Source organism: Halopseudomonas aestusnigri (assembly GCF_002197985.1).
GTDB classification, from domain to species: Bacteria; Pseudomonadota; Gammaproteobacteria; order Pseudomonadales; family Pseudomonadaceae; genus Halopseudomonas; species Halopseudomonas aestusnigri.
On the sequence record NZ_NBYK01000012.1, the window covers coordinates 45461 to 101890 of the forward strand.

Genomic DNA, 56430 nt, shown 5'->3' on the forward strand with positions numbered 1-56430 from the left:
CGGCCATCCGCCTTGCATCTGATTCTAGCCAAAAAACCAATAACACACCCCAATGGCGGTAAGCATGCCGGCGAGGTCGGCCAGCAGGGCGCAGCCGAGGGCGTGGCGCACGCGGCTGATGCCGACCGCGCCAAAGTAGACCGCCAGCACATAGAACGTAGTCTCAGTGCTGCCCTGGAAGGTCGCGGCCAATTGGGCTGCGAAGCTGTCGACTCCGAAGGTATTCATGGTCTCGATCATCATCGCGCGTGAACCGCTGCCCGAGAGTGGCTTGATGAACGCGGTGGGCAGTGCGTCGATAAAGCGAGTGTCCCAGCCAAGCCCCTCTACCAGCCAGCGGATACCATCGAGCAGTGCGTCGAGCACGCCGCTGGCACGCAATACGCCAACGGCGACCAGCATGGCGACCAGAAATGGCAGCAGCGAGATGGAGACCTCGAAACCCTGCTTGGCCCCCTCGATAAAGCTGTCGTACACGTTGACCTTGCGCAGCGCTGCAATCAGCAAAAAGGCGATGACGATGCCGAACAGGGTGAGATTGCCCACCAGGGTCGAGGTAGCGGCCAGTGCTTCAGCCGACAATCCGGCCAGAACCGCCAGCAGCAACCCGAGTGCTGCTGCTCCGGCGGCCAGATAGGCCAGCACCACAGGGTCCCAGAGTTTCAGCCGCTGTATCAGGGCAACGCTGAGCAGGCCAACCAGGCTGGAGGCGCTGGTTGCCAGCAGAATCGGCAGAAATACTTCGGTCGGATCGCTGGCGCCCTGCTGGGCGCGGTACATAAAGATGGTGACTGGCAGCAGGGTGAGTGATGAGGTGTTCAGCACCATGAACAGGATCTGCGCGTTGCTCGCCGTATCCTTGCTGGGATTCAGGCTTTGCAGAGCGTGCATGGCCTTGAGGCCGATGGGGGTGGCGGCGTTGTCCAGCCCCAGCACGTTGGCGGCAAAGTTCATGGTGATATGACCGAGGGCGGGATGCCCGCTGGGCACCTCGGGCATCAGTCGGCGGAACAGTGGATCAAGCAGGCGCGCCATGACGGCAATCAGGCCAGCGCGTTCGGCAATCTGCAAAAAGCCCAGCCACAGGGTCATGGTGCCGACCAGCACCAGAACGATCTCGACGCTGAGGCGGGCCATATCGAACAGTGCGGCGACCAGCCGGCTGAATACCTCGGCGTCACCCAGCCCCAGCCATTGCCAGAGCGCGGCGGCGAAGGCACTGAGGAAAAAACCAAGCCAGATCCAGTTGAGCATGGGCCTGTCAGTCCCCGCTGGCGCTGCAGGGGGGCAGGCGCGGAGGCAGGCTGTTGGCGTTCGGGTCGAACCACTGTGGCGTCGACTGGTTCAGCAGGATGCTGGCCTGGCCCGGTACCAGCGCGGCCAGAATGGCAGCGGTTTCGCTGTCGGGTATGCCGTCGAAGCGGGCGGGGCGAAAACGCATCTGGAACGCCGCAACCACGTTGCGGGTTGCCTCATCCAGTTCGCCATGCAACGGAACCTCATAGCCCCAGTCGTGCAGGGCGGTCTGGAACCAGCTGATAGCCGGTATACGCCCGCCCAGCCAGTGCTGCATGACGCGTTGACGCTGAGGGTCTGGGCCGACCGCGAGGCCGGCGTCGATCAGTTGCTGCCAGGGGAAAAGCGGCCCCGGATCGACCTTGCGCTGGGGAGCGATATCACTGTGTCCGAGCACATTCTCCGGGGTAATGCCGTGGCGTTGCTGGATGTCGCGCAGCAGTCGAATCAGCGCCTCAATCTGACGCGGATCCCAGGGCGGCCACTGGCGACAGCTTGCCTGGTCGATATAGCCCGGGTGCACCAACTCAATGCCGATCGAGCTGCTGTTGAGCCAGGTTCTGCCGCGCCAGCTGCTTTCTCCTGCGTGCCACGCCCGACGGTTCTCGTCGACCAGCCGGTAGATAACCGGATCATGGTCGCTGATCAGATAGTGGCTGCTGACGTCCTGCTCGGTCAGGGTATGCAGCGAGCGCTCGAACCCAGACGAGGTGTAGTGCAGGACGATATATTGGCTGCGACTGTCCTGGCTGCGAGCCTGATAGCGGTCATCAATAATGAGTGCCGGGCTGCAGGCGTTGAGCAGCGCCGCGCAGAAGAACAGCAGGGTAAGGCGCAGGGCATGGCTCATGGTGAATCGGCGGCGACTATCCGGTTGCGGCCGGCTTCCTTGGCCTGGTACATGGCTCGGTCTGCGCGCTCGAAGGTGCTGTCCAGAGTGTCGCCTTCGCGGAACTCGGTGAAACCGATGGAGATGGTCACCGGCACCGGTTCGTTCTTGAAGTGGAACGGGGCGTGTTCAATCCCGTTGCGCAGCTCTTCCAGTGCGGTGGCTCCCTGCTCGGGCGTGACGCCCGGCATCAGGATGACAAACTCCTCACCACCAAAGCGGCCGATGAAGTCGGTCTTGCGCAGTCGCCGCGAGAGTTGCTGGGCAATCAGTCGCAATACCTTGTCGCCGGCCAGATGACCGAAACGGTCGTTGATCGACTTGAAGTGATCCACGTCCAGCACCACCAGCAGCAAGCGGCCGCCATAGCGTTGCCAGCGCTCGTGTTCCTCTTCCATGCGGCGCTGCAGCCCGGCGCGATTGGCCAGCCCGGTCAGGCTGTCGATCATGGCCTGGCGGCGCTGCTCCTCCAGGTGGCGGCGGAAGGTCTGCGCTTCTACCTCCATCACCTGAATGCGCTCGACCATGGTGGTGAGCTGTTGCGAAACCTTGTTGTCACGTTCCTCGCGCAGTTCACGGGCGCGGTCGATGTTTTTCAGCAGGGAGTTGAGTCGCAACTCCACATTGGCCTTGAGTGAGCTCAAATCGTCTGCGTCGCGCACGTTCTCATTGAGGTCGGCGACCTGGTTGCGAATATCGCCGGCCAGCTCCCGTTCCGCCTCAAGTGAGCCGTTGTAGTTGGTGTGCGCTTCTTCAAGATTGCCCTGGAACTGGCTAAGGCGCTGGTTCAACTGCTGCAGATAGCCTTCGAACTCTGCCTGGCGACTCTGCTGGGCACCCAGTATCAAGCCGGTCAGGCTGTCGAGCAGCGCAGCCAGTTCATACCAGTTGAGCCCGCGGCTGACCTGCTCACGCAGGCGGTCGCGAATGGTCTGCTGGGCTTCCATCACCTGCAGCTCGTTAAGCAGGCTCAGCAGGATAGACTCGATATGGGCGGCGACCTGGGAGAAGCTCTGCTGTTCTCCGCTGATCACACCTGTGATGGCCGGTTGCGCTGGTTCGACAGGCCCGGCCTGATCATCTTCGTGATGCGCGAGTTGTTCGCTCGCCTCGGGCATAGGGTCCGCCTGGCTGGGTTCATTGTCAGCGCGGCGTTCACCGCGACCGAACAGACGCCCCCACAGGCCGGCGGTTTCTGCTTCCGGCTCGGACTGGAGGATCTCGCCCTGCAACTGCTGAAGGTCTCCAAGAATGCTGTCGAGCTGGCGTGGCAGCTCACCCAGATCAGTCAGGCGGCGACCGAGCGTGCGCAGTGCCTTGGCTGCGTCCTTCGGCGGTTCGCTGTCCTGCAGTTGTTCGATGATGATCTGCAGGCTTTTGGCGATATTGCTGGCGCGCTCCTGACGTTTCTGGTCAGCGGTGAGTACCGCATGTTCCAGCTTGGGCAGCAGATCGGCCAGCATGCTGGGTGGTGCATCCGCCCGCAGGGCTCGACGCAACTCGTTCAGGCGCTTGTCCAGCAGGGGGTCGATGCCTGATGCGGCAATACTGACGCGAACCAACCCTCGCTTGAGCAGTTCCGTCTGCTCGCCGGGCTCAACAGTCAGGGAAGAGCCTTCGGCGATAGGGTGGATATCCGGCATGGGTGCTCCAAGGATTGGTGTCTCAGAGATTATAGGTGATGCAAATGTTCTGACTAGCCTTTACATAGGGGGGAAGGCAATTTGATATGCATGGCGACCGGCAGGTGGTCGGAAATGGCATGTGGCAGCACATCAACCTGCTCAACGCTGAGGCTGGGGCTGACGAGAATGTGGTCAAGTACACGCGCCGGCTTCCAGCTGGGATAGGTGCCGGGCAGGTCGGGCGCCTGGAGGTCAGCCCCTTTCAGTGGCGAGTGCTGCAGCAGATCTTCGGCGTGGGTGTTCATGTCGCCCATCAGGACGACGTGGCGGTGGTCGGCGATGCGTTCGCGCACGTAGGCGAGCTGGTTGGCGCGGCCCTTGGTGCTCAGTGCCAGATGCATCATGACCACCAGCAATGACTCCTCACCCTGGCCGAACTGGGTCAGGATGGCGCCGCGGCCCGGCAGAATGCCCGGCAGCTTGTGGTCTTCCAGCAGGTCCGGCGCATAGCGGCTCAGGAGCCCGTTGGAGTGCTGGGCGAAGCGGCCAAGATTGCGGTTCAATTGCTGGTACCAGTAAGGGAAACCGCTTTCCCTGGCCAGATGCTCAACCTGATTGACGAAGCCTGAGCGCAGGCTTCCGCCGTCGACCTCCTGCAGAGCAACAAGGTCAAACTCGTTGAGCAGCTGTGCGACCTTGCCCAACTGGTGCTGACGGCTGGCGCTGGGCAGCAGATGCTGCCAGCTGCGGGTCAGATAGTGATGATACTTCTGGGTGTTGATGCCGACCTGAATGTTGAAGCTCAACAGGCGGAGTATTTCCGGGAGTGGGCGCTGCTCTGTCTGGCACTGGCTGTTGATCCGCAGCTCACCCGGCGCCATATGGCCCCGGGTGGTGCGGGTCGAGCTGATGTTGCCGACTGACAGCATGATTTAGCCCTGCTTGGCCTGGCGCTCCTGCTCGACCAGGTACTCGGCAATTTTCAGCATGTTTTCGAAGGTACCGGCCATCTTGCCTTCGATGCGGTACTTGCCATTGACGATCAGGCAGGGAACGCCGGTAGCACGGTAGTCGCGGGCCAGACGACCAGCCTGTTCAATGCGACTCTTAACGCCGAACGAAGACCATGCGCGCTCGAACTGCTCGCCTGTAATGCCGTAGGGAGCGAGGAACTCGATCATCTCGTCGGTAGTTTGCAGCTGTTTCTTCTCGCGGTGGAGCGCGTTGAACACTGCATCGTGGGTTTCTTCCAGCTTGCCCAGACTTTCTAGGGTGTAGAACAGCTGTCCGTGGGTGTTCCACTGGCCGCCGAACATGGCAGGTACCGGGCGGAAGTTGACGTCTTCCGGCAGGGTCTTGGACCACTCCTCAATGGTTGGCTGGAAAGCGTAGCAGTGGGGGCAGCCGTACCAGAACAGCTCGGCAATTTCGATCTTTTCAGGATCCTGGGTCGGTGCCGGAGTAGGCAGGACCACGTAATGCACGCCTTCCTGATAGGTGGTTTCCTGGGCCTGGACCAGGGCAAGGCTGCCGAGCAGCCAGATCAGGGCAACGCTGAAAAACGCACGCATGTAGTTCTCCATAACGGGGTAGTGACAGGTTTCAGACCCGACAGTAGAGTAAAGATTCCGCGATTACCAGACGTAACTGTGGCGCGGTATTACCGTAGTGAAACGCGCATGCAAAAAGGGGTAGCCGATGGCTACCCCTTTTCATTGCAACAGTGCGCGCGCTTAACGCAGGCCCTGGATATAGCTGGCAACAGCCTCGATATCCTTGTTGCTGAGGCGGCTGGCAACGGTGCGCATGATCATGCTGTCGCCGTCGTTGGTACGGTTGCCTTCGCGGAAGTCGGTCAGCTGTTTGGCAGTGTACGCCGCGTGCTGGCCAGCCAGGTGCGGGTAGGCTGCCGGAGCGTTACCCTGACCGGTCGGGGAGTGGCAGCCGGTGCACGCAGGCAGGCCGGTTTCCAGGTTGCCGCCACGGAAGATTTCTTCGCCGCGGGCTGCCAGCGCCGGATCAGCAACCCCGAGGGTGCCGGTCTGGGAGGCGTAATAGGCCGCCAGATCAGCCATGTCCTGTTCGCTCATGCCGTCAAGAATGCCGGTCATCTCGATGACGTTGCGACGGCCTTCCTTGATGTCGGTGATCTGCTTGAGCAGGTAGCGCTCGCCCTGACCGGCCAGTTTCGGGAAGTTCGGTGCAGCGCTGTTGCCGTCTGCTCCGTGGCAGGCGCCGCAAACGGCAGCCTTGGCCTGGCCAGCTTCAGCATTGCCCTCAACAGCGTGCGCACCAGTGGCGACGCCCAGGGTCAACGCCAGACTAACGAGTAATTTATTCATCGGCTAATCCAATAACGGCTAAAAGAAAACGGTTGGCAGTGCCTGCAGTCCGGCCTTAATGACCGCGTTATCAAGGGCAGGCAGCCGTGATTGTTTGCCCCATGCTAGCGGCGCGCTGCGCAGGGTGCAATGGCTGAAATGCCGCACCCCGGGTCGCACCTGCGGCGCTTCTGGGTTCTCGGGCTGACCGACCATCAACTTGCGCCTGGGCGCGGGTCAATTGGTAAGTGCTTCCCATAACCGCGGCATTATATACTAAGCCTGCCGCAAACGTGAATGTCATCAGTGCCCGGCTTTGGTATGTCGGCCCAAACGGAAATCCCATGTCCTCGAGTACTCCACTTGTTTCTCTCTGCCAGCAGGCCACCTTTATCAAAAGCGCCAGTCTGGTTACCCAGTGCCCGCCTGACATCGGTCTGGAAGTGGCCTTTGCCGGACGCTCCAACGCCGGCAAGTCCAGCGCGCTCAATACGCTGACCCACGCCCGACTGGCGCGCACCTCCAAAACCCCCGGACGCACGCAGCTGATCAACTTCTTTCGGCTGGATGACGAGCGACGGCTGGTGGATCTGCCCGGTTACGGCTACGCCAAGGTGCCGCTGGAATTGAAGGCGCATTGGCAGCAGCATCTGGACGCCTATCTCACCGGCCGTCACAGTCTGGCGGGCCTGGTGCTGGTCATGGATCTGCGTCATCCGCTGTCGGATTTCGATTGCATGATGCTGGAATGGGCTCGCAAGAGTGGTATCCCGGCCCATGTACTGTTGAGCAAGGCGGACAAGCTCGCCTATGGTGCGGCCAAGAACGAGCTGCTCAAGGTGCAGGCGAGAATGCGCAAGGAGCTGCGTTCCGATGCCACAGTGCAGCTGTTTTCATCACCCAAGCGCCAAGGGGTTGAGCAGGCGCATGAGGTGCTGGCTGGCTGGCTGTTCCCGCCGGAGGCAGAGGCTGGGCTGGAAGAGCCGGAGTCCTGAGTCTCCGGAGTTGGCAAAAAAAACGTAAAAAAAACCCCGAGCTTCTATGGGGAGGGAGGCTCGGGGTTCAACTAACCGGGCTGTGCTAGGAAAGGGAGTGCCCGGTTTTTCTGCCAACACTAAATCACATCTAAGGAGCATGAATGGCTCTCAAGCCGTTCATAAGCTCTGACCGGGCAGGTTCGGGATAAGTTCAAAAAAAGTTTTAGATGGGTTGGTTATGAAAACGGCAGCGCTTAGGCGCTGCCGTTTTCAGCCGCAAGCCGCAAGCCGCAAGCCACTCGGTGGTGGGTGATAGGGTTTGGCTTGAAGCTTGAAGCTGGCGGTTCGGCCCAAAGGGCGGCCTTCAGTGCGCTTCGTCCCAGTTGTTGCCCACACCGACCTCGACCACCAGCGGCACGTCCAGGTCTGCGGCCTGGCCCATGCGCTCCTTGAGTCCCTGGCTGACGGCCTCAATCTGGTCTTCGCGCACTTCCAGCACCAGTTCGTCGTGGACCTGCATGATCACACGGGCGTCCAGCGCGCTGTCGTCAAGCCATTGGGCGACTTTGATCATGGCGCGCTTGATGATATCGGCAGCGGTGCCCTGCATCGGTGCGTTGATCGCGGTGCGCTCGGCAGCCTTGCGCATGGCTTGGTTCTTGGCATGAATTTCCGGCAGGTACAGGCGGCGACCGAACAGGGTTTCGACGTAGCCCTGCTCGCTGGCCTGCTCGCGGGTGCGTTCCATATAGCTCAGCACGCCCGGGTAGCGGGTGAAGTAGCGGTCAATGTAAGCCTGCGCCTGCTTGCGATCGACACCGATCTGTTTGGCCAGACCAAAGGCACTCATGCCGTAGATCAGGCCGAAGTTGATGGCCTTGGCGCTGCGGCGCTGGTCGGTGGTGACCTCATCCAGGTCCACGCCGAATACCTCAGCAGCGGTTGCGCGGTGCACATCAAGATCATGGCGGAAGGCGTCCAGCAGACCGGCATCTTGCGCCAGATGCGCCATGATCCGCAGCTCGATCTGCGAGTAGTCCGCCGCCAGCAGTTTGTAGCCCTTTGGCGCGATAAAGGCTTGGCGAATGCGGCGGCCTTCGGCGGTGCGGATCGGGATGTTCTGCAGGTTCGGATCAGAGGACGACAGGCGCCCGGTTGCCGCCACCGCCTGATGATAGGAGGTGTGTATGCGCCCGGTACGCGGGTTGATCTGCTCCGGCAGGCGGTCGGTGTAGGTGCTCTTGAGTTTGCTGACGCTGCGATACTGCATGATCACCTGCGGCAGCTCGAAGCCTTGCTCGGCCAGCTCTGCCAGCACCGCCTCGGCGGTCGATGGCTGGCCCTTGGCGGTTTTCGACAGCACCGGCAGGCCCTGCTTTTCATACAGAATGGCGCCCAGTTGCTTGGGTGAGCCGAGGTTGAACTCCTCGCCCGCCAGCTCGAATGCCTGACGCTCCAGCGCGACCATTTTCTCGCCCAACTCGATGCTCTGTTCGCCGAGCAGTTTGGCATCGACCAGGGCACCGTTGCGTTCGATGCCGGCCAGTACCGGCATCAGCGGCATTTCGATTTCCTGCAGGACCTTGGCCAGCGATGGCTGTGGCTGCAGTTTGGCCCACAGGGCCTGGTGCAGGCGCAGGGTCACGTCGGCGTCTTCGGCGGCGTAGGGGCCGGCCTGTTCCAAAGCGATCTGGTCGAAGGTCAGTTGCTTGCTGCCCTTGCCGGCGATGTCTTCGAACTTGATGGTGCTCTGGCCCAGATACTTGAGCGACAGGCTGTCCATGTCGTGTCGGGTAGCGGTGGCATCGAGCACATAGGATTCGAGCATGGTATCGAAGGCGACGCCCTGCACGCAGATATCGTAATGGGCCAGCACATTGATGTCGTACTTGGCGTGCTGCGCGACCTTGGCCTTGGTCGGATCTTCCAGATAGGGCTTGAGTGCCGCCAGTACGGCGTTGCGGTCGAGCTGATCGGGGACGCCCATATAGCTGTGGGCGACCGGGATATAGGCGGCTTCGTTGGCTTCGACCGCCAGCGATACACCGACCAGTTCGGCGCGCTGGGCGTCAATGCTGGTGGTTTCGGTGTCAAAGGCGAACAGCTCGGCGTTCTTGAGCTTGTCGAGCCAGCGATCGAAATCGGCCTGTTCGGTGATGATCTCGTAGCGTTTCTCGGTTTCCGCGTTGGCGCCGTCAGTGCCATCGGCACTCGGGTCAGCCTTGGCTTCGCGCAACAGATCGTCCAGCCAGGTCTTGAACTCCATCTCGCGGTACAACGCGATCAACGCATCGCGGTCAACTTCGCCCGGCATCAGGGCATCGACCTTTACCTCCAGCTCAACGTCCAGTTTGATCGTTGCCAACTGATAGGAGAGGTAGGCCATCTCCTTGTGTTCCTGCAGCTTCTCGGGCAGCTTCTTGGCGCCGCGAATCGGCAGTTCGGGCACCTTGTCGAGACTGTTGTAGATGACGTCCAGGCCGCCGCCGACACCGGTCAGCAGGCCGAGCGCGGTTTTTTCGCCGACGCCGGGCACACCGGGGATGTTGTCGACCTTGTCGCCCATCAGCGCCAGGTAGTCGATGATCAGCCCCGGCCCGATGCCGAACTTGTCGTGTACGCCCTGAATATCCATCACCGTATTGGTCATGGTGTTGACCAGCGTGATGTGCTCATCGACCAGTTGGGCCATGTCCTTGTCGCCGGTGGAGATCACGACCTCCCGGCCGGCGTCGGCGCTCTGCCTGGCCAGGGTGCCGATCACGTCGTCCGCTTCGACGCCTTCAACGCATAGCAGGGGCAGACCCAGCGCGCGCACCGCCGCGTGCAGTGGCTCGATCTGGGCGCGCAGTTCATCGGGCATCGGTGGGCGGTGCGACTTGTACTGCTCGAACATATGGTCGCGGAAAGTCGGGCCCTTGGCGTCGAAAACCACGGCAAAGGGGCTTTTCGGGTACTGCTTGCGCAAACTCTTGAGCATGTTCAGAACGCCCTTTACCGCGCCGGTGGGCTGGCCCTTGCTGGTGGTCAGCGGCGGCAGGGCATGGAAGGCGCGGTACAGGTAGGAGGAGCCGTCCACAAGAACGAGGGGGGTAGTGTCTGTCATGCGTCAGGTCAACATTTCGAAGGCCAATGGGGCTAGAATGAGTGCATCATTCATGCAAAGGACAAGACTATCATGATTCGCAAACTTGGCTTTGGATTGGCCGCGTTCCTGATGTTGGGCAGTGTTTCGGTCATGGCGCAGGACGCAGTTCCCACCGAACCCGAGGTCACCATCCGTCAGGAAGGTGATCGCACGGTCGAGGAATACCGGGTCAACGGCTTTCTCTATGCCATCAAGGTAACGCCGAAAACCGGCGCGCCCTATTACCTGGTGGCGGTGGATGAGGACGGCAACTACGTGCGTTCCGACCAGCCCAATGGCCTGCGTATTCCGTCGTGGAAAATCTTCGAGTGGTGAGCTGAGGCATGTCGGTTTTTACGCCGGTCAGTCGCGAGCAACTGGATGCCTTTCTTGACGGGTTTGAGGTCGGTCGGCTGATCGACGTTCAGGGCATCGAGGGCGGCAGCGAGAACAGCAACTTTTTCGTCAGCTGCACCGGCGGCGAGTTTGTGCTTACCCTGGTCGAGCGTGGCGATCCGCAAGGCCTGCCGTTTATCGTCGAATTGCTCGACTGCTTGCACCGGGCCGAGCTGTCGGTGCCCTACGCGGTCACTGATCGGCAGGGCGTGGCATTGCATCAGTTGAACGGTAAACCCGCCATGCTGCAGCCACGGCTGGCCGGTCGGCATGTCGAGCGGCCGGATGCGGCGCATTGCGAGGCGGTCGGACGCTGGCTGGCACAGATGCATGCAGCCACGGCCGCCAGCTCGCTGGAACGAACCAGTGAGCGCGGGCTGGCATGGATGCAGGATCAACTTCCACGGCTGTCTGCCCGGCAGTCTGCCGACCTGGAGAGCCTGTTGCAGGCGCTGCTGGATCGGATCGTTGCCTGGCGGCAGCAGTCGCCCGATCTGCCCCGTGCGGTGCTGCATGCCGACTTGTTCCGTGACAACGTCATGTTTGACGGCCATCACCTGAGCGGAGTGATCGATTTCTACAACGCCGCCAGCGGCTGGGCACTCTATGACGTGGCCATCGCGGTGAATGACTGGTGTCTGGACGGTGCCGGTGCGCTGGAACCACGCCTCACCCGCAATCTGCTGGCGGGCTATGCCTCCCAGCGACGCTTTACCCCGGCCGAACAGGAGTGCTGGCCGGACATGTTGCGGCTGGCTGCGCTGCGCTTCTGGCTGTCGCGACATATCGCTGCGGACCAGCATGCCGGGCAGCCCGGCGTGCTGGTCAAGGATCCGGAGCACTTTCTGCAGCTGCTGCTGCGGCATCAGCAGGTGGATATCGGCTTGCCGCTTGCGCTCTAGCCGCCGCTCGGGTGAACCGCGCAGCAGTCGCGGGGTCATAGCGCAGTAGTGTCTACTGCCTCTTAACCCTGTTGCGGAGTGTCTGCTGCATGCTGACCGCCCACCTGCCGTCCGGCTACGTGCTCTCCAGCTATCTGCTGGATCGGTTACGGCGAGTGCCTGCAAAGGCATCCTGGCTGCTTGCGGCCGGCGTGCTGGGTGGTATCGCGCCCGACCTCGATATGTTCTATTTCCACTTCGTGGATATGGGCATGAAGCACCACCATCGCTATCCCAGCCACTGGCCGTTGCTGTGGTTCTGTCTTTTGGCTGTTGCGCTGCTTTGGACGCGGTGGCGACGACGTGCGGCGGGTGGCTGGTTGCTACTGGCCTTCAGCCTGGGCGGAATGCTGCATGTGCTGCTTGATACCCTGGCGGGCGACATCTGGTGGCTGGCACCCTTTGTTGACCAGCGTTACTCGCTGGTCACCGTCACCGCCCGCTACAAACCCTGGTGGCTGAACTTTGTCATCCACTGGGTATTTCTGGTCGAGCTGGCAATCTGGGGATGGGCGTTGTGGCGCTGGCGTAGCAGGCGGCGCTGGATGCCGTCGGCAAGCGGGCCCATTGCTGGGCCCTGAGACGTTGCTGAATCAGAACATCCAGCCTGTCGGGTTCGGGTGCGCCTGTTGGCTGTCCAGCGCTTTCATGCCTTTGATGCAGCGCACAATCAGCCATACCATCCAGAACAGCAGGACCAGCCAGCCGATCACAACGACAGACAGGATGGCGCCGATGAACAGGTACAGCGCACCGATCCAGAAAGTACGGATCTGGAACTGGTAATGGCTCTTGAGCCAGTCCGGTGCGCCGTCCTTGTTGACGTAGGCCAGGACCACGCCAATGATGCCGGTAATACCGATTACCAGGCCGACGAGATACAGAATGTAAACCAGTTTGGCGGAGCCGGTGTCGCTGTTGGTATTGGGTACAGTAGTGTCTGTCATGCGTGCTTCCTTGTTGCCTGCTGTTGTTGATGTTTACTGCGTGTTTGCCGATCGCGGTTTCTGGTACTGCGATCAGCGGGTTACGGTCCAGCCAGCGTCTGTTTCTGCCAGGGTGATGCTGGAGCGCTGAACATTGCGACCAACGAGGGGCGCGGTAAGGTCAACCTCTACATCGCAGCGGTAAACGTCGTCGCGCAACTCATCGCAGCCATGCAGCGTTACGTCGTGGATTTCGGTGCGCATGGCGTTTGCCATGTCCGCGCCAACCATGCTGGTGACAGCGCTGTTGGTCTGCTCCAGTTCCTTTTCCATCATGGCCTGGATATCGCCCTCCGAGGGCCCGCCGGAGCATGCGGTCAGGGTGATGACGCTGACCGCCAGAAAAAGACGTTTGGTAGTGGTGAGCATGCAGATTTTTCTTAACGTGACGGGCGGGAACCAGTGTGACCGGTTGTTCAGGACGGTTGCCCCGATCAGGTATGTGCGTGAGCAGGGGGGGAGCAGGTCAGCGGCGATGGCGATACCGGCAACTTTCAGGGGCGGCTGAAATCGCATCTGATGTCCTTATCATCTTGCTCCGGGTAGAGCGTTAATTTCATAGCGTTTGGCACGTGACATCGATGCGAGTCGCAGGCGCTGGCAGCCTCTGTGCCGAATTTGTCAGCAAGTCTGTCGGCAAGGTTAAGGCATTTTGATATTGCAGGTCTACAAATTGGCGTCAGCAAATTGCCTTTTGCTTGCGCATGGGCCGAACGCCGCGTCAGGGCATGGCGTTCGGTTTGTTTCGAAGCGGCGCCAGAGCTCAGAGTTTCGTCAGGCAGCCGGCCAGGTTGTCGGTGAGGTTGGTCAGTAATGTGACATAGCCGTCCGCACCAACTGCAATGTCGGCGCCCAGAGGATCAAGCTGGGCGGTTTCGACCGGCAGGCCTTCGGTCAGGCTGGCGATCAGCCGCGGGGTGAATTGGGGTTCGCTGAACACGCAGGCGCGGCCCGCGCTGCGCAGGTCTTCACGTAGGTCGTTGACGTGCCGTGCGCCCGGCTGGATCTCGTGGGCCAGGCTGAATACGCCGCGGTGTTCGATGCCGAGGTATTCCTCCAGATAGCCGTAACCGTCGTGGAAGACGAAGTAGGGCTTGTTCTTGAGCGGGGCGAAGCGCGTGCGCAGCTGCGCCTGCAGAGTACTGAGCTGTTGCTCGAAGCGATGCAGGTTGGCGTCCAGACGAGCTTCCTGTTCCGGGTAGAGCGGTGCCAGGTCGGTCTTCATCCAGCGTGCCAGCGTCAGGGCGTTATCGGGTGACAGCCAGATGTGCGGATCAAGGCTGCCGGCGTCGTGATCGTGATCGTGGTGCTCGTCGGCGTGTTCGGCGTGCTCCTCGTCGAATTCGCGCAGGGTGAGGCTGGCAACCGCCATCAGTTCGCGGGCCCGGGCATTGTCGTGCAGCAGGCTGTCGAGGAAGCGCTCAAGGTCGGGGCCTATCCAGTAAATACGCTCCGCCTCGGCAAGGGCACGGCGATCGGAAGGTCTGAGTGCGAAGGCGTGTGGCGATACGCCCGGTGGCAGCAGTACTGCGGGCTCGTCGATACCGTCGAGCAGAGCGGCGGTGATCTGCTGGATTGGCTTGATGCTGGTCATAATGCGGCTGTCTGCCATTGACGGAAAAGACAGCAGCAGGCCGGCTGCCAGGGCCAGCAGGGAGCGGATCGACATGGGGAATACCTCGGGAAGCAGAGTTGTTATATGATAACAGGTCATTGACCTCTGAAAAGTCCCGCTTGTCATTCGACTGCGGTACGCAGCCAGCGAGGCGTCAGCATGAGCGACTCCACTACCCTTCCCGATCCGCAGCAGCCGCACAACCACGCGCATTGTGTCAGTCATGCTCTGAGTGCAGCCGAACAGGTGTGCGCCCGTGACGGCGTGCGTTTCACCGCCTTGCGCAAGCGTGTGCTTGAGCTGGTTTGGCAAAGCCATAAGCCCCTGGGTGCTTACGATATTCTGGAAACCCTGTCACGCGACGATGGTCGCCGTGCGGCGCCGCCGACGGTTTACCGGGCGCTGGACTTTCTGCAGGAGCAGGGGCTGGTGCATCGCATTGCCTCGCTCAATGCCTTCATCGGCTGCCCGAGTCCGGAGCACCGCCATCAGGGCCATTTTCTGATCTGCCTTAACTGCCATATTGCCATTGAACTGGAGGAAGCCGGGATCAGTGATGCCATCGCGGCAGCTGCCACAACCCACGGCTTTTCTGTCAGCAGCGAAACGGTCGAAATCAGCGGGCTGTGTGCCCAGTGTCAGGCGGCAGCATGAGCGACGAGCTGCTGTCTCTCGGCAACGTCAGTCTGCGCCTGAATGCAACCGACGTGCTGGAGGGCGTGAACCTGAGTGTCAGGCGCGGCGAGATTGTCACGCTGATCGGTCCCAATGGTGCCGGCAAGACCAGCCTGGTACGGATTGTACTCGGCCTGCTCAAGGCGAGTGGCGGCAAGGTCTGGCGCCAGCCGCGCCTGCGCATCGGCTATATGCCGCAGAAGCTGCAGATCGATCCGTCGCTGCCACTGACGGTACTGCGTTTTCTGCTGCTGGTGCCCGGTACCAGGCGCCCGGCAGTCGAGGCGGCGCTGGCCGAAGTCGGCGCCGAGCACCTGATCGCACGGCCGTTGCAGCAGGTATCCGGTGGCGAGCTGCAGCGCATCCTGCTGGCGCGGGCATTGCTGCGCCAGCCTGACCTGCTGGTGCTGGATGAGCCGGTACAGGGTGTGGACGTTAACGGTCAGATCGAACTGTATCAACTCATTACCCGGCTGCGTGACCGTTACGGTTGCGGCGTGCTGATGGTCTCCCATGATCTGCATCTGGTCATGGCCACCACCAACACGGTGGTATGCCTCAATCGTCACGTCTGCTGCTCGGGCCATCCCGAGCAGGTCAGCCTGGATCCGGCGTTTGTTGCCATGTTTGGCGAGCAGGCCAGTGCGCTGGCGGTCTACAACCACCATCACGACCACGCCCATGACCTGCACGGCGAAGTCGTACCCCACGAACACAGCCACGGACCTGACTGCAAGCATGCCTGATTTTCTTGTTTACGCGCTGTTGGCCGGTTTGGCGCTGGCGCTGGTAGCCGGTCCGTTGGGTTCCTTTGTGGTCTGGCGGCGGATGGCCTATTTCGGCGATACGCTTTCGCACTCGGCGCTGCTGGGTGTGGCGCTCGGCATGTTGCTGGACATTAACCTGACGCTGGCGGTGACGGTGGGCTGCGTTCTGATCGCGGTACTGCTGGTGGCGTTGCAGCACAAGGAGTGGCTCGCCAGCGACACCCTGCTGGGGATTCTCGCGCACAGTACCCTGTCACTCGGACTGGTGGTGCTGGCGCTGACCGAAAACGTGCGGGTCGACCTCATGGCCTACCTGTTCGGAGACCTTCTGGCGATCACGGCGACGGACCTGGCCTGGATGCTCGGCGGGCTGCTGATCGTGCTGGTGCTGATGAGCATGCTCTGGCGCAGCCTGCTGTCGATTACCGTTCACGAGGAGCTGGCACGGGTAGAAGGCTTGCCGGTAACGGCGATTCGGCTCGCCTTGATGTTGCTGATCGCCATCGTCATTGCGGTGGCGATGAAGGTGGTGGGCGTACTGCTGATCACCTCGTTGCTGATTATTCCGCCAGCGGCGGCCCAGCGTCATGCCCGAACACCGGAGCAGATGGCGCTGGGTGCCAGTGTGCTGGGCATGCTGGCGGTACTCGGTGGGCTGGCGTTGTCCTGGCAGCTGGATACCCCGGCAGGCCCTTCCATTGTGGTCTGCGCGGCTGGCATGTTCATGCTGGCGCTGGCGATTCCTCGCCGCGCCTGAGCGGATTCTATTCGGCGCCGATGATCCGAGGTAGCCACTGGGCCAGCTTTTCAGTGTTCAGTGGCGGGCGGATAAAGCCGACATAGCGGCCGTTCGGGTCGACGATGACGACCTGGCCGCTGTGATCGACCAGGTAATTTTCGCTGCTGGTGTCTGGTTCGATATAGGCAATCGACAGGGCCTTGGCCAGTGTTGCCAGTTGCTCGGACTCGCCGGTTGCACCAGCGAAGCCGGCACTGAAGAAGTTCAGATAGGTCGTGATCTGTTCTGGTGTGTCGCGGTTGGGATCAACGCTGACAAAGGTGACCTGCAATTGGCTGCGAGTGGCCTCGGGCAGTTTCTGCATCAATTGGCGCAATTCGGCCAGCGTGGTCGGGCAGATGTCCGGACAGAAGGTATAGCCAAAGAACAGCAAATCCCACTGGCCGGTCAGGTTATCCCGTCCCCAGGGCTGGTCTGTTGCGGATCGCAGGCTGACATCGGGTATGGGGCGGGGGCTGTCGAACAGGTAGATGCCCGCCTCCTGCAGCGCTGTGCGATCCAGCGGCGCCGGTTGCATCACCTTGTTGACGACTGCTCCCACTACCAGCGCAATGCTGGCCACACATACCAGTACGGTTTTCTGTACCCCGGTCAAAGCCATCCAGCCACCTCGATATAGTGGTCCAGCAACAGGGCTACAAACAGCCACAGCAGGTACCACAGTGAATACTTGAAGGTCTTGATGGCCGCGTGCGGACGGCTGTCACGCAGCAGGGCGACAGCCCAGTCGATAAAGCGCAGGCCCAGCGCCACCGCGGCCACCAGATAGAGCGGGCCGCTCATGTGGATCACGAACGGCAACAGGCTCACAGCGAGCAGGATAAAGGTATACAGCAGAATATGCAGCTTGGTGTAGTGCTCGCCATGGGTAACCGGCAGCATCGGGATGTCGACCTTGGCGTATTCTGCCTTGCGGTGGATGGCCAGCGCCCAGAAGTGCGGGGGTGTCCAGGCAAAGATGATCAGTACCAGCAGTAGCCCCTCGGCCTGAATCTGTCCGGTGACCGCGGTCCAGCCAAGCAGCGGCGGTGCGGCTCCGGCGACGCCGCCAATAACGATGTTCTGCGGCGTTGCGCGCTTGAGAAAGGCCGTGTAAATCAGTGCATAGCCGAGGAGCGACGCCAGTGTCAGCAGCGCCGTGAGCGTGTTGGTCCATGACAGCAGGACCGCCAGTCCGGCGCTGCCGAGCAGGATGGCGAACAGCACCGCGTTCAGCGGCTCGACCCGGCCTTGCGCCATTGGGCGCCGCTGGGTGCGGGCCATATGAATGTCAATCCGGCGGTCGACCACATGGTTGATCGCCGCTGCCGACCCGGCGCACAGGGCAATGCCCAGATTGCCCAGCAGCAGGATACTCCAGGGTACCGCCTGCTCGCTGGCCAGCAGCATGCCGATGGCCGAGGTGATGATCATCAAAGCCACTACCTTCGGCTTGGTCAGCTCCAGATAGTCGCGCCAGCCAGCTCGGACCGGCACCGCTTGAGAGAGGCTCGCCATGGTCTGTTCCCCCTGTCGGTGCGTGCTGCGCACCTGTGTTGTTGTGTCTGGAGTATGGATGCCTCAGGCGTGACTCGCCAGTGAACGGCGTGGTCGTGCCTCCAGTCGGACCCGCACCGCTGCCGGCGCACGTACGCGATAGTTGACGGCCAGGGTGCACAGCAGCAGGAGTGCTGCCATGCCGTTATGCGCGACAGCCACCGCCAACGGCAGCGCTGCCAGTACGTTGGTGATGCCCAGGCCGACCTGGGCAGTCAGTGCCAGGCACAGCAGCAGCGCCAGACCGTGCAGGCGCGCGCGCCAGAGTTGCCAGCCGAGCAGCAGCACAACGAACGTGGTGATCAATGCGCCAAGGCGGTGGGTAAAATGGATCGCTGTCCGCCCCGGGCCTTCCAGCATGCCGCCCAGGTAGTTCGGGCCGATCTCCTGATGCAGCAGGTTGAAGCCGGTGTGGAAGTCCATCTCCGGCCACCATTCCCCGTGGCAGGTCGGCAGGTCGATGCAGGCCACCGCGGCATAGTTGGTGCTGGTCCAGCCGCCGAGCATGATTTGCAGGATGACCACCGCGAGTGCAAAGCGCGCCAGCAGGCGCAGTCTGGTGAGCGAGCGGGTGGGATGGAGTGCCGGTAGCCGGCCCGACAGGCGCAGTACCAGCAGCAACAGCAGGCTCAGGGTGGCGAAGCCGCCCAGCAAATGGGCGGTGACGACCTGCGGCCAGAGCTTGAGGGTCACGGTCCACATGCCGAACAGTGCCTGGCAGACGACAAGGGCAAGCAGCCCGACACACAGGCCGGTCGGGTAGCCGGGGTCGCGGCGCTGTCGGATACCAATCACGGCCAGGCCCAGAATCAGCAAGCCGAGGGTGCCGGCTGCGTAGCGGTGGATCATCTCCGCCCAGGCCTTGAAGGCTTCGACCGGGTCGTCCGGGAAGCGCAGCTGCGCCGTTTCCAGCGCATGATCGCTTTGCGGTACGGTCAGAAAGCCGTAGCAGCCTGGCCAGTCCGGGCAGCCGAGTCCGGCGTGTACCAGCCGGGTGTAAGCGCCAAGGATGACGACGATAAAGCACAGCAGCAGCCCTGCCAGTGCCAAGTTGTAGCCAGGTTTGCGCATGGCTCAGCCCACCTTCGAGAGTTTCAGCAGACGCTTGAGGTCATCAAGCAGGTCTTTGCCGGGCTGACCGGCACTGTGATGCAGCACCACACGGCCGAGTGGGTCGACCAGCCAGAGCTGCGGGCCGATCAGCCAGCTGTCTGGCTGGGTCTGCAGGCTGCGAAGATAGGCATTGCTGTCGAAGCGTGTACGCTGCAGGCGCGGAAATTCGGTTTCCAGCCGGGCCAGTTCATCGTCGCGCAGGGCGACCGGCGAGGCCAGGACATGCTCGACGCGGTCCGCTTCGCGGCCGACAGCCACATTGATCTGCCGGGCTTCGTGGATCAGCGCCATACATTCGCGTTCGCAGGCGCCGGTGTGGGTAACCAGCAGCCGCCAGGGTGCTCCATAGCCGATTGGCTCCAGCGCCAGTTGCCAGTCGCTGACCTGAATGGCCGGCTCGACCAGGGCGGATTTGTTTGAATGTGCCTGCGGCACACCGATGCCGAAGTGCGCCATCAGCGCGGCGATCAGAATGGGTACGACCACGACACCGATGACGGCGAGCAGCTTTAGCTGGCCGCGTGGGCGTTGCCGGGTCCGGTCAGGCTCGGTCAGGCTCATCATTATTATTCCCCCGATGGTCGGGCCGGAAACCGGCCCAGATAAACAAAGCAATCAGCGCCGCAGCGAGGCTGAACCACTGGACGGCATACCCGGTATGTCGGCTTGCGCTCATCGGCAGCGCTGGCCAGTCGAGTTGCAGTGCTGCCGCTGAACCCGCCCCAGTCAAACGGACGCTCCAGTCCTGCAGTGCAATGCCGGACTGCAGGCGTAAGGCTGCCAGGTCAAGCTGAGCTACCACGCAGTTGGCAGTGCCAGCCTCGCAGCGCCGGCTGCCCGGGCGCCAGCCGGTGCCGCTGTCTGGCAGTTTCTCTGCCAGCAGCTGCAGTTCTCCCGACGGCGTCTCGATCTGCGGCGCCTGACGGCGGTCCGGCCAGGGCAGCCAGCCGCGGTTAACCAGCAACCATTGGCCACTGGTGTCCTGAAAGGCCTGCAACACTTCTACTCCGGCTCGGCCGTCGCGGGTGCGATTGTCGAGCAGCCATATGTGCCGAGCCTCCAGCTGCCCGCGCAGAATCAGCGGTTGCCAGTCAGACGGCTGCGTTTGCGCGAACGCAGAGAGTGGCATCGCCGGGGTTTGATGCAGTGCGTCAATCGACGCCTGCATCTGCTGCTTTTCCGCCGCGCGCTGTAGCTGCCAGGTGCCAAGCGCGAGCAGTACCGGCAGCAGAGTCAGCGTGAACACCCACAGCGGCCAGCCAGGCGCAAAGCGGTGGCTGCGCGCGACTCGTTCAGCAAGCAGCATGGTGCGCCCTCGCTATACTTGAGCCCAACATAACAACAAGAAGGGGACGCCCATGTGGCTCAAACTGACCATTGTGATGCTGCTGGCGCTGATTGTGATCAGCCTGTTCAGCGGGCTGTTTTTTCTGATGAAGGACACGGATGGTCGCGGGCGGCTGGTAACCGCCCTGAGCGTACGCATCAGCCTGACGATCCTGCTGATGGGCCTGATCGCCTGGGGCTTCTGGTCCGGCAACCTGGTCTGGAATACGCCCTGGCTGCATTGAAAACGCCCCCGGCCGCATGGGTTAGAAAATGTAGACGAAGATGAACAGGCCGACCCAGACCACATCAACGAAGTGCCAGTACCAGCTGGCCGCTTCGAAGCCAAAGTGCTGTTGCGGCGTGAAGTGACCCTTGGTGATGCGGATCAGCATGATCGCCAAAATAAGCGTACCCATGGTCACGTGAGCGCCGTGGAAGCCGGTCAGCATGAAGAAGGTGGCACCGTAGATGCCGGAGTTCAGGGTCAGCCCAAGGTCGTGGTAGGCGTGCTGGTATTCCAGCGCCTGCAGAATCAGAAACACGGTGCCCAGTGCCACGGTCAGGCCAAGCCAGGCCTTGGTGGCGCCCCGCTTGTCGGCTCTCAGCGCATGGTGAGCGAAGGTGACGGTGACACTGGAAGAAATCAGCAGGATGGTGTTGATCAGTGGCAGCTGCCAGGCGCTGATCACCTCTTTAGGGCCGGGGAAGGCTCCGGGATCAGGGTTGACCATCAGCGGCCATTGATAGACGAACTCGGGCCAGAGCATGTTGGTCACGCCCTTGTCGCCCTCACCACCGAGCCACGGTCCGGCGAAGGTACGCACATAAAAGAGTGCGCCGAAGAACGCGGCGAAGAACATCACCTCGGAAAAGATGAACCAGCCCATGCCCATACGGAAGGAACGGTCCATCTGCGGACTGTAGAGCCCCTCGCGGCTTTCCTTCACCACGTTGCTGAACCAGCCGAACATCATGTAGGCGATCATCAATGCACCGGCAAAGAAGATCCATCTGCCGAGGCTGCTGCCGGCGCCGGCGGCATCGCCATTCATCATGCTGCCGGCGCCAAACACCGTCAGCAGCAGGGCGACCGAGGCAATGATCGGCCATTTGCTTTGGGCCGGAACGTAATAGGTTTCGTGATTGGCCATCTGTTGTTCTCCTTATCCGGCAATCATGTTCAGTGAGCCTGGGCTGACGCGTTCGCCAGCTTGTCAGGCATCCGCTCCGATACATCAAACAGGGTGTAGGCCAACGTCAGGTGTTTCACATCGGTCGGCAGTGCCGGGTCGACAATGAAACGCACCGGCATCTCCACGCTCTCCCCTGGTTGCAACACCTGCTGGGTAAAACAGAAGCATTCGGTCTTGTGAAAGAAAGCGGCGGCCTTGGCTGGCGAGACGCTGGGAATGGCTTGCGCCACCATCGGCCGGTCAGTCGGGTTGTGGGCATAAAACAGCATCTCGCGGGTTTCGCCTGGATGCAGACTGAGTTGCTCTGCGTCCGGGTTGAAGTCCCATGCCATGCCCTGCGCCCGGGTAGCGACGAACTGCACCCGCAGGGTGCGGCTCTCGTCGATGTGCTCGACGTCCTGCCGATAGGCTGTGCCGCTGGTCTTGCCATTGATGCCCAGGGCATCGCACATCACGTCATACAGCGGCACCATCAGAAAACCGAAGGCAAACATGCCGATCACGGTCAGAACCAGACGCGTTACTACCGGTTTGTTGGATTGCTGCTCGCTCATGGCCAGCGCCTCCGGTCATTTCACCTCGGGGGGGGTGGTGAAGGTGTGATAGGGCGCCGGCGACGGCACCGTCCACTCCAACCCTTCTGCACCTTCCCAGGGGTTGGCCGCCGCCTTCGTTCCGCCCTTGATGCATTTGATGACGATGAACAGGAACAGCAGCTGGGTCACCCCGAACATGAAGGCGCCAACCGAGGAGATCATGTTGAAGTTGGCGAACATCACGTTGTAGTCGGGAATACGCCGCGGCATGCCAGCCAGCCCGACAAAATGCATCGGGAAGAACGCCAGGTTCATGCCGATGAAGCTCATCCAGAAATGGGTCTTGGCCAGTGTTTCGTCGTACATGTGGCCGGTCCACTTGGGCAGCCAGTAGTAAGCCGAGGCGAAGATGCCGAAGATGGCGCCGGGCACCAGCACATAGTGGAAGTGCGCGACCACAAAGTAGGTATCGTGATATTGGAAGTCGGCCGGTGCAATGGCCAGCATCAGACCGGAGAACCCGCCGATGGTAAACAGGATGACAAAGGCCACGGCGAACAGCATCGGCGCTTCGAAGGTCAGCGCCCCCCGGAACATGGTGCTGACCCAGTTGAATACCTTCACCCCGGTGGGCACCGCGATCAGCATGGTCGCGTACATGAAGAACAGCTCCCCGGTAATCGGGATGCCGACGGTAAACATGTGGTGCGCCCAGACGATGAACGACAGGAAGGCGATGGCCGCGGTGGCGTAGACCATGGAGGTGTAGCCAAACAGCGGCTTGCGGCTGAAGGCCGGAATGATCTGGCTGACCGCACCGAACGCCGGCAGGATCATGATGTAGACCTCGGGGTGACCGAAGAACCAGAAAATGTGCTGGAACATCACCGGATCACCGCCGCCGGCGGCATTGAAGAAACTGGTGCCGAAATGGATGTCCATCAGCATCATGGTTACCACGCCGGCCAGCACCGGCATGACGGCGATCAGCAGAAAGGCGGTAATCAGCCAGGTCCAGACGAACAGCGGCATCTTCATCAGCGTCATGCCGGGTGCGCGCAGGTTGAGGATGGTGGCGATGATGTTGATCGCGCCCATGATCGAGCTGATGCCCGCCAGGTGAATGGCGAAGATGAAGAAGGTGACGCTGGGCGGCGCATAGGTCGTCGACAGCGGTGCATAGAAGGTCCAGCCGAAGTTCGGGCCGCCTCCCTCCATGAACAGTGTCGAGACCAGCAGCCCGAAGGCCATCGGCAGCAGCCAGAAGCTGAAGTTGTTCATTCGTGGCAGCGCCATGTCCGGCGCGCCGATCATCAGCGGAATCATCCAGTTGGCCAGGCCGACAAAGGCCGGCATGACTGCACCGAACACCATGATCAGGCCGTGGGTGGTGGTCATCTGGTTGAAGTACTCGGGCTGCACCAGCTGCAGGCCCGGCTGGAACAGTTCGGCACGAATGACCATGGCCATCGAGCCGCCGAGCAGGAACATGGCGAAGCTGAACCACAGGTACATCGAGCCGATGTCCTTGTGGTTGGTCGTCAGCACCCAGCGCATCAGGCCCTTGGCCGGACCGTGGGCATGGTCGTGGTGATGGGTATCGATCACAGCACTCATGGCAGGTCTCCTATTGGGCTTGTTTGGCGTTCAGCACGTCAACGGGGGCAAGCATCTCGCCGGTGTCATTGCCCCAGGCGTTCCGCTCGAAGGTGATGACAGCAGCGATGTCGACTTCAGACAGCTGCTTGCCGAATGCCGCCATGGCGGTGCCAGGTTTGCCGTGGAGCACGATATCGAGGTGGGCAGCCATGTCCTGGGTCACGATCGGGCTGCCCTTGAGCGCCGGGAACATTGGTGGCAGACCCTCACCGTTGGGCTGGTGACAGGAGGCGCAGGCGGTGGAGTAGACCTTCTCGCCACGCTCGACCAGTTCGTCGAGGGTCCAGGTCTTGTCACGCAGCTCGGCTTCCTTCGCCGCCGCCTCTTTCTGTTCAGCCAGCCAGGTGTCGTATTCATCCTGCGGCAGCACCTGCACCACGACCGGCATGAAGCCGTGATCCTTGCCGCACAGTTCGGTGCATTGGCCGCGGTAGATGCCGGGTTCTTCAACCCGGGTCCAGGCCTCGTTGATAAAGCCGGGGATGGCGTCCTTCTTGACCGCAAAATCCGGTACCCACCAGGAGTGAATGACGTCGGAGGCGGTGACCAGGAAGCGGACCTTTTTGCCGACCGGAATAACCAGCGGGTTGTCGACCTCCAGCAGGTAGTCCGGGCTCTTGGCGCTGACGTTGGTGATTTCGTCGCGCGGCGTGGTCAGGGTGCTGAAAAAGCTGACCCCTTCGCCGACGTACTGGTATTGCCAGCGCCATTGATAGCCGGTGACCAGAATGTCGACGTCGGCTTCATCGGCGTCGTAGATATCGATCAGGGTTTTGGTGGCCGGAACCGCCATGACAATGAGGATGACCAGCGGGATGACGGTCCAGAGGATTTCGACGCCGACGTGCTCGTGGAAGGTCGCCGGCTTGCTGTCATTCGATTTGCGGTGCATCAGCATCGACCAGAACATCACACCGAATACCACGACGCCGATGACGACGCAGATCCAGAAGATGGTCATGTGCAGATCGAACACGGACTGGCTGACGTCGGTGACGCCACGGCGCATGTTGATGCCCCACTCGGCGTTGGCCGACAAGCCAAGCGCGCACAGGAACAGGCCAACAGGCCAGGTGATTGCTGCTCGCAACATTCCCGGTTCCCCTTTTATTGTTGTTATCACTTCCGGTGCACGGAATGAGGGGTATCTGGAGCAGGTACAACACTGCGCAGATACCCGAAACCGCAGGATGCGCAGCGCGAAGATCGCGATGAATCACCCCCGGTCGGAACTCCCCCACAGGCTACCGACACAATCGAGTATAGACAGGGGTTTCGGCTTGGCAATGTTGCGTCTCACTGACAGCGAGCCGCGATAGTTGGAACGCGGGGAGGGTGTCCGCCCTGAGGTTGCTGTTATTACAATCGGGTCTAATGGCTCCTGATGAGTCACTTTGACGGAATGGGGTGCCTCTGCTAGCTTTTCTCGAAATGAGAATGATATCAATGTGCTGTTGGCCGCTTGCAGCATTCAGCCGTCGTTGTGGAGCGTGAAACATGAATATAACCGGCCTGAAACGCCGTATTGCCGATGCCATGGCGCAACCCGACTCGGTCGGGGCGATGCAGCGTTGGCTTGATTCCCGTCTGCCGGCCCTGCACCCATCGATCCGGGTGGAGAATAATCAGGTCGACACCCTGTACCGCTTTGTCCGGGCCTATATCGAGCAGGTGCCGGACGTGCTGGAAGCGGCAGCTGCAGTAGCGCAGGCAGCGCACTTGCGCGAGCGCATGCTGCCGGTGCTGAAGGTGGCGGAAGCCTTTGTCCTGCAGCCACCGGATTTGCCGAGTGAGCACAAGGGGTTGATCACCCTGCTGGACGAAGCCTACCTCGCCCATCGACTGGTCGAGGAGGTCAACGATCGTTACGTCGTCAACGGCATTGCGCCGCTGATTCCGATGGATACCACGCGGGCCAACCTGATTGTGCACCAACTGATGGGCGAGGGGTTTGCCAACCAGCTGGATACGGCGGTGGAAACAGCGGTGGCTGGCCTGCTGCCGGAGGATCTGTTTCAGTCGGAGCCGTTCAGGGCCTATCAGGCCAGTCAGGACCCGGCGCAGGTGCGCCGGTTATGGGCACAATGGCCCTGCATGTCCCGTCAGCTGGGGGTCGAGATTGAGTTGCGCGGCGCGGCTTGAACAGCAGCCGGCCCGTATTACGAGCCGGCTGCCCGGTCAGTCCTTCTTTTTCAAGCGCGGGTTGGGGAAGAACTGCACCGTCTGACTGCTCGGCTTCTTTGGTACCTTGCGTGCCTCGTTGACCCGGGTGGTCAGCTCTTTGGGTACCGAGTTGCCGCGGGCATCCAGCGTGTCGGCATAGCCGCACTCCACGCATTCGCGGTGCGGTACGCCATCTTCCTCGTACATCTTGATGGTATCCATCGCGCTGCACGCCGGGCAGACCGCGCCGGCGATGAAGCGCTTGATCGGTTGCTGGTTCATGCGGCTTCTCCGGTCAGGCCCGAGTGGCGCAGCAGCGGATCGATTGACGGCTCACGACCACGGAAGGCGACGAACAGCGCCATCGGCGCTTCGCTGCCGCCACGGGCAAGAATGTTGTCGCGGAAGGCGCGGCCGGTCTCGGCGTTCAGCACCCCTTCCTCCTCGAAGCGCGAAAAGGCATCTGCCGACAGCACTTCTGCCCACTTGTAGCTGTAGTAACCAGCTGCATAGCCACCGGCAAAGATATGGCTGAAGCCATTCTGGAAGCGGTTGAACGACGGTACCCTGATGACCGCAATCTCATCGCGAACCTGATCCAGTACCTGCTGCACGCTCAGCTCGGGGTGCTTGCGCACATGCAACTCAAAGTCGAACAGCGAGAACTCGATCTGACGCAGCATGCCGAGGCCGGACTGGAAGTTCTTGGCCGCCAGCATCTTGTCCAGCAGGTCCTGCGGCAACGGCTCGCCGGTTTCATAGTGGCTGGAGATCAGCGCCAGGCCTTCCTGCTCCCAGCACCAGTTTTCCATGAACTGGCTCGGCAGCTCGACCGCATCCCAGGCCACGCCATTGATGCCGCTGGCAGAGGCGTAGTTCACCCGAGTCAGCAAATGGTGCAGGCCGTGGCCGAACTCGTGGAACAGGGTGGTGACTTCGTCGTGGGTCAGCAATGCCGGCTTGCCGCCGACCGCCGGAGTGAAGTTGCAGACCAGATAGGCGATGGGGCGCTGCAGTGCGCCGTCGGGCAACAGGCGCCGGTCACGGCAGCCATCCATCCAGGCGCCGCCGCGCTTGTTGGCGCGGGCATACAGATCAAGGAAGAAGCGGCCGATGACTTCGCCCTGCTCGATCACCTCGAACAGGCGCGCGTCCTTGTGCCAGCGCTCGAACTCGGCGACTTCGCGCAGTTCGATGCCATACAGTTTCTGGACGATGGCGAACATGCCGTTGATCACGGTATCGATCGGGAAGTAGGGACGCAGCATTTCCTGGGAAATGGCGTAACGCTGCTGGCGCAGCTGTTCGCTGTAGAAGCCAACATCCCAGGGCTGCAGGTCGTCGCAGCCCTGTTCTGCGGCAAAAGCCTTCAGGGCGGCCAGGTCCTGTTTCGCGAACGGCTTGCTGCGCTCACCCAGATCACGCAGGAAGCCGAGCACCTGATCGGTGCTTTCGGCCATCTTGGTCGCCAGTGACAGCTCTGCATAGTTGGCAAAACCCAGCAGCTCGGCCAGCTCCTGACGTAATACGAGAATCTCGTCGATCACCGGGCCATTGTCGAACTGGCCGGCGTTGGGGCCTTGATCGGAGGCGCGGGTACAGAAGGCGGTATAGACCTCCTGACGCAGGGCGCGGTCGGTGGCGTAGGTCATCACCGGGAAGTAGCTGGGGAACTCCAGGGTAATGAGCCAGCCGTCCAGCTCGCGGGCTTCGGCGGCCTGTTTGGCCTGCGCCAGCGCGGACTCGGGCAGGCCGTCCAGCTGGGCCGCGTCGGTGATGTGCTTGGTCCAGGCCTGGGTGGCGTCGAGCACCTGATTGGAGAAGGTGCTCTGCAACTCGGACAGACGCATCTGCAGCTCGCCGTAGCGCTTCTGCTGCTCCGGCGGCAGGGCGATGCCGGACAGCTTGAAGTCGCGCAGGGCGTGTTCAAGGATGGTCTGCTGGGCCTTGTCCAGCGTGGCGAACTCGTCGCTGGAGGCGAGCTGCTGGTAGGCTTCAAACAGCGCCTGATTCTGGCCCATCTCGGTGTAGTACTGGCTCAGCAGCGGCAGGCAGCTTTCATAGGCTTCACGCAGCTCGGGGCTGTTCATGACCGCATTGAGATGGCTGACCGGCGACCAGGCACGGCCAAGGCGTTCGCCCATGTCATCCTGCGGCTCGATCAGGTTGGCCCAGGTCCATTGCGCTGGAGGGTTGGCCAGCAGGGCATCGAGCTGTGCGCGGTTGTCAGCCAGAATCTGCTCTATGGCCGGTTTGACGTGCTCGGCACGGATCTCGGCAAAGGGCGGCAGATCGTAGGGTTGCAGCAGCGGATTGGGCATGGCGGGTATCCTGATTCGATCGATGACTTACAATGCGCCCATGGTAATCAACTCCGGCGCGCTTGGCATCGTGACTTCGTTAGAAGTTCTCAATGACGGCGATAGCCGCAAAATTCAAGGGTGATGCGATGAACGTACGTGGCTTCAGGGACTGGCAGCCGGTGCTGGGTGACCGGGTGTTTGTTGATCCGTCGGCGGTGGTATTGGGCGACGTGCACCTCGGTGACGATTGCTCGGTCTGGCCCGGCGCGATCATTCGTGGCGACATGCACAGCATTCGCATTGGTGCGCGTACCAGCGTGCAGGATGGCAGTGTGCTGCACATCACCCACGCGGGGCCGTTCAACCCGGATGGTTATCCGCTGAGCATCGGCGATGACGTGACCATTGGCCACAAGGTGCTGCTGCATGGCTGCAGCATCGGCAGCCGGGTACTGGTCGGCATGGGCAGCATTGTCATGGATGGCGCGGTGGTCGAAGACGAGGTGATCATCGGTGCCGGCTCTCTGGTGCCGGCCAAGCGCACACTGGAAAGTGGTTATCTGTATATGGGCAGCCCGGCCAAACAGGTGCGCCCGTTGACCGATAAGGAACGTGAGTTCTTCACCTACTCGGCGGCCAACTACGTACGGCTGAAGGATCAGCACCTGCTGGAAAACTGGGCCTCCAGCTGAGGCGGGCTTCGCTATACTGCATCGCTACGGACAGTCATCGGACAGGAAAGCCATTGGATTCGGAGCACGGAATACATCGACGGGCGGCAGCCGGGCTGGAAGATTCTGCCCGGCGCTCATTGCTGCGTCTTATCTTCGCCTGCACTGGTGTCGTACTCTGCGGCTTTGCGCTGCTGCAGTTTGGCAATGACAATACCGGGCTGGCAACGCTGGAAATCATCGTTGGCCTGTTCCTGCTGTGGTCGGCCCGCACAGTCATGCGGGTCCGCTGGCTGACGCCCTGGATCTACGGCTACCTGTTGCCTACCTTCTGCTTTCAGCTCTATATCATGCTGATGCCCGAGGCGTCGGTTACCGCGTTTGTCTGGGTGTATATGGTGCCGGTGCTCGCCTATCTGCTGCTGGGGCGCCGTGCCGGATTGCTGCTGTCGATCCCGTTCATGGTCGCGGCCCTGCTGCTTTATCTGTGGCGCTATGCCGACCCGGAATCGGCTGCCGGGCTGATTGATATCGGCAACGCTGTAATCTGCGGCCTGATGATTCTGCTGTTCGTGCACTTTTACGAGGGCCGGCGCGCGGTGGCGCAGCAATCGCTGCAGCGCATGGCGGAAATGGATGGATTGACCGGTGTATTCAATCGCGCCCGTTTTCATCAGTTGCTTGCCCAGTGCATCGAGCAGAGTCAGCGCAGCAGCGACGAGTTTGCCCTGGTGCTGCTGGATGTCGATCATTTCAAGCAGGTCAATGACAGCTGGGGCCACGAAGCGGGCGACCGTGCCCTGCAGCACTTGTGCCGGGTGCTGGGGCAGCGCCTGCGCGGCACCGATGTGATCGGGCGGTTGGGTGGCGAGGAGTTCGGGTTGTTGTTGCGCAATACCGACGCGGTGGCTGCCGAACAACTGGTGCAGACGCTGTGCCAGCAGCTTGAGCGTTCGCCGCTGGTCTGGCAGGGCCAGGCGCTGCCGATTACGGCTACTTTCGGGGTGGCCTGCTGGCCCCGGGACGCACGTGATGCTGGCGGTCTGTACCGCTGCGCCGATCAGCGTCTCTACCGCGGCAAGGCCTACGGTCGCAATCGGGTGATCAGTTCCGGCGGAGCACTGTCGGTCAGCGATATTGCCTGACGCCGTTTCGGCCAGAGGATTGGCAGACAATCAGGTCTGTGAATAGTAGGCCTGCCGGGGCTGGTAGCGGCCCCGGTTCGTTTATGATCCGGGGGTTCGCGGAGGTTTCCGCCCATTCACTCATTCATGCAAGAGGCATCACATGTCTGCTCATATCAACCGCAAGATCGTGCTCAACAAGCGCCCGCAGGGCGAAATTCAGGATGGTGATCTGGTTCTGAAGGAAGAACCTGTTCGTGAGCTCAAGGATGGTGAGGTTCTGATCAAGACCCTGTGGCTGTCGCTTGACCCCTACATGCGTCCGCGCATGAACGACAGCAAGGGCTACATGGACCCGATTGAAATCGGCGCGCCGATTGTCGGCGAAAGCGTTGGCCGCGTTGTCGAGTCCAAGTCTGAAAACTATGCAGTGGGTGACGTTGTGACTGTCTACTCCGGCTGGCAGGAGTACTGCATCATTCCGGGCAACGCCCCTATGGTTTACAAGATCAAGGATCAGGGCGTGCCGCTGCAGGCTTACCTGGGTGTGGCCGGTATGCCGGGCCGCACCGGTTACTGCGGTCTGATGTATGTGGGTAAGCCCAAGGCTGGCGAAACCGTCGTGGTTGCCGCTGCGTCCGGTCCGGTCGGTACCGTGGTTGGCCAGACCGCCAAGCAGGAAGGCTGCCGTGTTGTCGGCATCGCCGGTGGCCCCGAGAAGTGCCGCTATGTCGTGGAAGAACTCGGTTTCGACGCCTGCATCGACTACAAGGCCGGTAACCTGGATGCGGATTTGGCCGCAGCCTGTCCGAACGGCATCGACGTGTATTTCGAGAACGTCGGTGGCGAGGTAGCCAAGGCGGTAGCCAAGCTGATCAACCCGGGTGCCCGCGTGCCGATCTGTGGTTATGTATCGGCCTATAACGCCGAAGACCAGAGCAAGGTCGAAACCCCGTTCCATATCTTTGGTGCGCTTGATCCCAAGCCGGAACACCGCTTCTTCCTGGTCACCGAATGGCAGGACAAGCATCAGGAAATCACTGCGCTGCTGGCTGGTCAGGTCGCATCGGGTGCGCTGAAGTACAGCGAGACCGTTGCCGAGGGTCTGGAGAACGCGGTTGAGGCGTTCAAGGGCATGCTCAAGGGCAAGAACTTCGGCAAGCAGCTGGTTCATATTGCCGACTGATGTTGTCGTAACTATCTCGGGCGCTGCTGCGCCCGGGATAGTGCACTTCTCCTCTCCTGCACACCCTTCCGGGTTGTGCATATTCGCCTTTCTGGCGACGACTTTCTGACCAAATCGACGATTTTTGGTACAGAACCTGCAAGGCTCTGCACTATCCTGAGCCGCATGGCGCGAAACTGGTCGGCCGCTGCACCAGTGGGGTGCATGACCTGAGCAGTTGCGCTATCAAAGTGCCAGTTACCAAATGGAACAGGTATCTCCCATGCCCATCCCGATGCTCGATGTTCTGTGGTTGGTTTTGTGTGCCGGACTGGTATTCAACATGCAGATCGGCTTTCTCTGTCTGGAGTCGGGGCTGACTCGCAGCAAAAATGCCATCAACGTTGCGGTCAAGAACATGGCTGACCTGAGCGTTGCCATTTTTTGCTACTGGCTGTTCGGTTTCGGTTTGATGTTCGGGGCCACTGCCGGCGGCTGGTATGGCGAGGGCTTCTCCATGCTGCCCTTTGCCGATACCTGGCATTCGGCGTTCTTTCTGTTCCAGGCGATGTTCTGTACCACGGCAGCGACCATCGTGTCGGGTGCCGCTGCCGAGCGCATGCGTTTTGCGTCCTATCTGCTGGTGACATTGATCATTGCCGGCTTCATTTACCCGCTGTTTGGTCACTGGGCCTGGGGCGGCGTCTTTGCCGATGGCCTTGGCTGGCTGGCCGAACGCGGCTTTGTCGATTTTGCCGGTTCTACCGTGGTGCACGGGGTAGGCGGCTGGGTGGCGCTGGCGGTAATTCTGATTCTGGGCCCGCGCCAGGGGCGTTTTGAGCAGGACCGGGACGGGCGCAGCATGCCCGGATCGAACCTGCCGCTGGCGATGCTGGGCGCGTTGATGCTGATGTTTGGCTGGTTCGGCTTCAACGGCGGCAGCACGCTGAGTTTTGATGGCCGGGTGCCGGGCATCATCGCCAACACGGTATTGGCCGCCATTGCCGGAACCCTGGGCGGCATGGTGATGTCCTGGCTGCGCTGGCGACTGGTCGATCCGGTCTACCCGCTCAACGGCATGATTGCCGGTATGGTTGCGGTAACCGCCGGCGCGCATGTTGTCGATGCGTCGGCTGCGTTCTTTATCGGCCTGATCGGTGCGGTCGTGATGTATATGGCGGACCGGTTGCTGCTTCGGTTTCAGATTGATGATGCGGTCGGTGCCGTGCCGGTGCACCTGGCCAGCGGTATCTGGGGCACGCTGGCGGTGGCGCTGTTCGCCGATCTGGGTGCGCTGGGCACCGGGCTGACCCGTAGCCAGCAGTTTATTGCCCAGCTGGAAGGGGTGCTGGTTGCCGGGGTGTGGGCCTTCGGGTTGACCTGGCTGCTGTTGCGCGCGGTCAATCGCTTCTGGCCGATGCGGGTAACGCCGGACGATGAGCTGGCTGGCCTGAACGTATCCGAGCATGGCGCCCGTACCGAACTGATCGAGCTGCTCGAAGCAATGGCCGCCCATCAGCGCGATGGCCGGTTTGAGCGGGATGTGCCGGTCGAACCCTTTACCGAGGTGGGCCAGATCGCGGCGCAGTACAACAAGGTCATTCACGCCCTGCGCCGCGCCGTGGGCGTGACCCAAAGCATCATCCGTGACATTCGCGACGGCGTGGTTACCTGTAACCGGGACGGCATCCTTGCGACCTGCAACCCCGGAGCCGAGCGCCTGTTCGGGCTGCCCGCCGGTGCCCTGATCGGCCAGCCGATGGCGCGTCTGGTGGCGGAGCGTGACTGGTCTGGCCTGCCCTTGCCGGAAGCCGGCAGCGAGATCAAGCAGGAGGTGCTGTTCAGTCGCAACGACCATGATCAGTTTGTTGCCGAGTTGACGGTCAGCAGCGGGTCACTGGAGGACGACCTGTATACGTGCATGATCCGTGATATCACCGAGCGTCGGCGTATCGAGCAACAGCTGTTTCAGGAGAAGATGCTGGCGCAGGTGACCCTGGCCTCGATCGGCGACGGTGTGATTACCACCGGTCCGGATGCGCGCGTGCGCTACCTCAACCCGATAGCGGAACAGCTGACTGGCTGGCGCGAGGCTGATGCGGCAGGAAAACCGCTGGATGAGGTGTATTGCCTGTTCGAGGAAAGCACCGGAGAAAAACTGCTCAATCCGGTCAGTGCCATGTTGCGGCGTTACCGGCAGGCACTGAGCCGCCCGGCCGGCAGTATGAACCAGCTGCGCCGGCGTGATGGCAGCGAAGTGACGGTGCAGGATGCGGTGGCGCCGATCCGCGATGCCGAAGGGCACATCATTGGCGCTGTGCTGACCTTTCGCGATGTGACTGTCAACCGCCGGCTGGCGCTCGAGCTGTCTCATCAGGCAGCCCATGACACCCTGACCGGCCTGGTCAACCGCAAGGAGTTCGAGCGTCGGGTGGCCCAGGCGCTGCAGCGCGGGCCGGGCGCGCGCGTCGATCAGGTGCTGTGCTATATGGATCTCGATCAGTTCAAGATCGTCAATGATACCTGTGGTCACGCGGCCGGAGACGAGCTGTTGCGGCAACTGGCCAAGCTGTTCCAGTCGCACATTCGCAGTTCAGACGTGCTGGCGCGCCTCGGTGGCGACGAGTTTGGCTTGCTGCTCAGTGGTTGCACGCTGGAAGAGGCCATTCCGGTGGTTGATGGCATCCGTGCGTTGGTCGAAGAGTACCGGTTCAGCTGGGAAGGGAAGACGTTTGCGGTCGGGGTCAGTATCGGCCTGGTCCAGATCGAAGAGCAGGTGGCCAGTCTCGATGTGCTGCTCAGCGCCGCAGACAGCGCCTGTTATGCGGCCAAGGACGCCGGTCGCAACCGTATTCACCTGTATCAGGCCGATGATGCGCAGATGCAGGAGCGGCGCGGTGAGATGCAATGGGTCAATCGCTTGCGTCAGGCACTGGATGCCGATCTGCTGCGGCTCTACGTGCAGCCCATTTACGCTATCAGCGAGCGCGAGACCCAGCCTGGCTATGAGGTGCTGGTGAGAATGCTTGGTGAGGATGGTCGTATCATCCCGCCGGGAGCGTTCATGCCGGCTGCCGAGCGCTATGATCTGGCGTCGGCCATCGACCGTTGGGTGGTGGGCAACTTTCTGGCCTGGCTCGGGGATTACAGCCGACGGCATGGCGTTGCACTGGGCAGCTACTCGATCAACCTGTCGGCGGCGTCGATTGGTGAGGAGAGTTTTCTCGACTTCGTGTTGGCGGCGATCGAACGTCACGGCGTGCCAGCCCAATTGATCTGCTTCGAGATTACCGAGACCAGTGCCATTGCCAATCTGAACAAGGCCATCGTCTTTATGCAGCGGCTAAAGGATATCGGCTGTCAGTTTGCGCTGGATGACTTTGGCTCGGGACTGTCGTCGTTCGCGTATCTCAAGTCGCTGCCGGTGGATTTTCTGAAGATCGACGGGGTGTTCGTCAAGGACATCGTGGCGGATCCGATTGCCCGGGCGATGGTCGCGTCGATCAATACCATCGGCCACGAAATGGGCCTGCAGACGGTTGCCGAGTTTGTCGAAACCGAGGCCATTCTGGACCAGCTGCGCGAGCTGGGGGTGGACTATGCCCAGGGTTATTTCCTCGGGCACCCGCAACCCTTGAGCGAGCTGGATGGCGTGCGGATGATGCCGCGCTAGCGACCGGCAGGAGGCTGCGGTTCGGCGCGTGTCCATAACCAGAGCGCAACGCAACAGAGAAATGGCGGCAGGCTCCAGCGCAGCCAGTCGGGGGCGGGCAGCAGCCAGATCATGACTACGCTGCTGAGCATCAGCAGACTTGCGGCCCATTTCGCCTGCCGCGGAACAGCGCGGCGCGTACGCCAGTCACGAATCAGCGGGCCGTAATGCGGGTGCAGCAGCAGGCGGGCCTCCAGCTCCGGCCAGCCGCGTGCCGAGGCCCAGGCGGCGACCAGCAGAAAGGGGGTGGTGGGCAAACCGGGAACCACGACACCGATGGCGCCGAGGGCGACGCACAGTGATGCCAGTGAGCGCCAGAACCAGATCATGGGCTGGCCGGTTGGGAACAGATGAAGTAGGGCATGGCTGTCGATCCGCAGAACTCGGGGTCAGCTTATCTCGAAGTGCCAGCGCATGTCTCGGCGGCTCAGGGCAACCAGATACGAAATTCGCCACCGCCCAGCGCGCCGCCATTGCTCAGGGCGATATGCCCGCTGTTGCCGTTGCGTTGATGCAGCTCGGCGATGCGCTGGCCAAAATACAGGCCCAGACCGGTACTGCCGGTGCTCATGTTGATGCCGAGAATATAGTCGGACTGGTTTTCCAGCATTGCTGGCGGGTAGCCGCTGCCATCGTCGCTGATGGTGATGACCAGTTGATCGCCGTCCATCGCTGCGCGCAGGTGGATAGCCGAGCGGGTGTAGCGAATCGCATTGTTGATCACGTTGCCCACCACCGAGCCGACCAGTTCGGCATCAAAGAATCCCATCAGACCGAATTCATCGACCTCGTAGGTCCCTTCGATATGACGCGAGCGCAGGATGTCGTGGTGGCGCGCCAGCTGATCCTCAAGGAACTCCTCCAGCTCGAGATAGCTCGGCCGCAGCGGCAACTGATTGACCCCCAGCTTGTACAGGCCAAGCATCTGCACCAGCATGCCGTTCAGTCGCAGGAACTCGTATTCGATGACGCCGCGCTCGGTGCTGTCGTGCTCGTTGGCGGGCAGCCGCTCGACCAGTTGCCCGTAGGACTGCATCAGCAGCCCCAGCGAATTCTTCATGTCGTGAACGGTGGAGGCGATGACGGTGGAGAAATCCAGCGATTGCTCCTCGGGTGCGTCGCTCATAGCGATTCGGCCTTTTCGCGCAGCTTGTTGTAGCGTTCGAATCGCGGGTCACCGGGTGGCATGTTGCGGACCCGCTGCAGGCAGTCGAGGCATTCTTCGCGCAGCGCCGGGTCCGGAGCACTGAGCAGCAGGCGCAGCAGCGACTGTGCGGTGTTGAGCGCATAGCTGATATTGCGCGGCTGCAGCGCCAGTGCGTTGCGAAATGCCTCCAGCGCCTGCGGAAACTGCTTGCCCTGATAGAGCTGCATGCCTTGCCGGTTCAGTTCCATGGCCTGGTCACCGCCACGCAGGATATCCGGGTCGCTGGTCTGTTCGGCGATGCCGGCCATGACCTTGGGGTCGTCGCCATAGATTTCGGCACAGCTGCTGAGCACCTGGTCGGCCTGGGCCTCCTGGCCAAGCGCGCGCAGCTGCGCTGCGACCTGCAGCGCGGTATCGGCGGCAAAGAAGTCTTCCATGTTGGCCAGACGCTCGGCCGCGTTTTTCGCCATCTGGGCGGCGTCTGCAGTCTTGCCTGCTCGCTGGAGCGCCGTGGCCTGCAACAGCTCTCCGCGGGCGGCCAGGGCATCGTTGTCGCGCCAGCTGCTGTTCAGATCGTCCATGGTCTGGCGAATCTCCAGCAGCACCTTGGGGCCGGGAGCGCTGTCACCGGCCTGCGCGCACAGACTGTCGGCCAGACTCAGGTGATGCTCGGGATCACGGAAGGCAGAGTGGCGGCCCAGGTTGACTGCCTGACGGAAGGCGCGCACAGCCCTGTCCGGGTCCTGGTTGGCGCGGGCAAGCCGTCCCAGCTCGGCCTGACGCTGCGGGTTGTTGGGCGAGATCTTGACCGCCTGCTCGAGAAAAACCTGTGCCTTGAGCTGCTCGCCGCGCACCTGTTTGGCGCGGGCGAGTCCGTCATACAGCGTGGGCAGCATCGGAAACTGGCTGATGCCCTGCTCGTAGAGCGCCTCGGCGCGGTCCAGATGGCCGCGCTCAAGCAGGTGCCCGGCCAGCATGACCAGCGCCCAGGGCAGTGGACGCTCATCGATGATGGCCTGCAGCAGGGTCTGAAGTTCGGCATCGCGTCCGAGTGCGGCCAGGGCGTTGGCCCGGTAGCGCTGGCAGAGCGGGGCAAGACGCGGCTGATTTGCCAGCAGGGTGTCGCAGGCGGCCAGCACGCCGGCCTGATTGCCGGCAGCCAGCGCATCAAGAATGGGCGCCAGCACCTGCTTGCGCTCAACCAGGCGATCAAGTCGCTGCTGCAGGCTGGCACGATTGAAGGGCTTGGTCAGATAGGCATCGGGTTCATATTCCAGCGCCGCCATGACCATGGCCTGACTGCTCTCGGCAGTGACCATGACGAAAATGCAGTGCGGGCCTATCAGCTTGCGCTGATGCAGCTCCTCAAGCACCTGCTGACCATTCTTGCCATCGCCCAGATTGTAGTCATGCAGGATGATGTCATAGCGGGTCTTGCCGCACAGCGCGATTGCTTCTGCCCCACTGGCGGCGACATCGATATGCTGTGCGCCCATCTGGGTCAGCATGGCCTTCACCGACGAGCGGAAGTCGCTGAAGTCGTCGACGACCAGAAAGCGCTTGTTGCTGTAGACGATCATGATTTCGCCATATTCCTGCCGTTGAATGCCGAATGTCAGTTTAGACCCTTGGCGCAAGTATACAGTGAAATCAAAGAGCCACTATTGATCCACTCTGCAGAATGGCAAATCGGGCCGCTCGCCTGCAGCCGGCCTGTACTCAATGCCGTCTGACGATTGCGTCGGATTCGATGACATGCTGGCCGACCGGCGCCATCAGGGCCGCCTGCAGCATCGCCGCTGCGACGTCGCCAGCCTTGACCGCGCGCAGCCGTTTCGGGATCACCGGCTTGAAGGTACGCGACAGCAGCAGACCAACCAGCTCTCCCGGTCGGTTCTCGGCGCGGGCACCGTCGAGCAGGGACGGCCGAATCAGGGTCAGGGAACGAAAATCCATGGCCGCCAGATCCTGCTCCGCTTCACCCTTGACCCGCAGATAGAACGAGCCAGACCGCGGGCTGGCGCCCAGCGACGAATTCAGCACAAAGGTTCGCGTGCCGGCGCGGCGGGCGTGACGGGCACAGGAGACGACATAGCCGCGATCCACCGCGCGGAAGGCGTCTTTGGAGCCGGCGTTCTGGCGGGTGGTGCCAAGGGCGCAGATGGCGGCATCGGCCTGCCACCAGTCGGCGTCTTCGGGCAGCGCTGCGAAATCGACCTGCGGGTTGTCGAGGTGGCTGTAATGCCTGACCGCCATGGGCAGCGGCGAGCGACTGGGTGCGACGACCCGGCTGATCGCCGGGTTGACCAGCGCCTGACGCAGTACCTCCATGCCAACCAGCCCGCTGCCGCCGAGTACCAGCAGGGTCTTGCCGTTGCTTGCTTCCATTCTGCTCCCCCGATGACGCCTGTTCGTTAAGGTTCAGTTAAGCGCAAGTTGGGCATGCTGCCTGCGCCGGACGGAAAAATACGGCAACAAAGTTCGGCTTGGTTGCCATGAGTGCTCGGACTCACTCTGTGGTCCAAGCAACTGACATGCCATTGACGGAGAAGTCCATGAATACCCGAAGCCTGCTTGATCAACTGTTGAAGTCTGCCAGCGGGGCCCTGTCCGGCGCAGGCGATGCCGCGCCCTCGGCCAAGGGGCAATCGAGCTCGAACGCGCTGGGAAGCCTGCTGACCGGTGCTGGCGGCGGGGCGCTGGCAGCGGGTGCGGTAGGCCTGCTGCTGGGCAGCAAGAAGGCACGCAAAATGGGCGGCAAGGCGGTCAAGTATGGTGGTCTTGCGGCTCTGGGCGTGGTTGCCTACAAGGCCTGGCAGCATTGGCAGCAAAATAGTGCCAGTGCGCCACAAGGCGAGCCGCAGACGGTGGACCGGCTGCCTGCGCCGCAGGCCGAGCAGCATAGCCATGCGATATTGCGGGCGCTGATTGGTGCCGCCAAGGCGGACGGGCATATCGACGACCGGGAGCGGGAGCTGATTGATGGCGAAATCGCCCGGTTGACCGGTGACGCGCAGCTGCATGCCTGGTTTGACGCCGAGCTGAGCAAACCGCTGGATCCGACCGAAATTGCCCGCGCGGCACAGACGCCGGAGATGGCGGCCGAGATGTATCTGGCCAGCCTGCTGGTGGTTGATGAGCAGAATTTCATGGAGCGGGCGTACCTGCAGGAGCTGGCGACTCAGCTGAGGCTGGATCCGCAACTGCGCACCGAATTGGAGCGTCAGGCAACCGCCGTCTGATCAGTGCCGGTGGCTGCGACCAACATGCGAGTCCGCATCGGGGGGGCTCACGCTGCCACTGGTTTGCAGCTGGGCGATGATGCCGCAGTGGTCAACATCATTATCGTCGTGACACTGCCGGCGTAGCTCCAGCAGTTGCTGCTGCAGCTGATTCAGTGCCGCAATGCGCTCGCCGACGTGCTCAATGTGCGCTTCGATCAGGCCGTTTACATCGCCACAGCTTGCCTCTGGCTGGCGGCGCAGCTGAAGCAGCTCGCGGATCTCGTTGTGGGTCATGTCCAGCAGACGGCAGTTGCGAATGAACACCAGCTGCTCGACATGGCGCTCGCCATACTGACGGTAGTTGCCCTCGCTGCGTTGCGGTTCCGGCAGCAGGCCTTCACGTTCGTAGTAACGAATGGTCTCTACCGTACAGTCGGTGCGGCGTGCCAATTCTCCGATTTTCACAGGTACCTCCCGGGCAGGCTTGACTCTGTAGTGGCTATAGGGTTTTTACTTTGCCCTAAAGTTGCCCGGAGGTCACATGTCTGCCCAACATTCGCATGATCACGCCACGCCTGCCCCCTGCTGCGGCGCAGCGCCAGCTACCCCGACGGACCCGGTGTTTGCGCCGGGCGCGGGGGAGCAGGTCAGTCGCATTCATATCGAACAGATGGACTGCCCCACTGAGGAGCGGCTGATTCGTCAGCGTCTGACCGGCATGGCCGGTGTCGGTACGCTGCATTTCAATCTGCTGCAACGGGTATTGTCGGTAAGCCATCTGCCCGAGCGGCGCGAGGCGGTGCTGACGGCGATAAACGAGCTGGGTTTCAGCCCCCGGTTACTGGTCGATGACCATCGGCCGGAGGCCAGCGCCGGCAAGCCCTGGTGGCCGCTGGCGCTGGCGGGTGGTGTTGCGTTACTGGCCGAGATCGTTCACTTCGCCTCCGGGCCGGTCTGGCTTGGGGCGTTGCTGGCACTGCTGGCGATTGCCCTGAGTGGCATCGACACCTACCGCAAGGGCTGGGTGGCCCTGCGTCACCGCACGCTCAATATCAATGCACTGATGAGCATTGCGGTCACCGGCGCGGTGCTGATCGGGCAGTGGCCGGAAGCAGCCATGGTGATGGTGCTCTTTGCCATCGCCGAGCATATCGAAGCCCGGTCGCTGGGGCGGGCGCGCGAGGCGATCAGCGGCCTGCTGGCGCTGGCGCCGGAGCAAGCCAGTGTGCAACTTGAGGACGGCAGCTGGGCGGTACGTGCCTCCAGTGACGTTGCCCTGGGTGCCCGGGTTCGGGTCCGGCCGGGGGAGCGCATCGCGCTGGACGGTGAGGTGGTCAGCGGACGCTCGGCGGTCAACCAGGCGCCCATTACCGGTGAGAGCATGCCGGTCGACAAGCAGCAGGGCGATCCGGTCTTTGCCGGCACCATTAACCAGAATGGCACACTGGAATACCGCGTTACCGCAGTGGCCGGGCAGACCACCCTGGCGCGCATCATTCATGCGGTAGAGCAGGCCCAGAGCGACCGGGCGCCGACGCAGCGTTTCGTCGACCGCTTCGCCGCCATCTACACGCCGGTCGTCTGCCTGCTGGCGCTGCTGATGGCAGTGCTGCCGCCGCTGTTAACCGATGCCGGTTGGTACGAGTGGATTTATCGGGCGCTGGTATTGCTGGTGGTGGCCTGCCCCTGTGCGCTGGTGATCTCGACCCCGGTGACCATTGTCAGCGCACTGGCGGCGGGCGCCCGGCGGGGCCTGCTGATCAAGGGTGGCGTGCACCTTGAACAGGGTGGTCAGATCGATCTGGTCGCCCTCGACAAGACCGGCACCCTGACCGAAGGGCGCCCGGTACAAACCGACTTCCAGCTGCTGGCCGGCAGTGACGCCGATGCGGCGCAGCAACGGGCCGCAAGTCTGGCCGCGCGCTCGGATCACCCGGTGTCGCGGGCCCTCGCCAACGCCAACAGCCTGCCTCTGCTGACGGTGGACGACTTCGCTGCCTTGCCGGGGCAGGGCGTCAGCGGGCTGATCAACGGCGAGCACTATTGGCTGGGCAACGCGCGGCTGGCCGAGGCCCGCGGTTTGCTGAGCGCCATGCTGCAGGAGCGTCTGGGGCTGCTCGAACGGGAGGGCAAGTCGCTGGTACTGCTGATTGGCGAGGATCAGGTGCTTGCCCTGTTCGCCGTAGCCGACACCCTCAAACGGGGCAGCCGCGACGCCATACGCCAGCTCCATACACTGGGTGTGGAGAGCATTATTCTCAGTGGCGACAACGCCCCGACGGTGCAGGCAATCGCTACCCAGGTTGGTATTGACCGGGCATATGGCAACCTGTTGCCGGACGACAAGCTGGCGCTGATTCGCCAGGCCCGCGCCCGCGGCAAGCGCGTTGCCATGGTTGGTGACGGCATCAACGATACTCCGGCGCTGGCTGCTGCCGATATCGGCTTTGCCATGGCTGCAGCCGGCAGCGACAGCGCAATTGAAACAGCCGATGTTGCGCTGATGGATGACGACCTGCGCAAGCTGTCGGCGTTTATCAGCCTGTCGCGGCGCACTCTGCGCGTCCTGCGGCAAAATATCTGGCTGGCTCTGGGTATCAAGGCGGTGTTTGTTGCCCTGACGCTGACCGGCTCGGCAACCATGTGGATGGCGGTGTTTGCCGATATGGGCGTCAGTCTGCTGGTGGTGTTCAACGGCCTGCGGCTATTGCGTTACCCGCTCTAGAGTGGGTCTGCGACGAAGAAAAAATTGTCAGAAGGTGGTGTTTTTTGCTGGACGTGTAGCAATTTCTGCAACAGACTGTTCTCCGCTAACAAAAACAAGATTGGCGCATCTCTGCCGGAGGTGCGCAAGGAGAAAGACATGACACGCCGCTATTCCGCGTGGCTGATGCCAGCTGTGCTTGCGGTGGCCTTCAGTGCCGCCACCCTGATCGTTTCCGAGCAGTCCGACCTGCCTGCGACTTCCTTTTCCAGTATTCCTGCCGTCTTTGTCAGCGATATTTTCAGCCGTTTCTGATCCTCATCGTTGTGCGCCCGACAACAAGTCGGGCGCTGTCTTGGTGACTTGCTGCGACATCGCCGCCATTCCGCCCTGTGCATCGCGCTGCTAGACTTCGCCGCATGTTATCGACTAATCCCCATCGCTCTCTGTTTACCTGGTTGCTGTATATCAGCATCCTGCTCAATGTGCCGACCTGTGGTCTGTTGCACGGGCAGATGCTGGGCATGCAGCTCAGTGGTGTGGGCGTGGTGTTTTGTTCTATTGGCAATGCCTCTATTGATCTGGCTGCGGAGGATGGGGCCGCCGACGCTGCGGCCATGATGAGCTTCAGCTGCCCGGTCTGCGGCAGTGTCAATCTGGCAATCGGCCTGCTGTTCGTCCTGCTCTGGCTGCGGTTTTTGCCTCGTCCGCGCTTGCCTATGGTGCGCTCGGCGCTGCGCCGCGTGTCACCGCGCTGTGTCTGGCCTCCGGCCAACCCCCGCGCCTCTCCGTTGTTCTGACCTTATCCGGCGTTTATTCGACGCCACCCTGTGTCTCGCTGCGCCGTTGTGTTGCGTCGGCGAGCTTGTGTTTCTGTCAGGACAATACCAATGAAATATTCGCGATATTCCCTTTGCGGCGCGCTGCTGTGCGCCCCTGTTTTTTTTGTGCATGCTGAAAATGCCATCGACCTGCCGACCTTGACCGTAACCGGCAAGATTCATCGGACAACCGACCTGCAGCTTGATACCCCTGCCGAGTCCGGTTCGCGGCTTGGCCTGACGCCGCGGGAAACGCCCGCCTCGGTCAGCGTGGTTGGCCGTGAGCAGATCGAACAGCGTGATGCGCTGGATACCCAGGACATTCTCTCCGGGGTGCCGGGCGTCACCGCTGCGTCGCCGCCCGGTCAGGCCGGTTTTGTGTCCTGGCGCGGCTTTACCGGCGCGCAGGTGACGCAGATGTTCAACGGCATCACCGTGCAGTACGACAGCATTGCCGCCCGCCCGGTCGACAGCTGGATCTATGACCGCGTTGAGGCCATCGGCGGCGCTTCCAGCTTTCTCAATGGTGCCGGCGGGGTTGGCGGCTCGATCAACTACATCACCAAGCTGGCCGACCCGAGCGAGTCGTTTCGCGAGGCGCGCATCCGCTATGGCAGCTTTGACAGCCGTGAGCTGGCGCTGGGCGTCAATCAACTGCTGACCGAGGGGCCGGTACGCAATACCCTGCGGCTGGATATCAGCCAGACCGACAGCAACGGTTGGGCTGACCGCGAAGAGCGCAGCGCCTTTACCGGCGCGCTGTCGCTGCGCACCGATTTCAGCGAACGGCTGTCGCATACCCTGGCGCTGGAGTATCAGAACGAGCAGGTCGACAGCCCCTACTGGGGCACCCCGGCGCTGCAGCCGCTGGGTGGCGAGATGAAGATCGATGACAGCCGCCGCTTCGAGAACTACAACGTCGAGGACGGGCGCTACGAGCAGCGGGTGCGCTGGCTGCGCTCGATCACCGAGTATCAGCTCAGCGACCAGACCCGCCTGCGCAATACCTACTATCACTACAACACCCAGCGCGATTACCGCAATCTGGAGCGCTACACCTATACCGCCGACAACAGCCAGATCAGCCGCTCGGCTGCGCTGCTACAACGCCACGATCAGGAGCTGAACGGCAACCGCGTCGACCTGCTGCATGAAGGCATGCTCTGGTCACGGCGCAGCGACTGGTCGCTGGGGCTGGACTATAGCCACAACGTGCAGACCCGCTACCCGCGCTCGATCTCGGCGGTATTTGATGTGGTGGACCCGGATCACTTCAATCCGGGCCGGTTCTACGATATTCCCGGTATGACCCCCGGCCACGATCCGCAGCGCACCAACGAGGTGGATACCTGGGCACTGTACCTGGAAAACCGCACCGAGCTGACCGACCGGCTGGCGCTGATCAGCGCCCTGCGTCACGACTGGATCGACCTGGAGGTCACCAACCATCAGACGCCGTCGGCGACCAACCCGGCATTTTTCAGCCAGACCTACGAGCCGACCACCGGTCGTCTGGGCCTGGTCTACCAGCTCACGCCGGCAGCCAACGTCTATGTGCAGTACAGCACGGCGGCGGACCCGCCGTCCGGTATTCTCACCACCGCCAGTTTCAATCAGGTGCAGGACTTTGATCTGACCACCGGCGAGCAGTGGGAAATCGGCAGCAAGCTGGATTTCCTCGACGGACGCGGCTCGGCCACCCTGTCGCTGTATCAGCTGGAGCGTGAAGATCTTTCCACCGCGGACCCGAACAACCCGGGTCAGACCCTGCCGGTCGGCAAGCAGTCAGCCCGTGGCATCGAACTGGCAGCGGCGCTGCAGGTGACCGACAGCGTGCGCGCCGAGGGCAACATGGCCTGGGTCGATGCCGAGTACGACGAGTTTAATGCCAACGTCGGCGGCAGCGCAGTGTCCTACGCGGGCAACCGGCCGAGCAACGTACCCAAGCGGGTCGCCAACCTCTGGCTGACCTGGGCACCAGTCAGCGACTGGCAGCTGGGCCTGGATACCCGCTATGTGTCCTCGGTTTATGCCGATTCGGCCAATACCCTGTGGGTGCCGTCCTACACCCTGTTTGGGGCGCATGTGCGTTATCAGCTCAGCGCCGAGACCGAGCTGACCCTGCGTGGGCGCAACCTGACTGACGAGATATACGCCCGTCAGGCGGGCAGCAGCATGCTGTATCTCGGCGTACCGCGCAGCGTCGAGCTGAGCCTGCAGACGCGTTTCTGATGCAATCGTGCCGCCGGCCCTGCTGGCCGGCGGTCAGGAGATTCCGATGAAACGTTATCTGTATTTATGGCATCGCTGGCTCGGCATTGTCCTGTGCCTGTTTATGGCCATGTGGTTCTTCTCGGGCGTGGTGATGCTCTATGTCGGCTACCCCAAGCTGACCCCTCGTGAGCATCTGGCGCACCTGCCGGCTCTGCCAGTTGAGGGCTGCTGTGCTGCACCGGTGAGGGCTGGCGCCGACTGGCCCGAAGGGCTGACCCTGAGCAGCATCGGCGGGGAGCCGGTGTACCTGCTGTCACGGTCAGGCCAGGCTGCGCAGGTGCTTGACGCGCTAACAGGAATTCCTGCCGGGCCGGTGGATGCGGAGCGGGCGCTGGCGGCCGCTGACCAGTTCGCACCGGGAGCACCGGCCGAGCTGCAAGCACTGATCGACGAAGACGCCTGGACCCACTCGCGGGCGCTGGACGCTGACCGGCCGCTCTACCGTATTGCGCTGCACGACGCTCAGCGTCGGCTGATTTATGTATCCAGTCAAACCGGTGCAGTGGTGCGCGATGCCACCGGCACCGAGCGGGTGTGGAACTGGGTCGGTACCTGGATTCACTGGCTGTATCCGCTACGCGGTAATGTGCTGCAGCCGATCTGGACGGACACCGTGATCTGGCTGTCGCTGGCTGCCACCTTGATGGGGCTGCTGGGCATGATCATTGGTGTGCTGCGCTGGCGTCGACGACGCTACCGCAGCGGCAGTCATTCGCCCTACCGTGGCTGGGCACGCTGGCACCACCTTACCGGTCTGGTGGCCGGGGTGCTGCTGATTTGCTGGATCTTCAGCGGATTGATGTCAATGAACCCCTGGGGCATTTTCAGCCGCGCACCAACCCTGGCCGTAGCTGCGTACAGCGGCTCGCCAGAGCCGCCTGCCCAGACGGATGTTGGCGATGTGCTGCGGCGCCTGCAGGTGGGTGGCTGGCAGCCGGTCGAGCTGCAATGGCGGCGGATCGGTGGCCGCTACTGGGTGAGCGCAAGCAACGCGGCCGGTGAGCAGCGGGTGCTGGACCTGCAGACTGGTGCGCTGGTCGGGCAGCTGCCGCGTGAACTGCTGCAAGCGTCGATTGCGGCCATGGCGCCAACGCAGCAGGTGCAGTTCGAATGGCTGACGGCCCACGATTTCTATTACTACCCGCGCGCCGAGCACAGCATGCTGGGGCACCTGCCAAAACCCTTGCCGATGTTACGTGCCCGTTTCGCCGATGGCCGTTGGGTGGAGGTTGACCCGGCGACCGGCGCGCTGCTCGGTCAAAGCAGTCCGGCGCGGAGGGTTTCGCGGGTACTGTTTGCGCTGCTGCACAGTTGGGACTGGTTGCCGCTGCTGGATCATCGGCCATTGTGGGATGTTTGGATGGTCGGCTTCAGTCTGGGTGGCATGCTGATCAGCGTCAGCGGTGTTGTGATTGGTTATCGGCGGTTGCGGCCGGGACGGCGCCGCACGGTGAGGAGCTGAGTGCGGTTGCGGGGTCGGTCTTGCCAGCTCTGACGGATTTCCGGCTCGCGTTGCCGGGGTTCGCTGCCGGCGGCGTACCCGGCAGGGTACGCCGCCTTGCAGACCGGGATTATGGCCTGATTCAGCGCTCCATAATCTGTTTGACGCTGGATGCGGGAATGGCTTGTTCGCGGCCTTCATCATCTTCGAACATGTACATTCCGGTGTCCTCATCGAGTTTGGGTTTGCTGTCGGTGGCGATTATCTCGCCACTGGTAGTGCTGATGATGTACTCGCTGGAGCAGCCAGCCAGAGCAACGGTGCACAGTAACGCCGGGATCAGTGGTTTCATCGGGCAGGGCCTTCGCTGGGGCAGTGCGCATCACACCTGTGGTGCGCTTCACCATGAACGTTAGCCGCTGCTTCAGAGGGTTGCCACAGACTGCAGGCTCAGGTGTTCACCGCGTCAGGATCGATTGAGGCGCCGGCCCCCAGCTGCGCGCGCTGTTGGGCGAGTTTCGCCCCTTCGGCAGCGGTAAAGGCGAAGGTGCGCTCCGGGTCGCTCGCGCGCATCTGCAACGCCATCAGCTCCATACCTTCGGCAACAACGATGTCGTGCTTGCCGGCGCTCAGACCTTCAATGATGGTGCGCGCGGCGTCGTCAGGATCGATACCGTTGTCGATGTTGGCGTCCGACCGGCCGCGTGCATTCCCGCCGCCCTCCAGCGCGTTGGCGGCAATGGCGGTGCGCACCGAACCGGGAATGATCACGCTCACGCCAATGCCGTAGGCCTGCTCGACTTCGGCGCGCAATGCCTCGAAGTAGCCGACTACCGCGTGCTTGGCACCGCAGTAGCCCGTGCGCAGGGGCGCGCCGAGCTTGCCGGCAACCGAGCTGACCACCGCCAGCTGACCGCTGCCCTGCTCGACCAGGCGTGGCAGCAGCAACTGGGTCAGGGCAACCGGCGCGAGATAGTCGACTTCCATCAACTGGCGATAGACCTGCAGGCTGGTATCCAGCGCAAGGCTGCGCTGACTGATCCCGGCGTTGTTGATCAGCAGATCAATGCGGCCACGCCAGCCCCAGGCCTGCTCGACCAATGCCGGCAGGCGGTCGTAGTCGGTGGTTTCGAAGGGCAGTACCAGGGTGCGCTCGGGCGCCACGGCGGCCAGAGCCTGCAGCGCGTCGGCGCGGCGACCGGACAGGATTACCTCGGCGTCCTGTGCCAGCATGGCCCTGGCCAGCGCTTCACCGATGCCTGAGGAGGCGCCGGTGATCCATACCACTCTGGATGCGAAACTCATCTTCTTGTTCTCCTGTTATGGTCGTGCCGCGACTGGCCCGGCCGGGCGTTCACCATAGGGAGACAGGCAGGAAGGAATCTGTCGCCGGGGCGACAGTCTGCAACGGCAGGATCAGGTCCTGACCGGACGCATGGCGCGTCCGGACAAGACCTGAAGGCGCTCAGTTGAGCGCGGCGAGGATCGACCGCAGCTGGCCGGCGTCCACCTGATTGGCGTTGGCCAGGCTCAGGAACGACTGGCTGGTGCCGCTCCAGGCGTTGATCAGGCTGGGCAGATTGCGGGCCACGGAGCTGGCCTCACTGATGCTGCGGGTCAGCTCACCGGCGGCCATCGGGTTGGACAGCAGCGAGCCGGCACTGCCCTTGGCGCTGTCCAGCCAGCTCTGGAACGCGCCGCTCAGCAGCGAGCCTTCCTTCAGACCGTTCTGGTAGAAGGGAATGGCCTCGGCCAGCGTGCTGCGGTTTGCCCCGCTCAGTGTGCCGCCCTGTGCGAGCAGGCCCTGAATCAGTGCCTGGTTGCTGCTGGTCAGCTCGGTGTCAGCGGCGATCGATGCCGTGTCCGTGTTTGCCCCCTGTGCATAGTTGGCGGCCGCAGCCAGCGTGCGACTGGCGATGTCGGTTTGCCCCGTCGCTTCCAGGGTTTTGGCCTGGGCCATCAGCATGTTGTTCATGCTCGCGTTGAAGCGCTGCATCAGCAGATCCTGCTGCTGGGCCAGGTTTTCGGCACCGGCGGCTTCGCCACCTTGCGCTGCTGTGTTCAGCGCTGCGCCTGCGGCGGCCTTCAGCGAGTCCAGACCAAATGCCTGAGCCTGACTGGCGGCCAGCATGCCGGCGGCGATCAGGCTCAGCAGGCCTGCGTGGATGCGGTTGTTCTTCATCTTTCCATATTCTCCTGAATGGGGCTCCGTCGTGGATTTGCGTCGTTCCAGAGGTCCTTCCTGCAGTGCTGCTGGCGTGCTGCAAAGGCAATGGCAAAGCGGGTCTACCTGACGCAGCGCGCACTCTACCCGATTCGAGCGCTCGGCGGGAGCAGGTGCAGTTGATAGATGCTGACTGGTTATCGGGCCGTGAGTACTTGGGCGAGGCGGAGCAGCGTCTGCGGGATGAGCGTCGTCTACTCACCGCCATGCCGTAATAAACCAAAAAAAGCCCGCGTTGCGCGGGCTTAATACGGAGCAGTGCCGGTGTTGCTGATCAGTTCCCGGTGGCGCGCATGTGCTGAACGCTGAACATGTCCGGGGTGCTCAGGCTGGGGTCGACCTGGCCCTTGAATTGGCCGGTGGTGCAGTGCATGGCCTGTACGTCGATCATGCTGAAGCTGTCGTCAATGGATACGCCACTGCCCTGGTTGGCAGGCAGGTGGTGGTCCGGGTGGGCCTGGCCGATGGTGAAGGTTTTCCACATGCTGCCCTTGCGGTCATAGGCCACGGTGCGCGGGATGGTGAAGGTCTGGGCATCCATGAAGTGCACGCGGCGGGACAGCGGGTGGCTGCCGTCGACCGGGGTGGCCTCCACTTCGTAGACCTTGCGCAGCTGCCAGGTGATGTTCGGGAAGCAACCGCCCTTGCCGGAGAACGCCACGACCTGATAACCGTCGCTGTCCTGATGGGTTTCGGTATCGAGTTGCAGCTCGTTGTGGTTGTAGAAGGGCATGAGCATGTAACGGGTGCCCTTGTAGGCCCAGTTCATGTCGGAAATACGGCCGTTGTAGCCCTCGAAGTCTTCGATCATCAGATCGGAACCCAGGAAGGCGTCGGTGACCTGACCGGTGGCCAGGCGGCGTACGCGGCGCTGAAAGCCCAGATACAGCCAGGAGTTGTCGCGCTTGAGGTCGTCCATGGCACGGTGGATGAGCAGTTGGGTGTTGCGCACATCATGCGGCTCGAGCACCTGCACGTAGATACCGCGGAACAGCTCCGACGGGTTGGGCGTGATCGCCGGCAGCGGCTCCTGATTGACCCGGCCGGTGAAGTTCAGGAAGTGAAAGTTGAACTTGATGGTGCGCTCAACCTTGTCGGTGTTCATGTCCCGATACTTCCAGTAGAACGGGTAGATGGCGGCGCTGTCGCCCCAGTTGTAGCCGTACTTGTAATTCCAGGCGAGTTTCTCGCCGGCACGCGGATCGTTGGCATCCGGCTCTTCCGGGAATGGCCGTCCGGCCTGCCAGCCGTTCAGCTCGCCGGGCTTGGCACCCAGACTGACGTTGCCTAGACCCGCCCGGCTGGCTTCCACGTAGTTGGGATGAAGGTCGAAGGAGGTGGTCTCGCCGACCTTGATTTCAACCCAGCCCTGTTCGATGAAGTTGTAGAACGCCGGGTCGATGATGTCCCGGAACTGGGCAACGTTGGCCTGATTGATGGTCATGCCGGTGGTGAGCCCCGGTGCGCTGGGCGCGGACTCACGATAGGGATAGAAGCTGTTGTCGACGACATCGGCCTGGGCCTGCGCGGTGCAGGCAATCGCCAGTGCCGTCAGTACGCCGGCCAGGATACGGGTGTGCTTGTTGTTGTTCATGCTGTTCTCCGAATCAGAAGCTGTAGCGGACGGTCAGTTGCAGTTCGTCCTGGTTTTTGGCCATGCCCAGCGGGCCGGCGCGGAAGCGACCCAGCGGCTCATAACCGGTCAGCCCCAGGCTGAAACCTTCGGGGTGGCCCGGATAGGCGGCGGTGAAGGGATCCCAGGGGTTGCAGGTGCGGCAGTCATCGAACTTGTTGGCACCGCTGCCGACCTTCAGGTTGGCGCCCCCGATGACCCGCAGGTTGTCGCTGACCAGCCATTCGATGCTCGGTGCGATGGTGGTGGCGCCGGCGCGGAAGTCATGCGCAGCCAGCAGTTGCGGGCTCAATCGGTCATTCATCCACCAGCCCTTGACCAGCAGGGTGCCGATCCAGTTGGCTTTCCAGTCCGGCATGCCGACCCGGCCCAGGGCCCGACGCTCACTCTGGTACTCGTGGATGTGCTGGCCAAAGATCTGACCCGAGAACAGGAAGGCGCGGCGGCTGTTGAGCCACGGCAGGAAGATGTTCTTGTCGGCACCGACCACATAGCGGGTGACGTTGCTCTCCGAGAACAAACGGGTCTGCATGGTGTTGGCGAACTCTTCCCCTTCGGTGTGGGCGAGTTCGACGCGGAACACGGTATCCAGCGCCTGGGCGTAGTAGTCCAGCGAGCCGCCGATCAGGTTGACGCGGGGGAAGTGGATGTCGAACGCGATCAGGTAGGGCCAGATGCCGGTCTCACCGGTGAACCCGTTCTGCGCCGGAATACCGCCGCGCAGCGAGGGCAGCTGGCTGCGATAGGTGAGGGCGTTGAGCGAGAAGCCAAGGTCGCGATAGACACCTTCAAGCTTGATGCCGAACTGGGTGTTGGACAGGCTCCAGTCAGGCATGTGCGCCTCGCGGATACCGATCTGGCCGGGGCCGAAGTCGGTCGCAATCGAGCCATTGGCGAAGTTGGCGACGGTGCCGCCGTGCTCCCAGAGTGTGTTCATGCCGCGGAAGAAGCAACCCGCGTCGAGAATCACGTTGGGCGAACCGCATTGGCCGATGTTGTGCGGACGGAAGCGGTCGAAGTTCCAGACGAAGGAGACGTTCAGGTCGTCGAAGATGTCGCCGGCGCCCATGCGGTAGTCGGATTTGACGATCCACATCGGGATGCGGATGTCTTCCAGCTCGTCGTAAATATTGTTGCGCGAGAAGTCGACCGGGTTGATGACGTCCAGCACCCGGAACAGGTCGGTGCGGCCCCAGATGACCTGTTGTTTGCCCAGGCGGGTGCTGAGGATATGGCCGTTGTCGAAGCTGTAGTCGAAGTCGACGTACAGTTCGCGAATGAAGTCGAGCCGGTCATTGAACTCGGAGAAGCGCAGGTCGTTGGTGTCCTGATCCAGGTAGCCGTTGATACAGCCGCGGCTGTCGACATCACAGGGCCGCACCGGGACGCCGAAGGCGACGCCGCCGCTGGTGCTGTGCAGGTTCTCGCCGAGCACAATCATGCCCTTGTTGGGGTGATCGGCCACATTGAAGGTGTTGGGCAATTGCAGACCGCCACCGTGGGGCACACTGGTGCTGCCGCCGAAACCGCTGGTGTTCTCCAGGCGAATGCTGCCGCCGGCGCTGCGGCCGTACTCGCTGCTGTTGAGGTCGTAGACCCCGTCGTAGCTGCCACGAAATACGCCGTTCCAGGAAACGTTGCTGAAGATGCCGAGTTCGCCGAACTCGCGCTCGGCGTTGATCTGCACCGTGTTGCGAAATTTCGACAGCCCGGCGGAGTCACGCACGTAGGTCGCGTTCTCGTAGAAGCCGGTTATCTCGGTTTCCTCACTGGCGATCGCAGCGCTGAGCGGGCTCAGCAACAGCCCGGTGCCACTCGCCAGAGCGAGGCTCCAGCGTCCGAGGCCTTTTATTTTTGTTTGCATTGGCAGTTCCTCATTACAGTGGGATAGGGCAGGACGAGTCGAACTCAGCCTGCCCCGTTATCAGCGCCCCGACAGGCTGCGGGGCACTGGCTGCCGGGCGATCGGCATGCAGGATGCCATCCTCGTCGGCGTAGACATCGGTGATGAAGCGCGGGCGCATCACCAGCACCCAGGAGGGCACCAGCAGCATGGCGGCCAGGCCGTTGATGACGATCATCACGCACAGCAGCATTGCCGCGTCGGACTGGAAGCGCAGGTCCGACAGCAACACCCACATGACGATGCCGGCCATCAGGGTGACGGCGGTGAAACTGATGGCCATGCCGGTGGTGGCGATCGCCTGGCGAACGGCATCCACCAGCCTGCCGCTCTTGGCCATTTCCTCGCGGATGCGGTCCATCATGTAGATCGAGTAGTCGATGCCCACACCAATGCCGACGGCGATGACCGGCACGGTGTTGATGTCGATGTTGAGTCCGGCCAGGCCCATGTAGGCGTAGGTAAGGGTGGTCGCGAAGGTCATCGCCAGCAGCATCATCAGCCCGGCGTGCCAAGAGGTGTAGAACAGCATCACGAAGGCGAAGATCAGCAGAAATACCAACGGCAGCACGACCAGATTGGTTTCGAAGGCCGACTCGTTCATGGCCGCGGCAACGCCGAGGGTGCCGCCGGCCAGCCGGATGGTCAGGCCTTCAACCTGGCCGTCGTGTTCGGCGATCCATTCGCGCGCCATGTGAATGGCACGACGGATGGTCTCGCCCTGGCGATCCTTGTAGTAGAACACCAGGTTGGCGATGCGATCGTCGGTATCGTTGAACTCGTTCAACGCCCCGGGAATCGGGCTCGACGCCATATAGGTAAACATCAGCCCGCCGACGTAGTCCGCTTCATGGGGGATCTGGAACCAGCGTGGATCGTCGTTGTGCATCAGCCGGTTGACCTGCTTGATCAGGTCCGGCAAACCCTTGCTGCCACCGACCGCCGGATCGGCCAGCATGTGCGCCTGCAAGTCTTGCAGGGCGCGCAGTACCTCGGGTTTTTTCAGCCCGCCTTTCTCGGCGTGTTCGGCGATGATGTACAGCTCTTCGGAGCCGGGGAAGCGGTCATTCACTTCCTTGGACGACAGGTTGTAGTCGTGGTCGGGGTAGAGGATGGGTGAACCCGGCTCCGAGTCGCCGATACGTACCTGGGAGGCGGCGACCAGACCCAGGGCAATGGCCAGCGCGGCAGCGCCAAGCACGACCCGCGCCGCGCCCGGACGGCTGACGGTGCGGGCACAGGTGGCGCCGATATGGCGCAGGAAGGTTTCCTTGATCTCGGGGTTTTTCGGTGTCGGCAGGATCGACAGCAGCAGCGGTACGCCAATCAGCACGGTCAGGATCACGGTCATCGCCCACAGCGAGGCATAGACGCCCAGCTTGGTATTCAGGGCAATGGAGCCGATGGCGATCAGCGACAGGCCTACGGCGTCGGAGACCACGCCAAGCGAGCCCGGGCGGAACAGGCTGTCAAAGGTCGCCCTGGCCGCTTTCGGGCCGTTGCCAAGAACACGCACCTCGGCGTAGTAGCGCTCGACCAGTTGCACCCCGTGGCTCATCGCCCGCGCGGCAATCAGGAAGGGAATAACCAGCCCCAGCGGATCCAGGTTGAAGCCCAGCAGGCTGATGATGCCCAGACCCCAGATGGTCGAGATCAGCACGCCGCCAAGGGGAATCAGCACCCCGTAGGCCTTGCGGAAATGGAACACCAGCAGCGACAGCATGATCAGCACGGTAAAGATGAAGATCTGCAGAATCTGGTCCATGTAGGTGTAGGCCCAGCCCACCAGCACCGGCTGGCCGGTGGCATACAGGGTGACGCCATTGCCGCTTTCCGCCTCGCGCAGGGCCTGCAACTGGGCGAAGGTGGCGGCGTAGTCGAGCTGGCCTTCGATCAGTTGCGCCTTGACCAGCGCCATCTTGAAGTCGGAGGACACCAGCGGGCCGTAGATGCGCGGGTTGGCGGCTACATCCGCGCGCATCTGCGCTAGTTGCTCATCGCTGTAGTTGCCGTTTTGCGCGTCAAAGTAGGGCTCGGAGTTGATCGAGCCGACCTCGGTCAGCCAGATCTTGCGCGAGTTGCGGTGGGTGACGCTGGTCACCAGGTTGTGGTTGACGCCGGGCAGGTTGTCGACGGCCTGGGTGACCCGGTCAATGGTGGCCAGGTTGGCGTTGGAGAAAATGTCACCGTTGTCGAAGGCGACGCCCACGACCAGCACGTTGGCCCCGCCGAAGCTGTCCTTGATGCTGTTGTGCAGCTCGATATAGGGGTGTTCCTGCGGCAGCAGATCGGCAAAGTCGGTATAGATTTTCAGCCCCGGTATGCGCAGCGCAAACAGCAGGGTCAGCAGGGCGATGGCGGCCAGCACCTTGCGTGGATTGTTGAACATCCACACCTCAAGACCGTGCATGGCATGGGTAAAACGATGTAATCCAGACATGTCGGTTCCTCAGTCAGCGCTGGCCGCCAGGGCCTTTGGGAGTTGAATATTCAGCAGCGTGCCGCGCCCGCCGGCCGCCAGCAGATGCTGCTCGGGCACGAGCAGACCGGCACGCAGATACAGGGGCTGATTGGGCGTGGCCAGCGGCTGCCAGCGGCTGCCGTGCAGGTTGAGTACGGTGGTGTTTTCGCCGAGGGCATAGAGTGCGTTGCCATCACTGACAAAGCCGAAGATCGGCGCTTCGGTGCCGCTGGGCTGCTTGCGCCAGGTTTCTCCGGCATCGCGGGTGTGCCAGATGAAGCCGTTCAGCCCACCGACCCAGCCTTCATCGAGGTCGCGGAAGAAGCTGGCGTGGGGGTAGAACTCGTCAGGCAGGCTGCCGGCCGGCTCCCAGCTGATCCCGGCGTCGCGGCTTTGATAGACCAGTCCGTATTCGCCGGTTACCACGGCGTGCTCGGCGTCGATGAACTGCAGGGTAGTGAGAATGGCGTCCTCATCCAGACTGGATTCGTCCCAGCTGGCGCCCTGGTCTGCACTGTGCTGCAGGGTGCTGAAACTGCCGACCGCCCACCAGCTGCCGTCCGGCGCGCAGGCGGTTGCCATCATCTGCTCGCTGCTGGGCAGTGAGTGGCTGCTCCACTGGCTGGCATCCGGGCTGCCGTGCCAGAGCTGGTTGTCGAAACTCAGGGCGATGAAACTGCGGTCCGGACACACATCCAGATCGACCAGACTCATGCTGGTCGGTAGCGGCTGGCGTTGCCAGCTGGTGCCCTGATCACTGCTGCGCAGCACCACGCCATCGTTACCGACGATGAGGGTGGTTTCACCATTGCTGGCCATGGCCTGGTAGAAGTCGGTGCGTTGCAGGGCTTCGCTGTGCTGGCGCTCTACCGCGTCCAGATTCAGCGGCGCCTCGCAGCCGGTCAGGAGCATCGAGCAAGCCAGTCCGGCAAGCAGATGCCGACGACCCGGCGCACCTCGGAGAGGTGTTGGTATGTCAAACATGGTATGTCACCAATCAGGGTTTTATTTTTATTCACGGAGCGACAGAGGCTCGGTAGCAAGCGCTGTGCCAGCGCTTTCGCATAATTCCAACTGGCTGATTGGTAACGGTTTTTTATTGGTTGGTGGTTTTTGCGCGGGAACCAAGCTGCGTTTCGGGCAGGGTAATTTGATCAATTGATAAAAGTGCAGGCGGGGCTTGCTGATTTGGTAAAGCGCGGGTTCGGACTGGGTTGCTCTGACGGGTGAGAGGGCGCTCCTTGCCCGGTGCAAGGAGCTATTCGGGCGGGTAGTCGCTGCCGGGCTAGTGCTGTTCGCTCTCTTCCAGAATGCCGGACTTCTTCAGCCGATATGCCAGCGCCGGGCGTGTCAGCCCCAGCCTCCTGGCGGCCTCGGATACGTTTTGGCCGGCGTCCTCCATGGCGCGACGCATGAGACTGTTTTCGACCTCTTCCAGGCTGACGCCGGAGGTCAGAATCTGTGATACCCAGTCGCCTCCGGTGGCAATGTCGCTGCCATGGACGATGGTGCCGAAATCGTTCAGACGGTCATCGCAGGATGTCTCGATAATCTCCGGGCTGACTGCGAACAGCGCGTCCTGGCTGATGCTCTCGTTGCTGTCGGTCAGAATCACGCCGCGTTCGATGACGTTTTCCAGTTCGCGGATATTGCCTGGCCAGTGGTAGTTCAGGCACAGCT

At 62.1% G+C, this 56430-nt stretch carries 53 protein-coding genes (1 of these 53 running past the window's edge); 19 read left to right on the forward strand and 34 right to left on the reverse strand.

Annotated elements, in window-relative coordinates:
* Positions 1–24: 24 nt before the first annotated feature.
* From B7O88_RS14500 to B7O88_RS14525, 6 genes are all read right to left on the reverse strand, one after another.
* A complete protein-coding gene (locus B7O88_RS14500; RefSeq protein ID WP_088276910.1) occupies positions 25–1254 on the reverse strand; it encodes a nucleoside recognition domain-containing protein in 1230 nt (409 codons plus the stop codon).
* A gap of 7 nt (positions 1255–1261) precedes the next feature.
* Positions 1262–2146 carry an N-acetylmuramoyl-L-alanine amidase gene (locus tag B7O88_RS14505; protein WP_088276912.1) on the reverse strand — a complete coding sequence of 295 codons (885 nt, stop codon included), beginning with the start codon at positions 2144–2146 and terminating at the stop codon, positions 1262–1264.
* Positions 2143–3828, reverse strand: a complete 1686-nt coding sequence (locus B7O88_RS14510) for a GGDEF domain-containing protein (protein WP_088276914.1) — start codon at positions 3826–3828, stop codon at positions 2143–2145. The genes B7O88_RS14505 and B7O88_RS14510 overlap by 4 nt, the downstream gene beginning before the upstream one ends.
* Before the next feature lie 53 nt (positions 3829–3881).
* A complete protein-coding gene (locus B7O88_RS14515) occupies positions 3882–4691 on the reverse strand; it encodes an endonuclease/exonuclease/phosphatase family protein (protein WP_088277045.1) in 810 nt (269 codons plus the stop codon).
* A gap of 51 nt (positions 4692–4742) precedes the next feature.
* Positions 4743–5381, reverse strand: coding sequence for a thiol:disulfide interchange protein DsbA/DsbL (locus B7O88_RS14520; protein ID WP_088276916.1), 639 nt, complete (start codon positions 5379–5381; stop codon positions 4743–4745).
* A 162-nt stretch (positions 5382–5543) separates the two neighbouring features.
* Entirely contained in the window at positions 5544–6152 is a 609-nt protein-coding gene (locus B7O88_RS14525) for a c-type cytochrome (RefSeq protein ID WP_088276918.1), read from the reverse strand.
* A 323-nt stretch (positions 6153–6475) separates the two neighbouring features.
* Here B7O88_RS14525 and yihA point away from each other — a divergent pair, with 323 nt between their 5' ends.
* Complete coding sequence (yihA, locus tag B7O88_RS14530) at positions 6476–7126, forward strand: ribosome biogenesis GTP-binding protein YihA/YsxC (RefSeq protein WP_088276920.1); 651 nt, start codon at positions 6476–6478, stop codon at positions 7124–7126.
* A 346-nt stretch (positions 7127–7472) separates the two neighbouring features.
* Here yihA and polA read toward each other — a convergent pair whose 3' ends face one another.
* Positions 7473–10214 (reverse strand): DNA polymerase I, encoded by a 2742-nt coding sequence (gene polA / locus B7O88_RS14535; RefSeq protein ID WP_088276922.1) that lies wholly within the window; start codon positions 10212–10214, stop codon positions 7473–7475.
* A gap of 72 nt (positions 10215–10286) precedes the next feature.
* Between polA and B7O88_RS14540 the strand changes: the two genes are divergently transcribed.
* The 3 genes from B7O88_RS14540 (at position 10287) to B7O88_RS14550 (ending at position 12153) form a co-directional block, all read left to right on the forward strand.
* Complete coding sequence (locus B7O88_RS14540) at positions 10287–10571, forward strand: DUF2782 domain-containing protein (RefSeq protein ID WP_088276924.1); 285 nt, start codon at positions 10287–10289, stop codon at positions 10569–10571.
* An 8-nt stretch (positions 10572–10579) separates the two neighbouring features.
* Entirely contained in the window at positions 10580–11533 is a 954-nt protein-coding gene (locus B7O88_RS14545) for a homoserine kinase (protein ID WP_088276926.1), read from the forward strand.
* Between the two features lie 89 nt (positions 11534–11622).
* Positions 11623–12153, forward strand: a complete 531-nt coding sequence (locus B7O88_RS14550; protein WP_088276928.1) for a metal-dependent hydrolase — start codon at positions 11623–11625, stop codon at positions 12151–12153.
* A gap of 12 nt (positions 12154–12165) precedes the next feature.
* On the opposite strand, the gene B7O88_RS14555 is transcribed toward B7O88_RS14550, so the two are convergent.
* The 3 genes from B7O88_RS14555 to B7O88_RS14565 all read right to left on the reverse strand — a co-directional run bounded on the left by B7O88_RS14555 (position 12166) and on the right by B7O88_RS14565 (position 14227).
* The gene (locus B7O88_RS14555) at positions 12166–12519 is read right to left on the reverse strand and encodes a DUF4870 family protein (protein WP_088276930.1); all 354 of its coding nucleotides are present in this window, start codon (positions 12517–12519) and stop codon (positions 12166–12168) included.
* Between the two features lie 72 nt (positions 12520–12591).
* The gene (locus tag B7O88_RS14560; protein WP_088276932.1) at positions 12592–12927 is read right to left on the reverse strand and encodes a hypothetical protein; all 336 of its coding nucleotides are present in this window, start codon (positions 12925–12927) and stop codon (positions 12592–12594) included.
* 394 nt (positions 12928–13321) lie between these two features.
* Entirely contained in the window at positions 13322–14227 is a 906-nt protein-coding gene (locus tag B7O88_RS14565) for a zinc ABC transporter substrate-binding protein ZnuA (RefSeq protein WP_088276934.1), read from the reverse strand.
* Between the two features lie 105 nt (positions 14228–14332).
* On the opposite strand from B7O88_RS14565, the gene B7O88_RS14570 reads away from it, so the two are divergent.
* Genes B7O88_RS14570 through znuB form a run of 3 tightly spaced genes read left to right on the forward strand, consistent with a single transcriptional unit; the run spans position 14333 to position 16372 of the window.
* Entirely contained in the window at positions 14333–14827 is a 495-nt protein-coding gene (locus tag B7O88_RS14570; RefSeq protein WP_088276936.1) for a Fur family transcriptional regulator, read from the forward strand.
* The gene (gene znuC / locus B7O88_RS14575; protein WP_088276938.1) at positions 14824–15594 is read left to right on the forward strand and encodes a zinc ABC transporter ATP-binding protein ZnuC; all 771 of its coding nucleotides are present in this window, start codon (positions 14824–14826) and stop codon (positions 15592–15594) included. The genes B7O88_RS14570 and znuC overlap by 4 nt, the downstream gene beginning before the upstream one ends.
* Positions 15587–16372: a zinc ABC transporter permease subunit ZnuB gene (znuB, locus tag B7O88_RS14580; protein WP_088276940.1), complete on the forward strand. Its 786-nt coding sequence runs from the start codon at positions 15587–15589 to the stop codon at positions 16370–16372. The genes znuC and znuB overlap by 8 nt, the downstream gene beginning before the upstream one ends.
* A 7-nt stretch (positions 16373–16379) precedes the next feature.
* Here znuB and B7O88_RS14585 read toward each other — a convergent pair whose 3' ends face one another.
* From B7O88_RS14585 to B7O88_RS14605, 5 genes are all read right to left on the reverse strand, one after another.
* Positions 16380–17009, reverse strand: coding sequence for an SCO family protein (locus tag B7O88_RS14585; protein ID WP_088277047.1), 630 nt, complete (start codon positions 17007–17009; stop codon positions 16380–16382).
* Positions 17006–17911, reverse strand: a complete 906-nt coding sequence (cyoE, locus tag B7O88_RS14590; RefSeq protein WP_088276942.1) for a heme o synthase — start codon at positions 17909–17911, stop codon at positions 17006–17008. The genes B7O88_RS14585 and cyoE overlap by 4 nt, the downstream gene beginning before the upstream one ends.
* 63 nt (positions 17912–17974) lie before the next feature.
* Entirely contained in the window at positions 17975–19021 is a 1047-nt protein-coding gene (locus B7O88_RS14595) for a COX15/CtaA family protein (RefSeq protein WP_088276944.1), read from the reverse strand.
* A gap of 3 nt (positions 19022–19024) precedes the next feature.
* Positions 19025–19627, reverse strand: coding sequence for a hypothetical protein (locus B7O88_RS14600; RefSeq protein WP_140418588.1), 603 nt, complete (start codon positions 19625–19627; stop codon positions 19025–19027).
* The gene (locus tag B7O88_RS14605) at positions 19605–20369 is read right to left on the reverse strand and encodes an SURF1 family protein (RefSeq protein ID WP_088276948.1); all 765 of its coding nucleotides are present in this window, start codon (positions 20367–20369) and stop codon (positions 19605–19607) included. The genes B7O88_RS14600 and B7O88_RS14605 overlap by 23 nt, the downstream gene beginning before the upstream one ends.
* A 52-nt stretch (positions 20370–20421) precedes the next feature.
* On the opposite strand from B7O88_RS14605, the gene B7O88_RS14610 reads away from it, so the two are divergent.
* Positions 20422–20634, forward strand: coding sequence for a DUF2909 domain-containing protein (locus B7O88_RS14610; RefSeq protein WP_088276950.1), 213 nt, complete (start codon positions 20422–20424; stop codon positions 20632–20634).
* 21 nt (positions 20635–20655) lie between these two features.
* Here the strand turns inward: B7O88_RS14610 and B7O88_RS14615 are convergent, their stop codons facing one another.
* The 4 genes from B7O88_RS14615 to coxB are packed head-to-tail and all read right to left on the reverse strand — an operon-like array spanning position 20656 to position 24873.
* Entirely contained in the window at positions 20656–21543 is an 888-nt protein-coding gene (locus tag B7O88_RS14615; protein ID WP_088276952.1) for a cytochrome c oxidase subunit 3, read from the reverse strand.
* A 29-nt stretch (positions 21544–21572) separates the two neighbouring features.
* A complete protein-coding gene (locus B7O88_RS14620; protein ID WP_088276954.1) occupies positions 21573–22139 on the reverse strand; it encodes a cytochrome c oxidase assembly protein in 567 nt (188 codons plus the stop codon).
* A gap of 15 nt (positions 22140–22154) precedes the next feature.
* Positions 22155–23738 carry a cytochrome c oxidase subunit I gene (ctaD, locus tag B7O88_RS14625; protein WP_088276956.1) on the reverse strand — a complete coding sequence of 528 codons (1584 nt, stop codon included), beginning with the start codon at positions 23736–23738 and terminating at the stop codon, positions 22155–22157.
* Between the two features lie 10 nt (positions 23739–23748).
* A complete protein-coding gene (gene coxB, locus B7O88_RS14630; RefSeq protein ID WP_088276958.1) occupies positions 23749–24873 on the reverse strand; it encodes a cytochrome c oxidase subunit II in 1125 nt (374 codons plus the stop codon).
* Positions 24874–25277: 404 nt separating this feature from the next.
* Between coxB and B7O88_RS14635 the strand changes: the two genes are divergently transcribed.
* Complete coding sequence (locus B7O88_RS14635; protein ID WP_088276960.1) at positions 25278–25922, forward strand: hypothetical protein; 645 nt, start codon at positions 25278–25280, stop codon at positions 25920–25922.
* Positions 25923–25958: 36 nt separating this feature from the next.
* Here the strand turns inward: B7O88_RS14635 and B7O88_RS14640 are convergent, their stop codons facing one another.
* Together B7O88_RS14640 and prlC are read right to left on the reverse strand one after the other, a co-directional pair.
* A complete protein-coding gene (locus B7O88_RS14640) occupies positions 25959–26225 on the reverse strand; it encodes a YheV family putative zinc ribbon protein (protein WP_088276962.1) in 267 nt (88 codons plus the stop codon).
* A complete protein-coding gene (prlC, locus tag B7O88_RS14645) occupies positions 26222–28264 on the reverse strand; it encodes an oligopeptidase A (RefSeq protein WP_088276964.1) in 2043 nt (680 codons plus the stop codon). The genes B7O88_RS14640 and prlC overlap by 4 nt, the downstream gene beginning before the upstream one ends.
* Positions 28265–28392: 128 nt before the next feature.
* On the opposite strand from prlC, the gene B7O88_RS14650 reads away from it, so the two are divergent.
* The 4 genes from B7O88_RS14650 (at position 28393) to amt (ending at position 34879) form a co-directional block, all read left to right on the forward strand.
* Positions 28393–28938, forward strand: coding sequence for a gamma carbonic anhydrase family protein (locus B7O88_RS14650; RefSeq protein WP_088276966.1), 546 nt, complete (start codon positions 28393–28395; stop codon positions 28936–28938).
* 53 nt (positions 28939–28991) lie between these two features.
* Positions 28992–30062, forward strand: a complete 1071-nt coding sequence (locus B7O88_RS14655; protein WP_088276968.1) for a GGDEF domain-containing protein — start codon at positions 28992–28994, stop codon at positions 30060–30062.
* Between the two features lie 142 nt (positions 30063–30204).
* The gene (locus B7O88_RS14660; RefSeq protein ID WP_088276970.1) at positions 30205–31227 is read left to right on the forward strand and encodes an NADP-dependent oxidoreductase; all 1023 of its coding nucleotides are present in this window, start codon (positions 30205–30207) and stop codon (positions 31225–31227) included.
* A 262-nt stretch (positions 31228–31489) separates the two neighbouring features.
* Entirely contained in the window at positions 31490–34879 is a 3390-nt protein-coding gene (gene amt / locus B7O88_RS14665) for an ammonium transporter (protein ID WP_088276972.1), read from the forward strand.
* On the opposite strand, the gene B7O88_RS14670 is transcribed toward amt, so the two are convergent.
* The 4 genes from B7O88_RS14670 to B7O88_RS14685 all read right to left on the reverse strand — a co-directional run bounded on the left by B7O88_RS14670 (position 34876) and on the right by B7O88_RS14685 (position 38453).
* The gene (locus B7O88_RS14670) at positions 34876–35247 is read right to left on the reverse strand and encodes a YbaN family protein (protein ID WP_088276974.1); all 372 of its coding nucleotides are present in this window, start codon (positions 35245–35247) and stop codon (positions 34876–34878) included. The two genes, amt and B7O88_RS14670, sit on opposite strands and share 4 nt — an antisense overlap.
* Before the next feature lie 98 nt (positions 35248–35345).
* Positions 35346–36044 (reverse strand): sensor histidine kinase, encoded by a 699-nt coding sequence (locus B7O88_RS14675; protein WP_088276976.1) that lies wholly within the window; start codon positions 36042–36044, stop codon positions 35346–35348.
* Positions 36041–37645: a response regulator gene (locus B7O88_RS14680; protein ID WP_088276978.1), complete on the reverse strand. Its 1605-nt coding sequence runs from the start codon at positions 37643–37645 to the stop codon at positions 36041–36043. Before B7O88_RS14680 ends, B7O88_RS14675 begins: the two co-directional genes overlap by 4 nt.
* 139 nt (positions 37646–37784) lie before the next feature.
* The gene (locus B7O88_RS14685) at positions 37785–38453 is read right to left on the reverse strand and encodes a Rossmann-fold NAD(P)-binding domain-containing protein (protein ID WP_088276980.1); all 669 of its coding nucleotides are present in this window, start codon (positions 38451–38453) and stop codon (positions 37785–37787) included.
* Between the two features lie 167 nt (positions 38454–38620).
* Here B7O88_RS14685 and B7O88_RS14690 point away from each other — a divergent pair, with 167 nt between their 5' ends.
* The gene (locus tag B7O88_RS14690; RefSeq protein ID WP_088276982.1) at positions 38621–39307 is read left to right on the forward strand and encodes a tellurite resistance TerB family protein; all 687 of its coding nucleotides are present in this window, start codon (positions 38621–38623) and stop codon (positions 39305–39307) included.
* On the opposite strand, the gene cadR is transcribed toward B7O88_RS14690, so the two are convergent.
* On the reverse strand, positions 39308–39754 hold the full coding sequence (cadR, locus tag B7O88_RS14695; RefSeq protein ID WP_088276984.1) for a Cd(II)/Pb(II)-responsive transcriptional regulator: 447 nt from the start codon (positions 39752–39754) through the stop codon (positions 39308–39310).
* A 76-nt stretch (positions 39755–39830) separates the two neighbouring features.
* On the opposite strand from cadR, the gene B7O88_RS14700 reads away from it, so the two are divergent.
* The 5 genes from B7O88_RS14700 (at position 39831) to B7O88_RS14715 (ending at position 46550) form a co-directional block, all read left to right on the forward strand.
* The gene (locus B7O88_RS14700) at positions 39831–42014 is read left to right on the forward strand and encodes a heavy metal translocating P-type ATPase (RefSeq protein ID WP_088276986.1); all 2184 of its coding nucleotides are present in this window, start codon (positions 39831–39833) and stop codon (positions 42012–42014) included.
* A gap of 138 nt (positions 42015–42152) precedes the next feature.
* A complete protein-coding gene (locus B7O88_RS18000) occupies positions 42153–42308 on the forward strand; it encodes a hypothetical protein (protein WP_160003196.1) in 156 nt (51 codons plus the stop codon).
* A 104-nt stretch (positions 42309–42412) separates the two neighbouring features.
* Positions 42413–42793 carry a DUF2946 family protein gene (locus tag B7O88_RS14705; protein WP_088276988.1) on the forward strand — a complete coding sequence of 127 codons (381 nt, stop codon included), beginning with the start codon at positions 42413–42415 and terminating at the stop codon, positions 42791–42793.
* A 90-nt stretch (positions 42794–42883) separates the two neighbouring features.
* Positions 42884–45046, forward strand: coding sequence for a TonB-dependent receptor (locus tag B7O88_RS14710; protein ID WP_088276990.1), 2163 nt, complete (start codon positions 42884–42886; stop codon positions 45044–45046).
* Positions 45047–45092: 46 nt separating this feature from the next.
* Positions 45093–46550 (forward strand): PepSY domain-containing protein, encoded by a 1458-nt coding sequence (locus tag B7O88_RS14715; protein WP_088276992.1) that lies wholly within the window; start codon positions 45093–45095, stop codon positions 46548–46550.
* Positions 46551–46671: 121 nt separating this feature from the next.
* Here B7O88_RS14715 and B7O88_RS14720 read toward each other — a convergent pair whose 3' ends face one another.
* The 8 genes from B7O88_RS14720 to B7O88_RS14755 form a co-directional block, all read right to left on the reverse strand.
* On the reverse strand, positions 46672–46881 hold the full coding sequence (locus B7O88_RS14720; protein ID WP_088276994.1) for a YgdI/YgdR family lipoprotein: 210 nt from the start codon (positions 46879–46881) through the stop codon (positions 46672–46674).
* Positions 46882–46979: 98 nt separating this feature from the next.
* Positions 46980–47834, reverse strand: coding sequence for an SDR family NAD(P)-dependent oxidoreductase (locus B7O88_RS14725; RefSeq protein ID WP_088276996.1), 855 nt, complete (start codon positions 47832–47834; stop codon positions 46980–46982).
* Positions 47835–47994: 160 nt separating this feature from the next.
* A complete protein-coding gene (locus B7O88_RS14730; protein WP_088276998.1) occupies positions 47995–48711 on the reverse strand; it encodes a hypothetical protein in 717 nt (238 codons plus the stop codon).
* Between the two features lie 316 nt (positions 48712–49027).
* The gene (locus B7O88_RS14735; protein WP_088277000.1) at positions 49028–50347 is read right to left on the reverse strand and encodes a DUF1329 domain-containing protein; all 1320 of its coding nucleotides are present in this window, start codon (positions 50345–50347) and stop codon (positions 49028–49030) included.
* Positions 50348–50360: 13 nt separating this feature from the next.
* Positions 50361–52250 carry a DUF1302 family protein gene (locus B7O88_RS14740; RefSeq protein WP_088277002.1) on the reverse strand — a complete coding sequence of 630 codons (1890 nt, stop codon included), beginning with the start codon at positions 52248–52250 and terminating at the stop codon, positions 50361–50363.
* A 13-nt stretch (positions 52251–52263) separates the two neighbouring features.
* Entirely contained in the window at positions 52264–54729 is a 2466-nt protein-coding gene (locus B7O88_RS14745) for an efflux RND transporter permease subunit (RefSeq protein WP_088277004.1), read from the reverse strand.
* Positions 54730–54738: 9 nt separating this feature from the next.
* Positions 54739–55662 (reverse strand): WD40/YVTN/BNR-like repeat-containing protein, encoded by a 924-nt coding sequence (locus B7O88_RS14750; RefSeq protein ID WP_216359014.1) that lies wholly within the window; start codon positions 55660–55662, stop codon positions 54739–54741.
* 373 nt (positions 55663–56035) lie between these two features.
* A protein-coding gene (locus tag B7O88_RS14755) for a sigma-54-dependent Fis family transcriptional regulator (RefSeq protein ID WP_088277009.1) crosses the window boundary here: on the reverse strand, positions 56036–56430 show its 3' end. Its footprint extends 1321 nt past the window's final position; the window shows 395 of its 1716 coding nt (coding positions 1322–1716); its start codon lies off the right edge, out of view; its stop codon occupies positions 56036–56038.

Bases quoted from the DNA above. Each gene is read 5' to 3' on its own strand.
- B7O88_RS14500 (WP_088276910.1), bottom strand. From the start codon at position 1,254: ATGCTCAACTGGATCTGGCTTGGTTTTTTCCTCAGTGCCTTCGCCGCC.
- B7O88_RS14505 (WP_088276912.1), bottom strand. From the start codon at position 2,146: ATGAGCCATGCCCTGCGCCTTACCCTGCTGTTCTTCTGCGCGGCGCTG.
- B7O88_RS14510 (WP_088276914.1), bottom strand. From the start codon at position 3,828: ATGCCGGATATCCACCCTATCGCCGAAGGCTCTTCCCTGACTGTTGAG.
- B7O88_RS14515 (WP_088277045.1), bottom strand. From the start codon at position 4,691: ATGGCGCCGGGTGAGCTGCGGATCAACAGCCAGTGCCAGACAGAGCAG.
- B7O88_RS14520 (WP_088276916.1), bottom strand. From the start codon at position 5,381: ATGCGTGCGTTTTTCAGCGTTGCCCTGATCTGGCTGCTCGGCAGCCTT.
- B7O88_RS14525 (WP_088276918.1), bottom strand. From the start codon at position 6,152: ATGAATAAATTACTCGTTAGTCTGGCGTTGACCCTGGGCGTCGCCACT.
- yihA (WP_088276920.1), top strand. From the start codon at position 6,476: ATGTCCTCGAGTACTCCACTTGTTTCTCTCTGCCAGCAGGCCACCTTT.
- polA (WP_088276922.1), bottom strand. From the start codon at position 10,214: ATGACAGACACTACCCCCCTCGTTCTTGTGGACGGCTCCTCCTACCTG.
- B7O88_RS14540 (WP_088276924.1), top strand. From the start codon at position 10,287: ATGATTCGCAAACTTGGCTTTGGATTGGCCGCGTTCCTGATGTTGGGC.
- B7O88_RS14545 (WP_088276926.1), top strand. From the start codon at position 10,580: ATGTCGGTTTTTACGCCGGTCAGTCGCGAGCAACTGGATGCCTTTCTT.
- B7O88_RS14550 (WP_088276928.1), top strand. From the start codon at position 11,623: ATGCTGACCGCCCACCTGCCGTCCGGCTACGTGCTCTCCAGCTATCTG.
- B7O88_RS14555 (WP_088276930.1), bottom strand. From the start codon at position 12,519: ATGACAGACACTACTGTACCCAATACCAACAGCGACACCGGCTCCGCC.
- B7O88_RS14560 (WP_088276932.1), bottom strand. From the start codon at position 12,927: ATGCTCACCACTACCAAACGTCTTTTTCTGGCGGTCAGCGTCATCACC.
- B7O88_RS14565 (WP_088276934.1), bottom strand. From the start codon at position 14,227: ATGTCGATCCGCTCCCTGCTGGCCCTGGCAGCCGGCCTGCTGCTGTCT.
- B7O88_RS14570 (WP_088276936.1), top strand. From the start codon at position 14,333: ATGAGCGACTCCACTACCCTTCCCGATCCGCAGCAGCCGCACAACCAC.
- znuC (WP_088276938.1), top strand. From the start codon at position 14,824: ATGAGCGACGAGCTGCTGTCTCTCGGCAACGTCAGTCTGCGCCTGAAT.
- znuB (WP_088276940.1), top strand. From the start codon at position 15,587: ATGCCTGATTTTCTTGTTTACGCGCTGTTGGCCGGTTTGGCGCTGGCG.
- cyoE (WP_088276942.1), bottom strand. From the start codon at position 17,911: ATGGCGAGCCTCTCTCAAGCGGTGCCGGTCCGAGCTGGCTGGCGCGAC.
- B7O88_RS14595 (WP_088276944.1), bottom strand. From the start codon at position 19,021: ATGCGCAAACCTGGCTACAACTTGGCACTGGCAGGGCTGCTGCTGTGC.
- B7O88_RS14600 (WP_140418588.1), bottom strand. From the start codon at position 19,627: ATGATGAGCCTGACCGAGCCTGACCGGACCCGGCAACGCCCACGCGGC.
- B7O88_RS14605 (WP_088276948.1), bottom strand. From the start codon at position 20,369: ATGCTGCTTGCTGAACGAGTCGCGCGCAGCCACCGCTTTGCGCCTGGC.
- B7O88_RS14610 (WP_088276950.1), top strand. From the start codon at position 20,422: ATGTGGCTCAAACTGACCATTGTGATGCTGCTGGCGCTGATTGTGATC.
- B7O88_RS14615 (WP_088276952.1), bottom strand. From the start codon at position 21,543: ATGGCCAATCACGAAACCTATTACGTTCCGGCCCAAAGCAAATGGCCG.
- B7O88_RS14620 (WP_088276954.1), bottom strand. From the start codon at position 22,139: ATGAGCGAGCAGCAATCCAACAAACCGGTAGTAACGCGTCTGGTTCTG.
- ctaD (WP_088276956.1), bottom strand. From the start codon at position 23,738: ATGAGTGCTGTGATCGATACCCATCACCACGACCATGCCCACGGTCCG.
- coxB (WP_088276958.1), bottom strand. From the start codon at position 24,873: ATGTTGCGAGCAGCAATCACCTGGCCTGTTGGCCTGTTCCTGTGCGCG.
- B7O88_RS14635 (WP_088276960.1), top strand. From the start codon at position 25,278: ATGAATATAACCGGCCTGAAACGCCGTATTGCCGATGCCATGGCGCAA.
- B7O88_RS14640 (WP_088276962.1), bottom strand. From the start codon at position 26,225: ATGAACCAGCAACCGATCAAGCGCTTCATCGCCGGCGCGGTCTGCCCG.
- prlC (WP_088276964.1), bottom strand. From the start codon at position 28,264: ATGCCCAATCCGCTGCTGCAACCCTACGATCTGCCGCCCTTTGCCGAG.
- B7O88_RS14650 (WP_088276966.1), top strand. From the start codon at position 28,393: ATGAACGTACGTGGCTTCAGGGACTGGCAGCCGGTGCTGGGTGACCGG.
- B7O88_RS14660 (WP_088276970.1), top strand. From the start codon at position 30,205: ATGTCTGCTCATATCAACCGCAAGATCGTGCTCAACAAGCGCCCGCAG.
- amt (WP_088276972.1), top strand. From the start codon at position 31,490: ATGCCCATCCCGATGCTCGATGTTCTGTGGTTGGTTTTGTGTGCCGGA.
- B7O88_RS14670 (WP_088276974.1), bottom strand. From the start codon at position 35,247: ATGATCTGGTTCTGGCGCTCACTGGCATCACTGTGCGTCGCCCTCGGC.
- B7O88_RS14675 (WP_088276976.1), bottom strand. From the start codon at position 36,044: ATGAGCGACGCACCCGAGGAGCAATCGCTGGATTTCTCCACCGTCATC.
- B7O88_RS14680 (WP_088276978.1), bottom strand. From the start codon at position 37,645: ATGATCGTCTACAGCAACAAGCGCTTTCTGGTCGTCGACGACTTCAGC.
- B7O88_RS14685 (WP_088276980.1), bottom strand. From the start codon at position 38,453: ATGGAAGCAAGCAACGGCAAGACCCTGCTGGTACTCGGCGGCAGCGGG.
- B7O88_RS14690 (WP_088276982.1), top strand. From the start codon at position 38,621: ATGAATACCCGAAGCCTGCTTGATCAACTGTTGAAGTCTGCCAGCGGG.
- B7O88_RS14700 (WP_088276986.1), top strand. From the start codon at position 39,831: ATGTCTGCCCAACATTCGCATGATCACGCCACGCCTGCCCCCTGCTGC.
- B7O88_RS18000 (WP_160003196.1), top strand. From the start codon at position 42,153: ATGACACGCCGCTATTCCGCGTGGCTGATGCCAGCTGTGCTTGCGGTG.
- B7O88_RS14705 (WP_088276988.1), top strand. From the start codon at position 42,413: ATGTTATCGACTAATCCCCATCGCTCTCTGTTTACCTGGTTGCTGTAT.
- B7O88_RS14710 (WP_088276990.1), top strand. From the start codon at position 42,884: ATGAAATATTCGCGATATTCCCTTTGCGGCGCGCTGCTGTGCGCCCCT.
- B7O88_RS14715 (WP_088276992.1), top strand. From the start codon at position 45,093: ATGAAACGTTATCTGTATTTATGGCATCGCTGGCTCGGCATTGTCCTG.
- B7O88_RS14720 (WP_088276994.1), bottom strand. From the start codon at position 46,881: ATGAAACCACTGATCCCGGCGTTACTGTGCACCGTTGCTCTGGCTGGC.
- B7O88_RS14725 (WP_088276996.1), bottom strand. From the start codon at position 47,834: ATGAGTTTCGCATCCAGAGTGGTATGGATCACCGGCGCCTCCTCAGGC.
- B7O88_RS14730 (WP_088276998.1), bottom strand. From the start codon at position 48,711: ATGAAGAACAACCGCATCCACGCAGGCCTGCTGAGCCTGATCGCCGCC.
- B7O88_RS14735 (WP_088277000.1), bottom strand. From the start codon at position 50,347: ATGAACAACAACAAGCACACCCGTATCCTGGCCGGCGTACTGACGGCA.
- B7O88_RS14740 (WP_088277002.1), bottom strand. From the start codon at position 52,250: ATGCAAACAAAAATAAAAGGCCTCGGACGCTGGAGCCTCGCTCTGGCG.
- B7O88_RS14745 (WP_088277004.1), bottom strand. From the start codon at position 54,729: ATGTCTGGATTACATCGTTTTACCCATGCCATGCACGGTCTTGAGGTG.
- B7O88_RS14750 (WP_216359014.1), bottom strand. From the start codon at position 55,662: ATGCTCCTGACCGGCTGCGAGGCGCCGCTGAATCTGGACGCGGTAGAG.